Origin of the sequence: Leptospira gomenensis, from assembly GCF_004770155.1 — a bacterium.
GTDB lineage: Bacteria > Spirochaetota > Leptospiria > Leptospirales > Leptospiraceae > Leptospira > Leptospira gomenensis.
The window spans coordinates 115,343-172,111 of sequence record NZ_RQFA01000048.1; the positions used below are offsets into that span (position 1 = coordinate 115,343).

The 56,769-nt window shown below is 45.0% G+C and carries 59 protein-coding genes and 1 rRNA gene (2 of these 60 only partly in view); 29 read left to right on the forward strand and 31 right to left on the reverse strand.

Going from position 1 to position 56,769, the window contains the following annotated elements; all coding sequences use genetic code 11:
* Both EHQ17_RS12190 and EHQ17_RS12195 read right to left on the reverse strand, forming a co-directional pair.
* Positions 1-2,234, reverse strand: partial view of a tetratricopeptide repeat protein gene (locus EHQ17_RS12190; protein WP_167881191.1) — the 5' portion only. It extends 364 nt beyond the left edge of the window; only the first 2,234 of its 2,598 coding nucleotides appear in the window; its start codon is at positions 2,232-2,234; its stop codon lies beyond the left edge, outside the window.
* A 6-nt stretch (positions 2,235-2,240) separates the two neighbouring features.
* The gene (locus tag EHQ17_RS12195; RefSeq protein WP_135593980.1) at positions 2,241-3,248 is read right to left on the reverse strand and encodes an NAD(P)H-dependent glycerol-3-phosphate dehydrogenase; all 1,008 of its coding nucleotides are present in this window, start codon (positions 3,246-3,248) and stop codon (positions 2,241-2,243) included.
* A 124-nt stretch (positions 3,249-3,372) separates the two neighbouring features.
* On the opposite strand from EHQ17_RS12195, the gene EHQ17_RS12200 reads away from it, so the two are divergent.
* From EHQ17_RS12200 to recG, 5 genes are all read left to right on the forward strand, one after another.
* The gene (locus EHQ17_RS12200; protein WP_135593982.1) at positions 3,373-4,062 is read left to right on the forward strand and encodes a hypothetical protein; all 690 of its coding nucleotides are present in this window, start codon (positions 3,373-3,375) and stop codon (positions 4,060-4,062) included.
* A 113-nt stretch (positions 4,063-4,175) separates the two neighbouring features.
* On the forward strand, positions 4,176-5,177 hold the full coding sequence (locus EHQ17_RS12205) for a metallophosphoesterase family protein (protein WP_135593984.1): 1,002 nt from the start codon (positions 4,176-4,178) through the stop codon (positions 5,175-5,177).
* 1 nt (position 5,178) lies between these two features.
* Positions 5,179-5,856 (forward strand): hypothetical protein, encoded by a 678-nt coding sequence (locus EHQ17_RS12210; RefSeq protein WP_135593986.1) that lies wholly within the window; start codon positions 5,179-5,181, stop codon positions 5,854-5,856.
* Complete coding sequence (locus EHQ17_RS12215) at positions 5,853-6,275, forward strand: hypothetical protein (protein ID WP_135593988.1); 423 nt, start codon at positions 5,853-5,855, stop codon at positions 6,273-6,275. The genes EHQ17_RS12210 and EHQ17_RS12215 overlap by 4 nt, the downstream gene beginning before the upstream one ends.
* Entirely contained in the window at positions 6,256-8,433 is a 2,178-nt protein-coding gene (gene recG, locus EHQ17_RS12220) for an ATP-dependent DNA helicase RecG (RefSeq protein WP_135593990.1), read from the forward strand. Before EHQ17_RS12215 ends, recG begins: the two co-directional genes overlap by 20 nt.
* Positions 8,434-8,557: 124 nt before the next feature.
* Here recG and EHQ17_RS12225 read toward each other — a convergent pair whose 3' ends face one another.
* On the reverse strand, positions 8,558-8,905 hold the full coding sequence (locus EHQ17_RS12225; protein WP_135593992.1) for a TIGR04452 family lipoprotein: 348 nt from the start codon (positions 8,903-8,905) through the stop codon (positions 8,558-8,560).
* A 240-nt stretch (positions 8,906-9,145) separates the two neighbouring features.
* Between EHQ17_RS12225 and EHQ17_RS12230 the strand changes: the two genes are divergently transcribed.
* A complete protein-coding gene (locus EHQ17_RS12230; protein WP_135593994.1) occupies positions 9,146-9,898 on the forward strand; it encodes a M15 family metallopeptidase in 753 nt (250 codons plus the stop codon).
* 117 nt (positions 9,899-10,015) lie between these two features.
* Here the strand turns inward: EHQ17_RS12230 and galE are convergent, their stop codons facing one another.
* On the reverse strand, positions 10,016-10,996 hold the full coding sequence (galE, locus tag EHQ17_RS12235; protein WP_135593996.1) for a UDP-glucose 4-epimerase GalE: 981 nt from the start codon (positions 10,994-10,996) through the stop codon (positions 10,016-10,018).
* Positions 10,993-11,772, reverse strand: a complete 780-nt coding sequence (gene lpxA / locus EHQ17_RS12240; protein WP_135593998.1) for an acyl-ACP--UDP-N-acetylglucosamine O-acyltransferase — start codon at positions 11,770-11,772, stop codon at positions 10,993-10,995. The genes galE and lpxA overlap by 4 nt, the downstream gene beginning before the upstream one ends.
* Positions 11,773-11,919: 147 nt before the next feature.
* Between lpxA and EHQ17_RS12245 the strand changes: the two genes are divergently transcribed.
* The 3 genes from EHQ17_RS12245 to EHQ17_RS12255 all read left to right on the forward strand — a co-directional run bounded on the left by EHQ17_RS12245 (position 11,920) and on the right by EHQ17_RS12255 (position 13,197).
* Complete coding sequence (locus EHQ17_RS12245) at positions 11,920-12,270, forward strand: Hpt domain-containing protein (protein WP_135594000.1); 351 nt, start codon at positions 11,920-11,922, stop codon at positions 12,268-12,270.
* An 85-nt stretch (positions 12,271-12,355) separates the two neighbouring features.
* Complete coding sequence (locus tag EHQ17_RS12250; protein WP_135594002.1) at positions 12,356-12,781, forward strand: hypothetical protein; 426 nt, start codon at positions 12,356-12,358, stop codon at positions 12,779-12,781.
* Positions 12,778-13,197, forward strand: coding sequence for a hypothetical protein (locus EHQ17_RS12255; protein WP_135594004.1), 420 nt, complete (start codon positions 12,778-12,780; stop codon positions 13,195-13,197). The genes EHQ17_RS12250 and EHQ17_RS12255 overlap by 4 nt, the downstream gene beginning before the upstream one ends.
* Before the next feature lie 88 nt (positions 13,198-13,285).
* Here the strand turns inward: EHQ17_RS12255 and EHQ17_RS12260 are convergent, their stop codons facing one another.
* The 4 genes from EHQ17_RS12260 to zapE form a co-directional block, all read right to left on the reverse strand.
* Positions 13,286-14,428, reverse strand: coding sequence for an N-acetylneuraminate synthase family protein (locus tag EHQ17_RS12260; protein WP_135594006.1), 1,143 nt, complete (start codon positions 14,426-14,428; stop codon positions 13,286-13,288).
* A 70-nt stretch (positions 14,429-14,498) separates the two neighbouring features.
* Positions 14,499-15,296: a 3-methyl-2-oxobutanoate hydroxymethyltransferase gene (panB, locus tag EHQ17_RS12265; RefSeq protein ID WP_135594008.1), complete on the reverse strand. Its 798-nt coding sequence runs from the start codon at positions 15,294-15,296 to the stop codon at positions 14,499-14,501.
* Complete coding sequence (gene folK, locus EHQ17_RS12270; protein WP_135594010.1) at positions 15,280-15,729, reverse strand: 2-amino-4-hydroxy-6-hydroxymethyldihydropteridine diphosphokinase; 450 nt, start codon at positions 15,727-15,729, stop codon at positions 15,280-15,282. Before folK ends, panB begins: the two co-directional genes overlap by 17 nt.
* On the reverse strand, positions 15,726-16,583 hold the full coding sequence (gene zapE, locus EHQ17_RS12275) for an AFG1/ZapE family ATPase (protein ID WP_135594012.1): 858 nt from the start codon (positions 16,581-16,583) through the stop codon (positions 15,726-15,728). The genes folK and zapE overlap by 4 nt, the downstream gene beginning before the upstream one ends.
* Positions 16,584-16,896: 313 nt before the next feature.
* On the opposite strand from zapE, the gene fcpA reads away from it, so the two are divergent.
* Entirely contained in the window at positions 16,897-17,808 is a 912-nt protein-coding gene (gene fcpA / locus EHQ17_RS12280; protein ID WP_026131228.1) for a flagellar coiling protein FcpA, read from the forward strand.
* Positions 17,809-18,176: 368 nt separating this feature from the next.
* Positions 18,177-18,578, forward strand: a complete 402-nt coding sequence (locus tag EHQ17_RS12285; protein ID WP_135594014.1) for a hypothetical protein — start codon at positions 18,177-18,179, stop codon at positions 18,576-18,578.
* A 35-nt stretch (positions 18,579-18,613) separates the two neighbouring features.
* On the opposite strand, the gene EHQ17_RS12290 is transcribed toward EHQ17_RS12285, so the two are convergent.
* The 5 genes from EHQ17_RS12290 to EHQ17_RS12310 form a co-directional block, all read right to left on the reverse strand.
* Positions 18,614-19,720, reverse strand: a complete 1,107-nt coding sequence (locus tag EHQ17_RS12290) for a DNA alkylation repair protein (RefSeq protein ID WP_135594016.1) — start codon at positions 19,718-19,720, stop codon at positions 18,614-18,616.
* 146 nt (positions 19,721-19,866) lie between these two features.
* Positions 19,867-20,259: a hypothetical protein gene (locus EHQ17_RS12295; RefSeq protein ID WP_135594018.1), complete on the reverse strand. Its 393-nt coding sequence runs from the start codon at positions 20,257-20,259 to the stop codon at positions 19,867-19,869.
* A gap of 4 nt (positions 20,260-20,263) precedes the next feature.
* Positions 20,264-21,043: a TlyA family RNA methyltransferase gene (locus EHQ17_RS12300; RefSeq protein WP_135594020.1), complete on the reverse strand. Its 780-nt coding sequence runs from the start codon at positions 21,041-21,043 to the stop codon at positions 20,264-20,266.
* Positions 21,024-21,968 carry a polyprenyl synthetase family protein gene (locus tag EHQ17_RS12305; RefSeq protein ID WP_135594022.1) on the reverse strand — a complete coding sequence of 315 codons (945 nt, stop codon included), beginning with the start codon at positions 21,966-21,968 and terminating at the stop codon, positions 21,024-21,026. Before EHQ17_RS12305 ends, EHQ17_RS12300 begins: the two co-directional genes overlap by 20 nt.
* A 51-nt stretch (positions 21,969-22,019) precedes the next feature.
* Complete coding sequence (locus EHQ17_RS12310; protein ID WP_135594024.1) at positions 22,020-23,039, reverse strand: synaptic vesicle VAT-1 family membrane protein; 1,020 nt, start codon at positions 23,037-23,039, stop codon at positions 22,020-22,022.
* 351 nt (positions 23,040-23,390) lie between these two features.
* On the opposite strand from EHQ17_RS12310, the gene EHQ17_RS12315 reads away from it, so the two are divergent.
* Positions 23,391-23,864 carry a DUF4442 domain-containing protein gene (locus tag EHQ17_RS12315; protein ID WP_135594026.1) on the forward strand — a complete coding sequence of 158 codons (474 nt, stop codon included), beginning with the start codon at positions 23,391-23,393 and terminating at the stop codon, positions 23,862-23,864.
* Positions 23,865-24,034: 170 nt separating this feature from the next.
* On the opposite strand, the gene EHQ17_RS12320 is transcribed toward EHQ17_RS12315, so the two are convergent.
* Complete coding sequence (locus EHQ17_RS12320; RefSeq protein WP_135594028.1) at positions 24,035-25,192, reverse strand: hypothetical protein; 1,158 nt, start codon at positions 25,190-25,192, stop codon at positions 24,035-24,037.
* 102 nt (positions 25,193-25,294) lie between these two features.
* Here EHQ17_RS12320 and EHQ17_RS12325 point away from each other — a divergent pair, with 102 nt between their 5' ends.
* Positions 25,295-25,801, forward strand: a complete 507-nt coding sequence (locus EHQ17_RS12325; protein WP_135594030.1) for a MarR family winged helix-turn-helix transcriptional regulator — start codon at positions 25,295-25,297, stop codon at positions 25,799-25,801.
* Positions 25,802-25,879: 78 nt separating this feature from the next.
* On the opposite strand, the gene EHQ17_RS12330 is transcribed toward EHQ17_RS12325, so the two are convergent.
* The 3 genes from EHQ17_RS12330 to EHQ17_RS12340 all read right to left on the reverse strand — a co-directional run bounded on the left by EHQ17_RS12330 (position 25,880) and on the right by EHQ17_RS12340 (position 29,414).
* On the reverse strand, positions 25,880-26,977 hold the full coding sequence (locus EHQ17_RS12330; protein ID WP_135594032.1) for an alkene reductase: 1,098 nt from the start codon (positions 26,975-26,977) through the stop codon (positions 25,880-25,882).
* Between the two features lie 158 nt (positions 26,978-27,135).
* On the reverse strand, positions 27,136-28,218 hold the full coding sequence (locus tag EHQ17_RS12335; RefSeq protein WP_135594034.1) for a hypothetical protein: 1,083 nt from the start codon (positions 28,216-28,218) through the stop codon (positions 27,136-27,138).
* A gap of 164 nt (positions 28,219-28,382) precedes the next feature.
* Complete coding sequence (locus EHQ17_RS12340; RefSeq protein ID WP_135594036.1) at positions 28,383-29,414, reverse strand: S1C family serine protease; 1,032 nt, start codon at positions 29,412-29,414, stop codon at positions 28,383-28,385.
* Positions 29,415-29,569: 155 nt separating this feature from the next.
* Here EHQ17_RS12340 and EHQ17_RS12345 point away from each other — a divergent pair, with 155 nt between their 5' ends.
* Positions 29,570-30,649, forward strand: a complete 1,080-nt coding sequence (locus EHQ17_RS12345) for a helix-turn-helix transcriptional regulator (RefSeq protein ID WP_135594038.1) — start codon at positions 29,570-29,572, stop codon at positions 30,647-30,649.
* An 89-nt stretch (positions 30,650-30,738) separates the two neighbouring features.
* Entirely contained in the window at positions 30,739-31,491 is a 753-nt protein-coding gene (locus EHQ17_RS12350; RefSeq protein ID WP_135594042.1) for a hypothetical protein, read from the forward strand.
* Positions 31,492-31,567: 76 nt separating this feature from the next.
* On the opposite strand, the gene EHQ17_RS12355 is transcribed toward EHQ17_RS12350, so the two are convergent.
* A complete protein-coding gene (locus EHQ17_RS12355; protein WP_246057542.1) occupies positions 31,568-32,284 on the reverse strand; it encodes a DUF4846 domain-containing protein in 717 nt (238 codons plus the stop codon).
* Positions 32,285-32,699: 415 nt separating this feature from the next.
* Here EHQ17_RS12355 and EHQ17_RS12360 point away from each other — a divergent pair, with 415 nt between their 5' ends.
* Entirely contained in the window at positions 32,700-33,875 is a 1,176-nt protein-coding gene (locus tag EHQ17_RS12360) for a DUF819 family protein (protein WP_135594046.1), read from the forward strand.
* 151 nt (positions 33,876-34,026) lie between these two features.
* On the opposite strand, the gene EHQ17_RS12365 is transcribed toward EHQ17_RS12360, so the two are convergent.
* Positions 34,027-34,998 carry a glycerophosphodiester phosphodiesterase gene (locus tag EHQ17_RS12365; protein ID WP_135594049.1) on the reverse strand — a complete coding sequence of 324 codons (972 nt, stop codon included), beginning with the start codon at positions 34,996-34,998 and terminating at the stop codon, positions 34,027-34,029.
* A 117-nt stretch (positions 34,999-35,115) separates the two neighbouring features.
* The gene (locus tag EHQ17_RS12370) at positions 35,116-35,523 is read right to left on the reverse strand and encodes a GFA family protein (protein ID WP_135594051.1); all 408 of its coding nucleotides are present in this window, start codon (positions 35,521-35,523) and stop codon (positions 35,116-35,118) included.
* A 271-nt stretch (positions 35,524-35,794) separates the two neighbouring features.
* On the opposite strand from EHQ17_RS12370, the gene EHQ17_RS20190 reads away from it, so the two are divergent.
* A complete protein-coding gene (locus EHQ17_RS20190) occupies positions 35,795-36,598 on the forward strand; it encodes a helix-turn-helix domain-containing protein (protein ID WP_167881192.1) in 804 nt (267 codons plus the stop codon).
* Between the two features lie 49 nt (positions 36,599-36,647).
* On the opposite strand, the gene EHQ17_RS12380 is transcribed toward EHQ17_RS20190, so the two are convergent.
* Complete coding sequence (locus EHQ17_RS12380; protein ID WP_135594055.1) at positions 36,648-36,899, reverse strand: LA_0364 family Cys-rich lipoprotein; 252 nt, start codon at positions 36,897-36,899, stop codon at positions 36,648-36,650.
* Positions 36,900-37,285: 386 nt separating this feature from the next.
* Between EHQ17_RS12380 and gcvT the strand changes: the two genes are divergently transcribed.
* Genes gcvT through gcvP form a run of 3 tightly spaced genes read left to right on the forward strand, consistent with a single transcriptional unit; the run spans position 37,286 to position 41,751 of the window.
* Complete coding sequence (gene gcvT / locus EHQ17_RS12385) at positions 37,286-38,401, forward strand: glycine cleavage system aminomethyltransferase GcvT (protein ID WP_135594057.1); 1,116 nt, start codon at positions 37,286-37,288, stop codon at positions 38,399-38,401.
* A gap of 20 nt (positions 38,402-38,421) precedes the next feature.
* Positions 38,422-38,814, forward strand: coding sequence for a glycine cleavage system protein GcvH (gene gcvH / locus EHQ17_RS12390; RefSeq protein ID WP_135594059.1), 393 nt, complete (start codon positions 38,422-38,424; stop codon positions 38,812-38,814).
* A gap of 39 nt (positions 38,815-38,853) precedes the next feature.
* Entirely contained in the window at positions 38,854-41,751 is a 2,898-nt protein-coding gene (gene gcvP / locus EHQ17_RS12395) for an aminomethyl-transferring glycine dehydrogenase (RefSeq protein ID WP_135594061.1), read from the forward strand.
* A 494-nt stretch (positions 41,752-42,245) separates the two neighbouring features.
* Here gcvP and ppnP read toward each other — a convergent pair whose 3' ends face one another.
* The gene (ppnP, locus tag EHQ17_RS12405; protein ID WP_135594063.1) at positions 42,246-42,566 is read right to left on the reverse strand and encodes a pyrimidine/purine nucleoside phosphorylase; all 321 of its coding nucleotides are present in this window, start codon (positions 42,564-42,566) and stop codon (positions 42,246-42,248) included.
* Between the two features lie 333 nt (positions 42,567-42,899).
* Here ppnP and EHQ17_RS12410 point away from each other — a divergent pair, with 333 nt between their 5' ends.
* The 4 genes from EHQ17_RS12410 (at position 42,900) to EHQ17_RS12425 (ending at position 45,786) form a co-directional block, all read left to right on the forward strand.
* Positions 42,900-44,156, forward strand: coding sequence for a hypothetical protein (locus EHQ17_RS12410; RefSeq protein ID WP_135594065.1), 1,257 nt, complete (start codon positions 42,900-42,902; stop codon positions 44,154-44,156).
* 75 nt (positions 44,157-44,231) lie between these two features.
* Positions 44,232-44,348, forward strand: a 5S ribosomal RNA gene (gene rrf / locus EHQ17_RS12415).
* A gap of 183 nt (positions 44,349-44,531) precedes the next feature.
* A complete protein-coding gene (locus EHQ17_RS12420) occupies positions 44,532-45,377 on the forward strand; it encodes a lysophospholipid acyltransferase family protein (protein WP_135594067.1) in 846 nt (281 codons plus the stop codon).
* Positions 45,367-45,786, forward strand: a complete 420-nt coding sequence (locus EHQ17_RS12425; protein WP_246057541.1) for a c-type cytochrome — start codon at positions 45,367-45,369, stop codon at positions 45,784-45,786. The genes EHQ17_RS12420 and EHQ17_RS12425 overlap by 11 nt, the downstream gene beginning before the upstream one ends.
* Here the strand turns inward: EHQ17_RS12425 and EHQ17_RS12430 are convergent.
* Genes EHQ17_RS12430 through EHQ17_RS12440 form a run of 3 tightly spaced genes read right to left on the reverse strand, consistent with a single transcriptional unit; the run spans position 45,781 to position 47,308 of the window.
* Positions 45,781-46,413: a biosynthetic peptidoglycan transglycosylase gene (locus EHQ17_RS12430; RefSeq protein ID WP_135594069.1), complete on the reverse strand. Its 633-nt coding sequence runs from the start codon at positions 46,411-46,413 to the stop codon at positions 45,781-45,783. The two genes, EHQ17_RS12425 and EHQ17_RS12430, sit on opposite strands and share 6 nt — an antisense overlap.
* Positions 46,410-47,084, reverse strand: a complete 675-nt coding sequence (locus EHQ17_RS12435; protein ID WP_135594071.1) for a RibD family protein — start codon at positions 47,082-47,084, stop codon at positions 46,410-46,412. Before EHQ17_RS12435 ends, EHQ17_RS12430 begins: the two co-directional genes overlap by 4 nt.
* The gene (locus EHQ17_RS12440) at positions 47,081-47,308 is read right to left on the reverse strand and encodes a (2Fe-2S)-binding protein (protein WP_210412897.1); all 228 of its coding nucleotides are present in this window, start codon (positions 47,306-47,308) and stop codon (positions 47,081-47,083) included. Before EHQ17_RS12440 ends, EHQ17_RS12435 begins: the two co-directional genes overlap by 4 nt.
* A gap of 158 nt (positions 47,309-47,466) precedes the next feature.
* Between EHQ17_RS12440 and EHQ17_RS12445 the strand changes: the two genes are divergently transcribed.
* Positions 47,467-48,804, forward strand: coding sequence for an MFS transporter (locus tag EHQ17_RS12445; RefSeq protein WP_135594075.1), 1,338 nt, complete (start codon positions 47,467-47,469; stop codon positions 48,802-48,804).
* An 80-nt stretch (positions 48,805-48,884) separates the two neighbouring features.
* On the forward strand, positions 48,885-49,094 hold the full coding sequence (locus EHQ17_RS12450) for a hypothetical protein (protein ID WP_135594077.1): 210 nt from the start codon (positions 48,885-48,887) through the stop codon (positions 49,092-49,094).
* A 151-nt stretch (positions 49,095-49,245) separates the two neighbouring features.
* Here EHQ17_RS12450 and EHQ17_RS12455 read toward each other — a convergent pair whose 3' ends face one another.
* On the reverse strand, positions 49,246-50,040 hold the full coding sequence (locus tag EHQ17_RS12455; protein WP_135594079.1) for an LIC13212 family protein: 795 nt from the start codon (positions 50,038-50,040) through the stop codon (positions 49,246-49,248).
* 44 nt (positions 50,041-50,084) lie between these two features.
* Between EHQ17_RS12455 and EHQ17_RS12460 the strand changes: the two genes are divergently transcribed.
* The 3 genes from EHQ17_RS12460 to EHQ17_RS12470 all read left to right on the forward strand — a co-directional run bounded on the left by EHQ17_RS12460 (position 50,085) and on the right by EHQ17_RS12470 (position 52,823).
* A complete protein-coding gene (locus EHQ17_RS12460; protein ID WP_135594081.1) occupies positions 50,085-51,362 on the forward strand; it encodes a hypothetical protein in 1,278 nt (425 codons plus the stop codon).
* 107 nt (positions 51,363-51,469) lie between these two features.
* A complete protein-coding gene (locus EHQ17_RS12465; protein WP_135594083.1) occupies positions 51,470-52,054 on the forward strand; it encodes a cytochrome C oxidase subunit IV family protein in 585 nt (194 codons plus the stop codon).
* A 124-nt stretch (positions 52,055-52,178) separates the two neighbouring features.
* Positions 52,179-52,823, forward strand: coding sequence for an LIC_13215 family putative lipoprotein (locus tag EHQ17_RS12470; protein ID WP_135594085.1), 645 nt, complete (start codon positions 52,179-52,181; stop codon positions 52,821-52,823).
* Between the two features lie 150 nt (positions 52,824-52,973).
* Here EHQ17_RS12470 and EHQ17_RS12475 read toward each other — a convergent pair whose 3' ends face one another.
* The 4 genes from EHQ17_RS12475 to pheT all read right to left on the reverse strand — a co-directional run.
* Positions 52,974-53,543 (reverse strand): gamma carbonic anhydrase family protein, encoded by a 570-nt coding sequence (locus EHQ17_RS12475; RefSeq protein ID WP_135594087.1) that lies wholly within the window; start codon positions 53,541-53,543, stop codon positions 52,974-52,976.
* A 181-nt stretch (positions 53,544-53,724) separates the two neighbouring features.
* Positions 53,725-54,201 (reverse strand): hypothetical protein, encoded by a 477-nt coding sequence (locus tag EHQ17_RS12480; protein ID WP_135594089.1) that lies wholly within the window; start codon positions 54,199-54,201, stop codon positions 53,725-53,727.
* 126 nt (positions 54,202-54,327) lie between these two features.
* A complete protein-coding gene (locus EHQ17_RS12485; RefSeq protein ID WP_135594091.1) occupies positions 54,328-54,702 on the reverse strand; it encodes a hypothetical protein in 375 nt (124 codons plus the stop codon).
* Between the two features lie 226 nt (positions 54,703-54,928).
* On the reverse strand, positions 54,929-56,769 hold the 3' portion of the coding sequence (gene pheT, locus EHQ17_RS12490) for a phenylalanine--tRNA ligase subunit beta (RefSeq protein WP_135594093.1). Its footprint extends 568 nt past the window's final position; 1,841 of the gene's 2,409 nt are visible here — the last part of the coding sequence; its start codon lies beyond the right edge, outside the window — the gene reads right to left on this strand; its stop codon occupies positions 54,929-54,931.

Here is a 56,769-nt window from a genome sequence, read left to right on the forward strand (position 1 = left end):
AACGAACGCGTTCCCGTCAAAAGTTTATTCCCTTCCAAATAGGGAGCGCCCGTCTTTTCGAAGTTCGGCTTGTTCGCGTTTCCTGCGTTTCCACAATCTCCGATATAAACTCGTTCGGACTTTGCCGCGTCGTCCCTTCTGGAGAATTTCGTGAACAAGCGGAAATCCGTTTCGGGAAATTCCTTTCTCAGATAATCGAAGGATTCCATTCCCGAAACGTTGAGATAAATCTGAACGCTGTCCCGTTTCGAAGACGATTCGATCAAAGACTTCAAAACTCCCTGGACCGAAAAAGACGACGCCGACTCGGAAGGAATTTCCTTTACTTCCAACTCGTGGAATTCGGCCGGTTTCCAAAAAATATAAGTTCGTTTGTCCCGAACAAAAACGCTTAAAACGGGAATATGCGATTTTTTGATTTCCTGATTGCGAAACGGATCCAACTCATCCATAAGACGGGCCACTTCCGTTTTGCGGATTTCGGATCGGCTCGAGCTGAGATGTTCCTTCGGTCCGGGATAAAACCCTCGAAAGGAGGAAATCCTCCGGCTCGTATCCAGAATAGAAACGAGCGTGTTCGGATACGCGTTGTTGCCCATCACTTCTTTTTGTTCCAATCGGGATAAGAACCCCAAAAGTTCCAGCGTATGTCCGTGAAGAATGTAGTAGTTGATCGCCGCGTCCGTAAACTCGCGGATCCCGTATACTGCTGGAAGATAATTTTTCAATTGAAGAAGCATGTCGTCCGGACTTCTTTGAATCGTAATCGCGACCGCCTGATCCAAAGCGCCTTTGACCGTTTTTTGGGATCTGGATTCCTTATGAGAATAAAACAAACCCGTAAGACGAATCCATTCCTCCGTATAAACCGGATCCGCTCCTTTCAAAATTCCGTACGCCTTCGTGAATTCTATGATCGCCTTTCTAAGATCGTTTTTTTTGTAATGGATAAAACCGTTTAACAACGTCGAGGCGTATTCCACTCGTTTCCAACCTTTGCTCTGCGCGAGAAAGGTGATCTCGGTAGCCATCTTACCCGCTACGTCGGGTTCGTCGTTCATCAGAATTTGGATGATACGCAGACGGGTGAACAAATCGTCTTCGGTGAGATTTTTCGGAGTGGAAACGGACTTCAAAGCGTCCACCGCCTTAAAGGAACTCTTCGATCTCCAAATCGCCATCGAAATGAGATCCCGCGCGCTGTTGATGGAGATCGGTTCTCCCAAAAACGGATTCAAAATGGAGGAAGACCATTCCAAAAAATCCAGATTGAGATAGTATTCCAGAGATTTCTTATATTCTTGATTGAGATAAGCGATGGTTCCCAGTTTCAGATAGAGCTGGTTTTTATAGGCGGTTTTGGGATCCGGATGATATTTGAGAATGTAATCCAACACTTTTTCCGCGGAAACAAGATCTCCTCCGATGAGATAATAATAAGCCAATTTCTCGTAGGAATATCCCACGATTCTTCCGTTTAAATTTTCGGAGATGATGAGGATCTTTTGAAAATGAACCGCTTCCCGGGAAAGTCCGAGCTCCGCGAGTTGATCCGCGATATTAAAAATAAAATTGCTTAAAAAGGGAATGTATTTCAGTTCCGGATCTTCGAGAAACGGCGCAAGGGTTCGGTTTAAATTCAGATATTCCCGTTCGTGCGACTTTGCATCCGATTTAAAATCGGAAAGATATTTTTTCAAACGCAACGTTTTACAAAGAGAGTAATATACGTTCTTACGCGAACACTTGACGTTTTCGGAGGTTTTTTTTTCGAAAACGGTTTGATCGAACCCTTCGGCCAAGTCCTTTAAATACGGGGATTTTTCGTTTTTGATAAACTGAGTCAAAAGCGCACGGGAAGATTCCTTGGAACTAAAATTCAATTCTTTTAATATTCTCAGGAAAATCCCCCCCAACACCAGTTCCGGTTCCGCGTCCGCTCCGGAAATAAGTTTGAGCAAGGCTTCGTGTCGTCTAACGTCTTTGTTGAGAATATAATATTCTCCAGCGTAAAAAAGGTAATCAGTCTTTTCCAAAAGGGAAAAGTTATCCGGAAAAGGACGAACTTCGTTTGCGGATTGAAAAACGGTTTTACCGTTTAGATTAAAGGAGAAACCTTCGGAACTTTTCGCCCAACCGAATTCCTGTTTGGATTGCGAGAATACGGCGGAAGAAAGGATAAAGAAACAGTTTACGAAGATTAAAAAACTGAATTTATACGAAAAGAGTTTCAAAGTGGATCAAACGGAAACGCCTTCTCTTTTCAGATCGCGTTTCATTAAGTCTTTCACAACTTCTTTCGGATTCTTACCTTCGTAAAGCATTTTATAAACTTCGTTGGTGATTGCCATTTCGATTCCCAACTTCTGGGAAAGTTCGTACGCGCTCTTAGTAGTTTTAACGCCCTCAGCTACTTCGTTCATGCTCGCAAGAATCTGTTCCAACGTTTCCCCTTGACCCAAACGAAAACCGACCGTTCTATTTCTGGATTGTTCTCCGCAACAGGTCAAAATTAAATCTCCCATTCCCGAAGGCCCGAGAAAGGTCATAGGATCCGCTCCGAGTTTTAAACCGATCTTCGTGATTTCGTTCAAACCTCTCGTGATCAAAGCGGCCCTCGTATTCTGACCGAAGCCGAGTCCGTCACTCACACCGGCGGCCAACGCGATCACGTTTTTTAAGGAACCTCCGACTTCCACTCCTACCACGTCCGGAGTCCAATACGTTCTAAAATATAGGAAGCTAAAGATTTCCTGAACTTTGCGCGCGGTTGCTTCGTTTTTGGAAGCGATACTTACGATCGTCGGAACTTTTTGTATGATCTCTTTTGCGAAGGAAGGGCCGGAAAGATAGGAAAGATACGCGTGAAATTTTCCCGGCAATTCGGATTCGAAAATTTCCGAGACAAGGCGCAAAGTTCCGTTTTCGATTCCCTTGCTCGCCGATACGATGGGAACTTTTTCGGGAAGATATCCCTTGATCTCGCGCAGAATTTCGGTCAACGCGTGCGAAGGAGGAGAGGACACGATCATATCCTTTCCTTCCACCACCGCGCGCAAATCCTTGTTCGCGGTTAACTTTTCGGGAAGAACGAAATTCGGAAGGTGTTTGTTGTTGATATGATCGCGATTGATGCTTTCCACTTGCGAATCGTTTCTGCACCAAAGAGCGACGTCATATCCCTTGTCCGCCAAAAGACTTCCTAATGCGGTTCCAAAACTTCCCGATCCGATCACTCCGATTTTCATGCAAGCTCCTCTCCGATATCTTTCTTCGAAAAAAAAACGAATCGTCCTTCGACGGAATCATTCCCGACTTGGAATCAATAATTTAGTTTACTCTTCTTTACCCGCAAACTATTTTTGATCTCCCATGCTCAATTTGAGGAAACTCATCGGTTTTAATCCTCTGGAAATTTTTACCGGATTCTCTTCGGATAAGGAAAATCAAAAGAGCAATTATAAGATCACTCTCAAACTCCATTCTCTTAACAAAATCCTGAAAAAGAAAATTCTGGAAACGCAGGACCAGCTCGAATCCCTGGAATTCGATTCCGGAAACGGGGTTCTAATCCTCACCGGCCATTTTTCGATCAAGGGTCTTTTCTGGTCACGGCTTTTAAAAACGGATTCCGTGGATTACAAAGTGACGTTAACTCCCGTTCGAGTTATACAAAATCAGGTGCGTTTGCAGATTCAATCCTTCCGGTTGTTCAGCCATACTCCGCGTAAGTTGGATCCGATCCGGATCTTTTCCAAAATATTCCAATTCCATAGAAGATTGATTTTGGAAACGATCGTCGAAGAAATTCCGGAGATTCTCCGTTTGACCGGAATCCGAAATCTTATCGTCGTAAACATGAATTATTTTCTTTCCGAAATTCCAGATCTCGCCGGAGCGATCACCATCCAAAAGGTGATTCCAGAAAAAGGAAACGTATTTCTTTTCGTCAGATCCGGAACGATTCTCAAACCCTTACTCGATTTTTTCGGACCGGAATATATCCGGATCGAACCGATTTCCGAAAATGAGGATTCCCTTCTGCTTCTCTGGAGAGACTAATCTTTAGAAAGGTTGGACATTTCGCAACCGTTTCGTAAACTGAGTGTACCGCCTTTTTCCGTTAGAAGAAAGACTGTAGCGTAAAGGAGACGGTGGTTCTTCGGAAGAATGAAATGAAAATCATCTATCTTACTGATATTCACGACGGCCTACGCGGTTTGAAGGAAATTCTCCAACAGACCGAAGCGGATCTTTATCTTTTTTCCGGAGATATCATTTACAAAGCCTTCTTTAGCACGGATCGCATCATAGAATTCTGTACGATTCAGGAAGAGATGTATCGAGTCTCCAAAGATCAAAAAGAGGAGATCAACGCGTACGATTACGCGACGCGCGCGATTCGATTCCCCGAAAAATACAACGCCGACATCGTGGAAAAATCGAAAGAATACAGAACCCTCTTTCATCAGGCCGCAAAAACGATGAAGGAAAAATACGAACTGATAGAAACCATCATCCAAAAATATTCAAGGGCTCCGGTCCGCGTTCTTCCGGGAAACTACGACATCGATCTTCAATACAGCGCGCTTTATGAAAGGGACATTCATCGTAAGACCTTCGAACAGGACGGATATAAATTCGCAGGTTACGGAGGAGCTCCGATCGTCACTTCCGGAATTCCCGAAAAGCTCGCCGTTAAATTCCACGAATATACGAGAAACGGAAAAAGTTACAGCGAACCCGAGGATTTTTTTAAGGAAGAACAACCGGACATAGTGGTCATCCACAATCCTCCGTACGGATTTTTGGACAAAATTCCGAACTACGGCAACGTGGGTTCGCAAGGAATTCGAAGATATTTGGACGACTACCATCCTGCGCTGGTCGTTTCCGGCCACGTTCACGAAGACCAGGGAATTCTAAAAAAAGGAAAAACCGTCTTCTTAAATCCTTCCAACTTCGGAGCGGTGGATTCCGTTTTCGGATTTCAACCCGGAGGATTTTTCTCGGAAATAATTTTAGAAAATGGGCTTGTAGAAACCGTAAAGTTGAATAGACTGGTGGACCACAAAATTCGCCCGTTAATGGAAATTGATTGTAAAGGCAACGTACCCGTAGTGGTTTCTGTTAGCCGGGATTCGGAGGTGTCGGCGGAAGATTTTGTGAGAGTCTGACATGACAATCTCAGGTTTTAAAAACAATCCGACGATTCGAAAATTCACCGGTCTCAAACGTTACTTCCGTTCCCACGAGACGAGCGTCTCCCGCGAAAGGATCGAAGATTTCAAAAAATTCTCCAAACTCATAAACTACGGCGGGGACGTGGTAGCGTTCGACATCCTCGGTTCTCTCAACTTCGGACAGGCTACAGCGGAATCGGATACGGATATTGTGATGTACACACAATGCGAAAATTCGAAAATGGGCGAGTGTGGTATGGAGAATTGTTATAAGATCTCCCTTTTTAAACATCTGTTTATGAATCTGGTCACGTACGAACACAATAAACACGCCTATAAACTGGAAATCGTAGACTGCATCAATCTCAATCAATTGGAAGAAGACATCCGTTTAAATAAGGAAGATTCAGAATTAGTAATACGTTTTTGTTTTTATCGATCGATTTGCAGAGGCGTAAACCGCAAACTACTGAGAAAATACGAACAACAAATCGGCGCGAACATTCCTTTCAGCAACGCAATGGAACAATCCATAGAGAACTGTTTTAACGGAATCGTCCAGACATCGCAACATACCTATTCGTTTCACAAATATTCGCACCGACTTCAGGATAAGGGAATCGGGCTTCCTTCGACGATGGCGGCTAAAATCAAGGAATACCTCAAACAATGACCGGATTTTTTACCGTTATGCTCTGTTTGGGAGTGGCCGCCGTCTTTTTTCATCTTCTTTCTTCCGTGGACAACAAGCGACTCGATAAAGCCGCTAAAAAAAGGGAAGCCGAAAATCCGAATTCGAGGGAATACGGGGACCCCAAAAAAGTTTACGGAAAAAATTGGGATCCCGATCTGCCTAAACCGAGAATCTGTCCCATCTGCGGAAAATACTTGCAAAAAACCGAATATTTGTATGCCGTTATTTCGGAACCGCCCGCATTAGGAATCAAACGACACGCGAAAATTTTCGGATGTAGATATTGTTATCTCGGATTGGAGACCGAATCTCCCGGCGAATCGAAGAACGCGGATCTTCGGTCCGTAAACTACGAACAAACTCCCACCCAAATCAAGGATGAAGAACTCGGTCTCTAAAACGGAACAAACGAGCGCGCAAATCGGACTTCTATCTCCGGTAACGGTAATCAAAGGAGTCGGCCCCGCCAAAGCCGCGGCGCTTTCTTCGATAGGAATCATTACGCTCCAGGATTTACTCAATTTCTTTCCGAGAAGATATTTGGATCGAAACCTAACGGAAAACGTACTTTTAAAAACGGGAGAAACCGTAACACTCGTATTGGAGGTCGTAGACGCCTACCTCGCGCACGGAAAAAAGTCCAGATTGGTCGTCGGCGCAAAAACCAGAAATAACGAACGTGTTTCCGTCGTTTTCTTTCGCGGTGTGAATTTTTTTCAGAGGTTATTCCAACCCGGAACAACGTTAGTCGCAACGGGAAAACTGGAATACTTTCGGGGATTTCAACTCATACATCCTGATTATGAAATTCTCACGAATGCGGTCAAACCGACGAACTCGACCAACCTTTCCGATTCCAAAAAAAAGGGAACGGACGAACCGGAAGAAGAACTGGCCGAACTTCCGGAAATGATACACGCGGGCCGCATTATACCCTTATATCCTTCGGGTGAATCCTTAAAATCGGAAGGTTTGGATTCCAGGGGATTCCGGAAAATCCTCTACCTCGCTTTGGAAAAACTGCGTGGAAATATTCCGGAAATACTTCCGGAAAAGATAGTCACCAAACGTAAATTAGTCGCCCGTGAGGAATCGTATCGAGAAATACATTTTCCCGAGGACGAAACATCGCTGGAAAACGCGAGATACAGACTCAAATACGAAGAGTTGTTCTACTTCAATCTTCTGATCGAACACAAAAAAAAGGAAAGAGAAAAGATCAAACGTGTACTTTGGCCTCTGCCCGAATCGAAAACGGCGGAGAACGTCCGCGCCAATTTACCTTTTCGACTTACGGAAGATCAGGATTCGGCTTTGAAAAAAATCACGGAGTTGACCGCAAAGGAACAACCTACTGCGGTTTTATTACAGGGAGACGTCGGATCGGGAAAGACGTTAGTCGCTCTTTTAACTGCGCTCCGTTATCTGGACAATCAGATTCAGGTTTGTATGGTAGCTCCGACCGAAATTCTCGCCAGACAACATTATCAGACGATTCTCTCCTTTATGGGCAATATGCCTTTCTTAGGGATCGAGTTACTAGTGGGGAAAGAGCCGAAAAAAAACCGATACGAAAAATTATATCGAATCAAAAAAGGGGACACGTTATTCGTCATTGGAACCCACAGCGTTTTCCAGGAAGACGTAGTTTTTTCCGATCTCGGCCTGGTGATCATCGACGAACAGCATAAATTCGGGGTCGATCAAAGGGAAACGCTCCGATCCAAGGGAAAAAATCCCGATATCCTAGCCATGACCGCTACGCCGATTCCTAGGACGTTGTGCCTAACGTTATACGGCGATTTGGATCTTCTTACGATCAAATCCAAACCAAAAGGAAGAATGCCGATCCAGACAAAATGGTTTCAGGAGGATCGGCGCGAAGGAGTATACAAGTCGATCCGCAAATATGTATCTTCCGGAAGACAATGTTATATCGTTTATCCTTTGGTGGAGGAATCCGAAAAGGTCGATCTAAAGTCTTGTATCGAAGCCTATGAACAACTCAAACACGAAATTTTTCCCGATTTCGAAGTCGGCCTCGTACACGGTAAAATGGAGGCGGACGAAAAAGATCGCGTGATGAAGGAATTTTCGAAAAACGGAATTCAAATCCTCGTATCGACAACGGTAATCGAAGTCGGGATCGACGTTCCCAACGCTACTGTCATGGTAATAGAACACGCGGATCGTTTCGGAATTTCACAACTTCATCAGTTACGCGGACGCGTAGGCAGAGGGGATCAGGAAAGTTTTTGCGTTCTAATGACGGATTCGAAAGTCACCGACGACGCAAAGATTCGTTTGGAAGCGATGGTCGATCTTTCCGACGGCTTCGCGTTATCCGAAATCGATCTAAAACTCCGGGGACCGGGAGAATTACTCGGCGTGCGACAAAGCGGCCTACCAGACTTCAGAATCGCCGACCTCCGGGAAGACTCCGGCCTGATAGAACTGACGAGAGAGGACGCGACTTCTTTCGGAAATCCGGGCGACCTGGAAAAGACGGAAATCCGCGGAAGATTCAGCGAAGGTCGTCTTCTGTTTTCGAATTAAAAAAGCGCGCTCTGCGGATCTTTCTCCGAAAAGCGCGCTTTCTACTTAATAATTTAATAATAAACTAAATTACTATTAAATGAAAATTCGGTTCGGAGCTAAGATCCTCCTGCCGAACGACTTACTAATAAACGTACCAGAGAACGTATTCTCTCGGTTCCAAATCGCAATTAAATCCGCCGATATTCACCGTAGCCAAATTGATGATCAAAGCGGAATTGGCGCACTCGTCCACGTCCGTCTTTTTGTAATAACGATCCTCGTCCACTTTCGCGAGCTGCGGCGCCAAAACAGCGATTACCGCTGTGTTATCGGGACCTGCGATCGCTCCGATCAACGCGCTCGTAAGAATTTGGTTTTTAGCCTCGGTCCCGGAAACGGTATCGGGAATCGTAAGACCGATCGTATCGAAAAGGTAACAGTTTGTGAGAAGCAGAAACGGAATCGAAAACGCGATAAACCTCTTTTTCATCGAAAGAATCTCCTTAATAATTTTTTTACTAAAATCCAACCGTCGATTCGGATGCAAAGCCTTTCTTAAAAAAACGTATCGATTCGAACCGATTACGATCTTATAATTTAGCACCCGAGCCGATTTCGGATTCTCGACTATCGTATCGGTCATTCAAGTATTTTTCAAAACGAAGGAATCCGTTCCGAACGGCAAAAACCATTGCATAGAAGTTTAAATCCTGCATTCTGGCATCCAGATATGAAAGTTTTCCTAGTTCCAGTTTTACTTTCTCTCATAACCGCTTCCGTGTTCGCACAAACCGCGAACGTTGCCAGAATATCCGGAGAATCCTACGTTCTCGGCGATTTCAAACAGGAAGAATTCCTCGTTCCTTATTCCAATCCGGGAGAATCCAGGGTTCATTATTTGAGAAAAGAAACCTTGGAGAAACTTTTGGAGCTGTTCGACGCCTATCAAAGGGAAAATCCGGAGGAAAAACAAAAGCCGTTCGTGGTTTCCGCCTTCCGCTCTTTTAAGGACCAAAAAGGGATTTGGGAGGAAAAATATACGGGAAAACGGAAAATGCGCCAGCCGGTTAAGGGAAAAACTCCGCAAGAAATTATTTCTTTAATTTTGGAGTTTTCCAGCGCTCCCGGAACGTCCAGACATCACTGGGGAACCGACGTCGATCTCAACGCATTAGAAAATTCTTATTTTGAAAAAGGCGGGAAAGGGGAAAAATTCTATCTCTGGATGACCAAACACGCAAAACGTTTCGGATTCTGCCAACCCTACTCCGTGAAATCCTTACGATCAAACAAAGGGTATAACGAAGAAAAATGGCACTGGTCGTACGCGCCGATCGCGAATAAATTGCAGGAAGATTGGGTTCGCCTGTTTAAGGACGGAAAAATCGGATGGAACGGTAAATTTTTGGGCGCGGAATTTTTAGGCGAACTTCCCTTGGAATTCGTAACGTACGTAAATCCGGATTGTAAATCGATCCGTTAACCGACACCGCAATCGGACTCTTCTCCAAAACGAAGCGGAAACACCTATGTTTTCGCGGTCGCGTTCTTTGCGATAGTAATCCGAAATTCCGGAATGTCGCCTAACAAGAAAACTACGTCATTCGACGATCGCGGGATTTTGATACACGTCCCACATCGTTTTTAATAGAGTCTTAGCGTCGCTGAATTCGGGCGACCATTGCAACAATTCCCGAGCCAAAGAGGAGGAGGCCAAAAGTTCGGCCGGATCTCCCGCCCTTCTTCCCGAAATTTTATGAGGAATCGGTCTTCCGACCACTTCTTCCGCAAGACGGATCATTTCTAAAACGGAATATCCTTTTTCCGAACCGAGATTCACCGTAAGGGATTTTTTTTCGGATTCCAAATATTCCAAACTCAAAACGTGCGCTTTGGCAAGGTCGCTAACATGAATATAATCGCGAACACAACTTCCGTCCGGAGTTTCGTAATCGGTTCCGAAAACCTCGAAACGTTCACGCATTCCCGAAGCCGCTTCCATGATGATCGGCAAAAGATTAGCGGGAGTCCGTTCCAATCCTCGAACTCTTCCCAAAGGATCGTAACCCGCCGCATTGAAATAACGAAGCGCGGCAAAATGAAATCCTTTTAGAGAAGCGTACCAACGCAAATTGTCTTCGATGGCTAATTTCGTATAACCGTAATAATTTTCCGGATGAAGCGGATGTTGTTCGTCCACGGGAAGATACTTCGGCGATCCGTAAACCGCGGCGGAAGAGGAAAAGATGATCCGTTTCGTTCCGGCCTTCTCCATAAAAGCCAACAACTGCAAAGTACCGCTGATGTTATTCAAAGCGTATTTGGAAGGATCGGTCATGGATTCTCCGGCGGCCTTCCACGCGGCGAAATGGAACACGGCGTCCACTGGTTTGCGGAATGCCTTTTCCAAAACGGACAAGTCCTGTAAATCTCCCTGAATCAACTCCACGCCCGGAAAAAGGTTGGCACGATTCCCTTTTTCCAGATTGTCCACGATCAGAAGTTCGTGTTTTTTTTCGAGTAATAAGGCGACGACGTGACTACCGATATAACCCGCGCCGCCGGTAATTAATAATCTCACCGGTGATCCGTAACTCCCCTATCGCTATCTCTAAAGAATTTTATAATATACTTAACTTGATCGATTAGATTTCCGGAGGCTTCCAATTCGTCCAAAGCCTTTCTGGTGGTAAGGCCGGAGTGATAGATGACCTTATACGCGTGTTTGATCGCGTTTCTCACCTCCGGAGAAAAACCGGCCCGTTTCATTCCCACGCTATTGAGACCGACAACGGTGCTCGGATTTCCGTCCACGGTGGAATAAGGAGGGACGTCCTGGACCACTTTGGCAAGTCCGGCGACCATCGCGTAATCTCCGACGAAACAGAACTGATGCACTCCCGCCAAACCGGAGATAAACGAGAAATTCCCCAAAGTAACGTGCCCCGCAAGAACACATCCGTGGGTGAGAATATTATTATTTCCGAGAATACAATCGTGACCGACGTGCGAGTTCCCCATAAAATAATTCTTGTTACCGATCACGGTGGGGGAATCCTCTTTCGTACCTTTGTGGATGTTCGAATATTCCCGAAAGATGTTATGATCGCCGATCACCGTTTTCGTAAGAAGCTGCTGATTAAAACCCAGATCCTGAGGCATAACTCCGATAACGGCGCCCTGATGAAACCGGTTGAATTTTCCGATCTCCGAACCCGCACAGATTTTTACGTGACTTTCGATCACGGTTCCTTCCTGAATGGAAACGTTACCTTCTATGATGGAGTAAGGGCCAACCTCTACGGATTCGTGCAATTCGGCCCTCGGGTCGATAATCGCGGTCGGATGTATTTTCATTGAGACCTCTCTTCGATTCTAAAATACAAAAATCGACTCGGCTTTTTTGTTCAAGCTTTTAAAGATGTCCTGAACGATCGTAACTTTTACCCAAAAGTGGTTGTATAATTCGGAAAACGATACGAACGTTGAAACGAGGTTTGAACCATGCTTGTGGACTGGAACAGATTGGATTCTCTGAAACAGGGAGACGATGAAGAGGAAATCGCTTGGTTAAAAGAGATGGTGGAATCTCTGTTGACGAACATGGAAGTCAGGATTCAAAACATAGTTCGTTTTGCCGAAGAAAAACAGGAAGCCTCGCTTCAAGGAGAACTTCACCAAACGAAAGGCGTCTCCGCGAACTTCGGATTGGAAGATCTCCGCGCCTTGGTCGCCGAAGCGGAACAGTTTTTAAAGGCCGGAGATTTCGGATCTTGCAACGGCTTATGTTTGAAGTCGCCTTCCGTCTGGGAACAAACCCGTGTGGAATTGAAAAAAAAATTCGGAATCCCTTGATCGAAAACGATACGAGCCCTTTTTACGGTTTCGTTTTCATACGACTTAAAATTCAAAATCGAGAAACAAACACCTCTTACCGCCAATGATGAAATTTTTTATCGGATTTTTTTTGATCCTATTCGTACACACAAGTTGTGGCCCCGGAGGTTCCTGTGATTGTCCGGATAAAAATTCGCTCGGAATCGGGGGACTTTTGATGTTGGCCGTGGTCCAAATGCCTTACGATCAATTCGTAGGTTCCTGCGACGTTCCTTCTAAATCCTTTTGTATCGATTATGCGCCCTACTATCATATTTCCAAAGAGAGAACCTTATGTAAGGTTAGAAGCGGAACGTTCCGGGAATCCGCGTTATGCGCTCGCGGATCTCTCGTCGGAAAATGTACAGTCAATGTGGAATTCTCCCAACAAAAGCTGGAGATCCTCTACTATTCGTCGGCTCCCTTAGGTTGGAATTTTAATTCAGCAAAATCGGATTGTGAGTCAGCAAGGTTCGGAGTATTTCAATGAAAAGAATATCCTTTGCGGCCATTCTACTTTTTGCGTCTTTGCTCGTTGCGTATTCCTTCTGTCTTTTCCCGATGCAGGCTTGCAGTTGCGAGCCGCGAAAAGCGGACAACATTCTTTCGACGTTCGCCTTAATGAGCCCCGACAGTTTCGCCGATACGTTGAGTTGTCAGGATGTAAATTCGTCATCTTGCGTCGAGTTTACGGAATTAGAATATACTTACGGAAGTTTGTATTGTCGATCACAGGGATTGAGGGAAACTGCACGCCCTTGTCCTTCCCAAAACGAAATAGCAATATGCAAGGATTTAAGCGGAGATATAAAAATCTCCTTATATTCCGACGGAGCACATCCGTATAACGACGCGACCGCGCAAACACAATGCGATTTATTGGAATTGGATTACGTCAAAAAGTGAGACTGAAAACGAATATTTAGAATATTCGTATTCTGAATTTGGAATATTTCGGAACTCCGTAGAATAAATACGGAGTTCCGACCTTAAATCACTTACCGGACTTCCGTTTTACGAAATAAGAATCAACGTCATCCGTGATCGGACGGATCGCTTCCTCGTATTTCAAAATGGATTGAACGGCCTTTTCGTAGATGCTCATCAAAAGCGCCTGAGCAGCGTCGCACATCTGTTCCTTTCTGAATTCCTCGACGTGAAGGGTTTCCGTGATCGAACCGTCCGGATTGAACGGCAACGAAGCAAGTAGATTGGAAATCACGATTTTATCGTCTCCGGCGACGTGGGACGGATCGTAGATCACGGGAAGAATCGTCTGATTTTTTACGTGAGTGATCACGTTCAAGTCCGGGGTGTTTCTGCAATAGCCTTCCTTGATAAAAAGGGTTTTCACTCCTCTTTCGCAGAGAACTATATTCAAATTTCCTTGATTAGCGATGTATTCCGCAGCGGAGAACCATTCCACCGCTTCGTTTCCGAAACCTCGTTTTAAAATCACGGGTCTTCCCGTCCGACCCACCGCTTCGAGAAGTTCGAAATCCTGCGCGTTTCGAGTTCCGATTTGGATCATATCCGCGTGTTTGGCGACTTCCTCGGCCATCGTATGATCCATAACTTCGGTAACGTAGGGAAGACCGGTTTCGGCCTTAACCTTATCCATCATCGCGATTCCTTCCCAACCGAGACCGCGCCAGTCGGTGGGACGAGTGCGCGGTTTAAACGCACCTCCACGGAAGATGATCCGATCCAAGATACCGTATTTTTTTCCGAGTTCGACCGCTTGTTTTGCGATCGTCAGCGTTTGTTCGTAGGTTTGCGGGGAATCCGGACCGACGATAAAGATATGTTTTCCCGTTCCGAATTTACGAACAAGCCCGTCGGGACCTTTTACTTCTACGATTCTCGTTTCTCTGTGAACCACCTCTCCGTTTTTACCGGCGGCGGTCTTTGCTATATTTTTATAAGGAATGGACACGTTCCAAATTTTAACTACCCCGGGGAGTTCTTTGACATAGCCTTCTTTTTCGGAAATCTTACGCGTATCTCCGATAAAATGAATCGTATCGGAAACCGCCGCTCCTCGGATGATTTCAGTCTGATTCCCGCATTCTTTTGCGAGGTCTTTGATTTTAGTCTCCGTATCCGGATGACCTTTTTCCAACTCAACTATGTCCACACTTCGCTCCGCACGGGATTTTCTCCCTTAGTAACAACCTTTTGTCGATTTGATTATCGTCAAGAATTCATCAGAAACTATGATCTTTCCCGGGAAACTCTTCGGATTTTATTTCTTTATGAAAATTTCCCACGGCATTCTTAACGATCGAATGTAGATCCGCGAATTTTTTTAGGAACTTAGGCTGAAAATTCGCATCCAATCCCAGCAGATCGTACAAAACCAAGACCTGCCCGTCACAATCCGGACCGGCTCCGATACCAATGGTCGGAACACCGAGCTCCAAGCTCGCCTTTTTACCGAGCTCCGCAGGAATCATTTCCAAAACCATGGAAAAAGCCCCGGCCTCGGAAATCGCCTCGGCTTCCCGAAGAAGTTTTGCACTCGATTCTTCTCCCTTACCTTGGATCTTATGTCCTCCGAAAACGTGAACACTTTGTGGAGTCAAACCGAGATGTCCCATAACGGGAACTCCGATCTGTTTCAGAATGGAAATCAACTCACAGATAAAATCCGAGCCGCCTTCGATTTTGACCGCGTCGCAATCGGTCTCCTTCATCATTCTTCCCGCGGAACGGATTCCCTCCTCGATCGAGGTTTGATAACTTAAAAAGGGAAGATCCGCGACGATGAACTTGTCGGGGGCGCCGCGTCGAACGGCCTTAGTATGATAGATCATTTCGTCCAAAGTCACCGGTAAGGTGCTCGTGTTTCCCTGAATCACCATACCGAGTGAATCCCCTACGAGAATGGAATCCACGTCGGTTTCGCTCAGAATTTTCGCGAAACTATAATCGTAACACGTAACGACGGAAATTTTTTCTTTCCCTTTTTTTTCGGGAGAATAAACCTTATGTACGTTTCTCATATTCGTCTCCGCTAAAACGTTCGTATAGGGAATCTTCCTGGATCTGTTTCAGGATTTCCCGGATAAAAGGACGGGTAAAAAGGGAATGGTGCGGAAGATGTAAACCTCGCGTGTGCATCCGAATCGTATCATAGGAAAGGATGTCAATGTCGATCTCCCTCGGACCTTTTTCGATCTCTCGGACCCGGCCCATTTCCTTTTCGATACGAAGCGCAACTTCCAAAAGTTCTTCCGGAGAAAACGTAGTTTCTATTTTCAGAATCTGATTTAGAAAATCGGGTTGATCCGTAACTTCCAGAGCCGCGGTGTTCAACGGTTCCGATTCTTTGATCACTTCGATTCCGACCGTGTTTTTGAGTTTACGGACCGCGATCCTTAAAAACTCGGTTCGGTTTCCGAGGTTGGAACCGAGGGAAAGAAAGGCTTGTTTCATAACTTACCTCCCGATTCGGAAAGTTTCAACCGATAATCCGCGCATTCCAGATGAATCTCCTTGGTCATTTCCTTCAGCCTGGAATAAATCCTTCCCTCCGCTTTATCCTTCCATTCCGCGGGGGAAGTGTTCGAAGTGATGATGGTGAGTTTTTCCTGTTCGTATCTCGCATCGATCAGATCGTATAATTTCGAGTTGGACCAATCGGATTCCTTTTGAACTCCGAAATCGTCTAACACCAATACTTCGACTTCTGCAAACATGGTTTCGATCGTTTTTTCCATTCCGTGCGTCTCGGAATCCTTCTGATACGTATCGCGAAGTGTGTTGAGAAAGTCTCGATTGATCTTGGCGTATTTACAATTCGTCTTATATCTAAAAATCAATTCGTTTAAAATGATACACGCAAGAAGCGTCTTCCCTGTGCCGGGTCCGCCCCAAAGATACAAACCTTGCGAATGTACGTCCGCGTCCGCCCAACGGTTCACCAAATCGTCCGCCCAATCGTGTGCGATCGTGAACGAAATTCCCACCGCGGGACTGTGATCCGCCTGATCGAGGGTCCGATAACGGTATTTCGGAGGAATTCCAGATTTTTTGAATATACTTTCCAAGGCCCCCAATTCCATTCTCGCGTTGTGACAAACACAGGGAACCATCTTCCTCGAAGTGTCGTCGTAGACTCTCCAAGGAGGTTTTCCCTGACAGGGACAATTCTCCGCAATACAACGACAAATGGAAAGAACTCCCGCGCTCGAACCGGGAACGTGTTCCGTAAGCGTAAATCCGACTCCTGCGCATTGCGGACAATCGGGGCTTCCTTCTCGAACGGGAGTGTATTTTTTGAGAATCATACTTGAATTCCAGTTTTTTCGACAAAAGGTTGAAGGAAAACCTTTTCTGAAACAAGAATCTGCTGGAAAAAAGCGGGGAATAAAAGAAAGTAGGAACTGCTTTTTTTGAACGATCAAAGTGAATCCAAGAAAAGGCCTCGAGCCTCCGAAAGAAAATCGACGTTTATGTCGCTTATTCGGAAGAAAGCGGAAAAAAAATTCGTTCTTAGTTTATATCCGGCAATCGAAGTCCGATAGATAATTACAGGAGAGAAGGCACAGGATGTACCTTTTTCCTAATACCATTGAAAGAGAAGTAAAAGGTGTGAGCATTATGAAGGTGATGAAAAGCATATTCATTCTTCTGGCCGTGCTGGGACTCAACCTGTCTGTTTTAGCTCAGCAAAACAATCAGGGTGGTAATCAGCAAGCCAACGAAGCTGTAGAAAAAATCGACGAGCTGTTAAAAGGCGAGTTGGTTCCCGAAGACGACGATAAGAACCTCACGGAAGAGCAAAAACGTCGTAAAAAGGCGATCCAAGAACAAGAAGCTCTGTGGAAAAACCCTGATTTTAAGGGCTATGACAAAAATTTCCAAGAACTCCACCAACTCTCCAAGGCATTCGCCAACAACAAATTCAGATTGGCATTATCCAATTATCAATCTGGCGTAAACACGGTTCTTAAAATGAGGGAATCCGTGGAACAATACCGCAAAGAAGAAGCGGAGAAAAAGCGCCTCGATGAGAAGTGGTACTGGCAAAAAGTAGACCGCAAGGCGAGAGAAGACCGTGTCGTTTCCCGCGAAAAACTTGTGGCAAAACAACAAGCTCTGAACTATTTCACTAAAGCGATCAACCATTTAGATGAAATCAAAAATCCTGACTTGAGAGAAAGACCGGAGTTCAAAAGACTTTTATCCGACACTTACAGATCATGGATTCTCACCGAGTATGATTTACAAAATCTTCCTCAGTGTATCCCCATTCTCGAACTTTACATCGAGATCGACGAAAACGAGAAGGAATATCCCGCTCATAAGTATCTTGCGAGCTGTTACGCTTTCGAGGAGAACATGATCAAAAAATACGGCGGAGCATCGGAAGACCAGATGTTCAAATACCGTTATAAGAAAAACGTTCACCTTCTGAGAGCGACCGAGTTGAAATATGGAAAGGATTCTCCGGAATACAAACACATCGTAAACCTTGTCAACAAGGACGAAGTGATTTCCGTAAGACCGTAACTTCTCTCTTTCAATCTAAAAGAAATGGGAACCCTGCCCTTCAAACGGCGGGGTTTTTTTATTTCCCCATCGCCCTACCGGAATTTTTTTTCGGCAATCAACAATGAATCCAAAAATCCGCGTTTCACGAACGAATTCCGATCGGATTCGTACGAGGATTTAGCGTTCATAAAATACTCGGAAAAAAATCCGTGTCCATCGTTCTCGTTTCACAAAGCAGCAAGTTTACGAAAAACGTTTTTTCAATTCCGTTCGGAATCAAACGTTTCCCCGCTGAAATGAAACCCTTGGAACAAAACGTCGATCGATCGTTTATTTATGGACTAAATCGAACGATCCGTTAGCGTTCGAACGAAAGAGGTATTGTGATGCTCCTTCCGGAAAAAATATTGATCATAGCGGGTGTATTAAATTTGGCATACGGAAGTTTTACGGGATTTCCGTATGCGTTGGCGAGGAAAAAGGCGGAGTTTCCTTCGCGATATTTGCAGGCAGCACATATCGGATCTTTGATGCAAGGCGCAATGCTTTTAGGACTCGTAGTCGCATTCCGTTACGCGAATTTATCGGAAACCCTCGCTTTGGCCGGTGCCGCCTTATTTGCCGTTTCCTCGGCTTTTCTCGCACTCAAAGACACGGTAAATTGGTTGCAGGGAATCAAGGACGAATTTAAGGAAAATCCGATCTTAGGAAAATCGTTCGGTGCAGCGGGAGTAACGACCAACCTAGCGGGTATTCTGGTGATCGTATACGGAGTGTTAATCGCCTAATATTTGTTATACGATTGTTCGAGAAGATCCCGGGCTCATTCGACGACCCGGAACTCGATTGCAGCCTTCGGATTGCCGTTGATATGAACTTCGATCCGATGTTTCCCCGGAACGTGAACTCTCGTGGTCATCTGTTTAAAGGATTGTTTTTTATCGTAACGGACGGATTCGCCCGGTAAAAACGTCCTTTCGTCGATTTGAAAAACCTTTATGGAGGTTTTGCCGGAAACTTTCGCGTATTCGATCTTATATTCGATGCGAAATAAACGAGGAATTTTTTCCTTGGACACCGCGTCGAAACCGAATCGAAGATCGCTGCCGATACGCACCGTTTTCGGTTCGATCCTAAAATTGCGAACCTCGGCGTTGATACGATCTTTGAATCCGAAAATCGAAAGAGCCCTTTTATTTCCTCCTTTTAAAAGACCGCGTAACGCGTGTTTGAGCAGCGCGTCCCGTTCCTCCGAAAAACCGATCCAACGTTCGGCGATATCTAACACCAATTCGGGATGATCTTTGGAGATGTCGTTGAGATGATTGGCGACGCTCCTACGTACGACCTCGTCGGAGTCGTCCTTCAAATTTTCTAAAATCGGAAGAGTTTTTCCGGGGTCGTTCTTTAAACCGGGCACGCCCATTCCCCAAGGAAGCCTAGGTCTACTTCCTTCCGAAGCAAGCCGACGAACGGCAGGATTTTCGTGCAAGGACCAATTCAACATTTGTTTCCAAGTGAGATCGGGATGTCGGATTAAAAAAGGACGAATCGAAAATTCGCACGAAATCAATCGTGTAATTCTTTCGGTGGCGACCATCGCCTCTTCGGGGTGATCCATTCCTTTGAGTTCCACGACGTCCCCCAAAAAAATCGTAAGGAAAACTTCCTTTCCTTCGAAAAGAGGATCGATACGATCCGTTATCCGAAGAAGAATCGGAACCGCTTTGGGAAAAGATATCGGAAGTTCCTCGGCCAACACCTCTGCGATCCTGCGAATCCTTTGTTTGAGTTCAAGTTGATTCCAATCCTTTCGTTTGAATCTGCGGATCCAATCCTCCGCGGAAATTCCTTTGATTTCTTTGGAGAACGTCGTTGCGATTTTTTCGAGAACACGTGGAGTATAAAGATCTTTTAATAAGTCCGACATCGGGGCCCTTCCCTGCTCGAATCGTTTTGAACGTCTTAAAACGGAACGAATAACACGGAGTTTGTTTAAGGATTTACGGATCCTTTATTTATTCGGGATCGAATTTTATCCACTCGAAATTCGATCCCTGCGAAACAGGGTTGGCTTTAAGCAAGCAAGAGACAAAGTAAGGCGAGCAAAAAAGTGATCGGCGTAAAAAGAATCGTTTCCAGGCTATCGACCGCCAGAAGATTTCCCGCGGTATTAAACGAAAACAAAACCGATAAAATCAAAAGCGCCAGCCTACCGAATTTCGGCGTAAGGTTCTTGTGTAAAGTTCCGCGGCGAATCAAAACTATATAAATAAACGAAATATTAAGCGAAATCGATATCAGCTCGAAAATATACATTTCTCGAATCGTTCGCAGCCGTCCTCCCCAGACGATCGAATACGGAACTAAACCGAATACCACGCAACAATGAAATAATATTACCGCGGCAAACAGTAGGATTAAAACGTTCGAAATTTTTTTTTGAATCTTTGTGTCTTTTAAAAACATAGAATTAGGGTTTCCAGTAGAGTAATATTTCCTTGTTTCCGTCACGCCCTTCGATGGGAGACCATTCCAATCCCGAAACCGACGCACCGATCTCCCGTTTTAAAAATCTACAGAGAGAAAGTACGATTCGAAATCGAATCTTAGAATCGCGCAAAACTCCTTTTACCAAATCCCGCTCGTCAACCTCGAACTGCGGCTTAACCAGAGAAACACATTCAACTTTCGGAATATTCAATTCCTTTGAAAAACGAGAGATCACCGGAAAAACGGAACGAAGCGAGATAAAACTCAGATCCATAACGATCAGAATCGCATCCGGATCGGGAACCTCCCTCCTATTTTTTTCCCATTCGATTTCTGAAGATGAAAGATGTTTAAGATGAAACCGATCCTTGACGACGACGGATTGATGATTCCGCAGACGTTCGGCAAGTTGACCGTAACCCACGTCGCAGGAAAAAACTTTCCAAGCCCCTTTTTCCAAAAGGACCTGCGTAAAACCTCCGGTCGAGGCGCCCAAGTCCACACACAACCTTCCTTTTGCGGAAATCGGAAACGTTTCGAAAGCCTTAAGAAGTTTATAAGCCCCTCGGCTAACGTATTCCGGAATCACGTTCAAGATCCGAATTTTGGAATCCACCGAAAACGTCAGACCTACCTTCGTGATCTTCTGTTCGTTTATCAAAACCGAACCGGAAAGGATCAAACTTCGCGCTTTTTCGATTGTTTCCGCTAAACCTTTTTTAAGGAGAAGCGCATCGAGCCTAATTTTTTCTTTGCCCAATGTATTCCGGTAATTCCTGAAAGAATATTTTTTCCTCCGGCGAAGACGAAAAACTCCCCGCGGTTTCGGACAATCGATCCTGAAGTTCGTGCACCATTGCCTTACAACTGTCTATACCGTATAACAACGGAAAGGTGATCTTGCCCGATTTCTCGTCCTTACCCGGCGTTTTGCCGAGGTTTTCTTGGGTTCCTTCCACGTCCAATATATCGTCCGTAATCTGGAACATCAACCCTAGATCATCACCGTATCGCGACAACAACTCTTCCCGATCCTTCCAATCCGGGCGAAGTCTGTTTCCCAAAAGCAGCGAAGATCGGATCAAAGCCCCGGTTTTTAAACGGTGTGTCGTATGTAATAACTCTTTCATATCCCGTTCGCCGTTAAATGAGGTAGATTCGTTTTCACGTTCCATCTGTAAATCGTAAATCTGTCCGGAAACCATCCCGGGCGCTCCGGAGCCGGCATGCAGAATTTCTAATAAATTAGAATGTAATATTCTATCTTCTTCTTTTACTTCCACCTTAGAAATCAGAAAAAACGCAAACGAATTGAGGGCGTCTCCGGCGAGAATCGCGGTGGATTCAGGAAATTTTTTATGAAGCGTGGGAATTCCCCTTCTAAAGTCGTCGTCGTCCATACACGGAAGATCGTCGTGAATCAGAGAATAGGTATGAATACATTCCAAAGCCGAACCCAGATAAAGAACGTCCGAGGATTTTTTCGATTGCTCGGGATCTCCGTAGGAAGCGGCGGCCAAAACCGGTCTCAAACGTTTTCCTCCCGCCGTTAAACTGTATTTCATCGCTTCGAAAAGTTCTGGGGCCGACTTCTGCGACAGCAGCGGAATCGTCCGCGACTTCAAAAACGTTTCGAACGAAGAACGATAGGATTGGAATAACTCGGAAAATTCGGGACGGTTCACGTTCGTTCCAGACTTAAACGAATCTTAGAAATGTAAAGCAATCTCCGTTTATCACTTCACTTTCAAGACGACCTTTCCGACGGAAGTTCCCGATTGGAAATATTTCAAAGCCGCATCTATTTCTTCGAAAGAAAATTTTCTGCCGATCAAAGGAGGCGCCAGGTCGAGTTTGACTAAACCGCTTAAACTTTTCGTCAATTTCTCGACTTTGTCGTAGAGCCAGATCAGATTGAATCCCATAACGGATTTATTATCCGAGACCATCTTCATCGGATCCAGCTTCGGTCTGGAAATATATTTATAAACCAATGCGGGCCAATTTACGGAGCTTCCGGAGCCCATCATATCCGCCGCGCCGTAGACGATCATACGTCCCATAGGAGCCATAACTTCGTAACTATCGCGGAAAATTTTCCCGCCGATACATTCCAAGACGAGATCTAGGTCTTTTCCTGCGAGCGAATTACGCAGATCCTCCGCAAAACGGACGGAACGAACGATCTGTCCGTCGTAGCCTTCCTTTTTCAAAAGATCGAGTTTAGCGGGAGAACCGATCGTTCCGATCGTAGATGCTCCGAATTTTTTGGCGATTCGATTGGCGTAAATGCCCACTCCTCCCGCAGCGCTGTGGATCAAAACCGTTTGCCCTTTTTGCAGATCACCAAGAGCGACTAACGCGTAGTATGCGGTTAATCCCTGGACCAAAAATCCCGCGCCCTGATCGAAATCCCATTTCGGTGGAAGTTTAAAAACGTATCTAGAGTCGATATTCAAATGAGAAACATACGCGCCGAAACGCGTTACTCCCATGACCTTATCCTTCTTTTTCAAGTTTTTTACTTTTTTACCAGCCGCGACGATCGTACCAGAATATTCCAAACCGGGTATAAATTCTCCTTTCGGAGTCGCGCTGTATAAACCTTGGATCGCGAAAAGGTCGGCGAAATTCAAACCGATGGAATGAACTTCTACCTGTACTTCGTCGTCTTTCGGTTCGGATAAATGATCGCGAACAAGTTCTACGTTTTCTAAGGATCCTTTTTTACGGACAAGGGCGACGGTTCTTTGCATGACAAGGTTTTAAGGACGGAAAGTCTAAGAGCAAGAAATTTTTGACGAAACTTAGAAGCGCGTGATCGAACCGTTCCGTTCAATAAGGAATCGATCGAAACTCTGCTGAATAAGGTGGAATACGTTCCTTTCGTACTTCGGTCGAGGTAGATGATTCCTTATCGATACTTACGGTCCGCTTAAGATTTTCGATCTCACCGACAAACTGAATACCGAATCCTTCATCGAAGAACTTCGACACAAACGAAGAATTTCGATCTTTTTCATTCGAACGACTCGTTTTCTGATTTCAAAATAAAGCCATCTTTCAGGAAAATGATAAACGGCAAAAAAAGTTTGCAATCAAACTATATGAATTTTTGGAAAAGACTACGATTTTATTTTTTCAACTTTTATCCTCCGTATTTCGGAGCCGGAATCCGTTATCAAAGTCTCAGCAAGGACTTCACACACTTTCGATTGACGATGAAATTGCGTTGGTGGAACCGCAACTTAGTGGGAACACATTTCGGAGGTTCCTTATATTCGATGTGTGATCCGTTCTACATGTTGATTTTAATGGAGAATTTGGGAGAAGACTACATCGTCTGGGACAAGGCTGCGACGATCCGTTTTATCAGCCCTGGCACGGGAACCGTCTACGCGGATTTTCAAATCGATCGATCCGAGATCGAAAGAATCAGAAAAGAAGCGGACGAAAAAAGAAAGTTGGATGCGTTCTTCCAAACCAAGGTTTACGATCTAAAAACCGGAAAAGTAATCGCCGAACTCGACAAGGTCGTTTACGTACGAAGAAAGGAAAGGATTAAAAAGGAAAGGAATTAGAAACGATAATTTCTATTTTCTTATGATCGATCCGATTGCCGAGCGAAAGTAAAAAATAAAACGGAATCGGTTCGGTTTATCGGATTCGAAAATAATACGAAGGCGGTTTTTTCGTTCCGACCGCCCTCCTATTCAAAACTTAAACTAACAACGCGCCCCCGACCGAACTTTCAGCGATTTCCGATTTTTTCGGAAGTCCATCGATAAACGAGCATCGAAAACGAAACCGCGAACATAAAAAATCCTACGAATAAAAAGAAAAGTTTAACCGCGGTAACCCCTCCCGTAAAAGCGGCGATCCCTTCCGGAACCTTGGGCCAAACATTCAAAAAATAGAACATAAGAGAATTCTCAAGTAGGTCGAATACCAAAAAACCGTAGGAGAAAAGATTCAAAGAAACGGGAAGATTAAACCGAACTGCGGCCTTCGTATAAATTCCTCCGAAACAAAAAATCAAAGGGAACGGAAAAACCATATCGACCACGTCGATCCAAAAATATAGACTCCTGCCCGATTCCCCGTAAACTCCGAATACCTCGAAAAAATCCTGCGCTGTGGAAAATGGTCGGAAGTCCATTTTTTTCGGAAGTTGTATTCCGTCGGATATCGGAATCGCTTTTTCCAAAATCTGCATGGTCCCCGCACAAATCATAGCCAGTATAAAAAAAACGAGAACCGTTTTAGCGGAGGTGAATTTTAAAAACACCTCACTCGATTTTTGAAACAAAGGCGCGGCTTTAGAGTTTAGGACAAATGCGGTGACGACCATGGAAATCGGAAATAAAAACCCGCTTGAAACATAACGAAAAAATAATATAGATGCGATCATTAAAAACGGAAGGATCATAAAAACGATGCCTTCCGTTTTTCTTTCCGAACGCATTTTGAATCCCAAAAACGGGAACGCGAACGAAAGTAGGAAAATCGAAGGCGCTTCGATCCAATAAAAACCTACGATTTCGACCGATTCTCCGAAAAAATTTCCGCCCCAATACGCGATAAAATCTCCGAAAAGCGCGATGGAAAAAAGCGCAAGAACGGACCGGAAAATCTTCCTCGATACTGCGGGAAAAAAACCCGTTCGGTCCAGTTCGAATAAACCGAAAAGAATTCCGATATACACGAGGATAGCCATTCGTCCGAAAAAATAATAGTCGGAAGTGTGCGGAGCGTAGTCCATCCTCAATCTTAAAAAAACGGAAACGAATTCCTGCGTTTTCAAAAGGTAGGAAGGGGAATTCGCTCCGTTCCAAATCAGGGACTGTATCGGAGTTAACGGTAAAATCAAGAACGACGCAAAAAGGGAAACGATTGCGGAAAGTTTCATAGATTCTCCTGAAATAAAATATTATCTTGATATCAAGATTCTTTTCGTCAAATCAAATGACATTTATCTTGACGTCAAGTTAAATTCGCAAAAAAAGGGATTATGAAATCCAAAAAGGCGGAAGATCACGTCGATTTTATCCTTCGTCAATGGTCGGAAGAACGGCCGGATCTGGACACGACGGCAATGGGAACGATCGGACGAATTCATCGATTGTCTTCGATTTTTTTTTACAACGTGCACAAGGAAGTTTTCGAAAATCACGGTTTGGCGGCGCCGGAATTCGACGTCATGGCCGCGCTTTTACGAAGCGGGAAACCGTATAAAAAATCTCCTGGAGAATTGCTTTCCACCTTGATGATCACTTCGGGAACGATGACGAATCGGATCGATCGTTTGGAATCTTTGGGTTGGGTTCAACGCGAACCCGATCCCAACGACCGAAGAGGAATTTTGATCGGTCTTACTGCGGAGGGAAAAAACGTAATTTCAAAAACGCTTTCGGATCACGTCAAAAGCGGACAAAAGATGATGAGTTCACTTTCGGAAAAGGAACAACAGGAACTTTCCAAACTTCTGAGAAAACTTCTGATTCATTTCGAAGAATGAGTTTCGATTTCTCCGTATCGGAGATTTCGACACAAGAATTCCGATTCCCGACTCGGAACCGGAATTCTTGATTTCGGATTAATTTAAATTGGGATAATCCGAATATCCTTTTTCACCCGGAGTGTAAAAAGTCGTCGGATCGGCGGGCGACAACTCGGCGTCGTATTTCAAACGATCGACGAAATCGGGATTCGCGATAAAAGGTCTTCCGAAGGCTATCAATTCGCATTTTCTATCGTCCAAAACCGACTGCGCTTTAGCCTTATCGTATCCGCCGCTGAGTATTAGAGTATTCTTAAATTGTTTCCTGATTTTTAAGACCACGGACTCCGGAACCTCGGGCGCGCCCTGCGAACTATGGTCCACCATATGTACGTAAACCAGACCGATTTCGTTCAAGCTCGCGGCGAGAGATTCGTATTGTTCTTCGACTCCGTCGAATGCACCCATTTCGTTAAACGCTCCGTAAGGAGAAATACGGATCCCCGTTTTCTCGCTTCCGATGGCCGCCGCGACCGCTTTTGCGATTTCGATCACAAAACGGTTTCGGTTATCGGCCGATCCTCCGTAAGAATCATTTCTACGATTCGAATTCGGATTCAAAAACTGCTCCAACAGATAACCGTTTGCGGCATGAAGTTCTACGCCGTCGAATCCGGCCGCGATCGCGTTTTTGGAAGCACGGACGTATTCGGAAATGGCCGTTTGAATTTGTTCCGCACTCATTTCCTTCGGTTGTGTATAAGGCTGCATCCCTTCGGCGTCGGTCCAGATTTGACCGGAAAGTACAACCGGAGAAGGAGCCAAAACCTCTGCGCCGATCGGAAGATTAGAAACGTGACTCGCTCTTCCTGTGTGCATCAACTGAACGAAAATTTTTCCGCCTTTTTTATGAACTGCATTCGTAACCAACTTCCATCCTTCCACTTGTTCCTGGTTGAAAATCCCCGGAATACGGGAGTAACCGAGTCCGTTGGGAGAAGGAGAAGTTCCTTCCGTAACGATCAAACCCGCGCCGGCTCTTTGAGCGTAATAATCGGCCATCGTCGAATTGGGAACATTGCCGATCGCTCTGGATCGGGTCATCGGGGCCATTACGATCCTATTTTGCAGGTTTAAATTACCGAGTCGGGCAGAACCGAAAAGGTCCGTGGAAACGTTCGTTTGAGTGCTCATGGGGATTTACTCCGAAAGTAAAAAATTTAGATTTGTAACTTAGACATCTTGTAATCTCGTTAGTTACAAAATAACAGGTTTTTTTTCGGAATTTTGAAACAAAAAAGGCCCTCTTTTTAGGGAGGGCCGGAACGGTTTTTTGCCGTTTAATTCTTAGATTAGAAGTTAAACGAGAAAATTTGGTCGATTGCGACTCCGTTTACGGTTCCGGAGAAGCTGATGCTGAAACTTCCGCTGACAACCGGTGCGGAAGGATTACTTACCGCAACGGTAGACTCGTACTCGTACTTCACGTTTTGCAAAGTTACCGTCTTTGCGGTTCCTGCAACTGCGCCTTCATATTCGGTCATGTTCAGACCGGCGGGCGAGTTGATCGTAGCGTCAAACTTGGAATTCGAAAGAACACTCGAAGTCGAGGATTGTCCGGAATAGGTTCTGTTGTAAACTACGGAAGCATCTCCGGAGTTGATGATCGCATACTTGTTCATGATGCTGTAAACCGAACCGAAAGCGGATTTGATTCCTTCACAAGTGGAAATATCCGGGGTGGAGGAAGGAGGATTTTTCGCAAGCTGAATGAAAGCAAGCCAATCCGAATAAAAAACTCCGTAGTTATTGAAAGTTACATCCGCAGTCAACGCACTCGTTCCATTGAACGCACCTGCGTTTCCGCTACCGGTATACGCCAAAGTTCCGTTGGCGAACGTAGCCGTTCCTTGCGCTCCGGAAGCAGTGATGACATCGATGGAACAACCTGGCATTCCCAGAAAAGCGCCCACATCGGTGGAAGTTACGTTGATTCCGTTCCCGGGAACATCACCTGTGAACGTATAGGAAAGATTCGGGCTCGCTCCGGTAGGAGCACTAGGAGTAATCGCAGTTAGGTGAACCGGATTTTCTTTTTTGCTCTTATGTAGCGCAATGATCTGATTGGAAGTTTCTTTCGCTACGATCGGATCCATTCCGTTTTCAAAAACGCGCGCAACGAGCATCTGTTCGGTTTGAATATCATTGGAGGCGGTCATCGCTCCGTTATTCTGCGCTGCAGTCGCCGCATTGACGGCTCCGTTTGCCGTAGAACTTACGGATTTTTGTTCCGGGGTAAGCTGTCCGTTGTTTCCGTTATTCAAAAGGGCCAACAGCGTTAAATTTTGAGCGGTATCGTCTTTCTTATCCTTTTTACACGCGATAAACGCAGTCAAAAGAATGAAAGCCAAAATCAGACTCTTGTTTGTCTTCATTTTTTTCTCCGAGAAAAATTGATTTAAGGGTTTATCCCTTGTTTATGGAAAGAAAGACATCAAGTCGATGTTTTTTTCTCAGGAAATATTAAATTTCCTATCCATAGGATAAAATGACCGAATTTGTTTTTTTATTCCTTCTAAAATGCCTTTCATTCCTTTTTTTATTGAGAAGGCAAAGCGCCTAAGTTTGCGTTCATTGGTTTGCCGTTTCTAAAAAATTCCAATGTAACCGCATTCGAATCGGAAGCGATCTCTCGATAAAACTCCGAAGACGTATTAATTTTTTTCCCACTAACGTGCGTTATAAAATCATATCGTTGGATTCCTGCTTTTTCCGCGATCGAATCCTTTTGCACATAACTTACGATCATTCCGAGTGGATGAGGAAGTTTTAATTTTTCGATCAGGTAGGGAGTTACGAAGGGAATTTCAACGATTCCTCTTTGTACTTTGATTTTATTCTCGCGCAGCTGAACGGAAGATTCCAAAAAATTGGAAACGTGGCCTGCGGGAATCGCAAAGCCCGGTCCGATCGGAAAATTCGCTCCGGAATTATAAGTAAATCGTTGAACACCGATTAAATTACCTTGCAAGTCCACGACGGCACCTCCGGACATGCCCGGATAAATCGGAAGACTCAACTGTACGAATCCCTTTTCCGGACGAGCTGGATCCACTTTCGAACGTTGTGGAAAGGAAACGATTCCGCTGGAAAGCGAGTCGGGAAGACCGTAGGCCGCTCCGAACGAAAGATAAACGGTTCCTTCCCGAGGCACGTTCATCTTAGGAACCGGTATAAACGGGGTTTGCCCTTCTTCGTTTACGGATTCCAACAACGCAAGATCGAACTCCGGATCCTCTTTGATCAACTTAGCACGAATCAGTTTTCCGGATCTTGCGGGTTGAATCAGAAATTCGGAGCCGCCTCGAATCACGTGATGACAGGTCAATACGTGTCCTTCCGCATCGATGTAAAACCCGGATCCGATCGCGGTCGAGCCCGCCGTACTTCCTTTGGGAAAAACGCTTACGGTCGCGGGAGAGATTTTAGAGATCAAAACGTTCAATCTGTTTTGAAGATGTAGGGAAACATTCAGGCTTGCCTCGTTGATGTCTTCGACTTCTTGCGAATTCTTAGAACAAGAAGAAAAAATCGTAAACAGAAGAACAAGAATCGAAATAGTTCGTTTCATATTTGGTTTAAAACTCCGAAGGTTCGATCGTTTGTGCGGATCGTTTTTTTTATCGTTTCAAAATCAAAACTCGGACAAAGGAAAGATCTTTACAGCAAAAAAACTTTTTCAAGAATACGATCATTCACAAATCGTTCGAATGAAAGATCGGTCGTATGGAAATCGTTCAACTATTCCCTCTTACGGCGATGTTCGCCAATTTCGCCGCGTTCTTTGCGTTGTGGAAGGACAAAGATTCGTTCGGAAATTATTTTCGAACTCTTCTCATCGTTTTGGCGGGCGGCAATCTTTCCCTTTTTTTTCTGCTCCATTCTTCCTCGTCCGAACAAGCGTATTTGTTCTTTCACGTCTTTCGACATTTTATTTTTTTCGTTCCTCCTCTTCTACTTTGTCTGAGTAGAATTCTTTCCGGAAGAAAAGCGGAATCGGCGACGACCGTCGGATTGATCGCGATCTCGATCGGATTGATTTTTATGATCGAGTGGGATTACTTCGTTCCCGAAAAGTCAGTATTGATTCGGGAATGGAAATCCTATTCTTGGGGCCTATTTCCCGTTTTGGAAATTCAAACTCGGATTTTAGTGGGAGGTTTTTTCGGAATCGGTTTTATTCTTTCTTTGTTCGTTCTTGTAAAACCGGACAAAGCTCCCGTACAAGGTTGGATTCCGTTTTTGGTCGTATGTTGGTGGCTCGGATTGGGTACGAACTTTCTTCCTCTTTTCGGATGGAACGTTTTCCCGCTCGGAATGGGCGCGGACACGATCGTTAGCGTTTTCATTTCCGTTTATCTTTCGAGGGAACGAGCCGAATCGTTCTTCCACAAAGTCGCCGAATTATTGGCGAGCGCGAGCGTCGCTCTGGGTTGCGGATCTCTTTCCGTTCTTTTTTTCGGCGGAGAATCCGCGCGATTCCAAACGATATTTCTTTCTGCGGTCGGAGTCGCGGCTTCTTGGATCGTTCTACGTTTGTTCCGCAAAAAGGAAAAGGCCGAACTTCTGAATCTGACTTCTTTGGCGCAAAAAGGATTAACCAAACAGGAACTCCGAATCTGCGAACTCATAGCGGAAGGTTATACTAGAAAACAGATCGGATTCTTTTTAGGAATCGCCAACGGAACGTTGAGAAATCATTTAGTGAATCTTTACGATAAGACGATCGATCTCGAAAGGAATGCCGAAGGGAAAGAAAAATTCCAAAGGTTGACCGTATTTCTGCATTCTTATAAGAAACCGTGACGATCGTCACGACCGAAAATCCGATTCGTGACGACGGAACCATGGCCTTTTCGCATCAAATCCGATAACGTCCTATACGGAGGTTTTCCATGGAAACAAATTCAATCCCCGTTTATATTTCTGCGTTCGTACTCGCATCCTACGGAACGTTAGTCGCGATCTTAGCGATCTTTTTTTTACGAAAGGAGGTTTCAAAACCGTACAACGGACCTGCTTACGGATTCCTTGTCGTTTTAGCTTTTTTAATCGGACAATGGTTTTTGGGATTTCGGGACTTTTTCTTTCGATTCGATCTTCCGCCGAGACTTTTAATCGGAGTCCTATCCACTCTGATCCTATTCGTAGGTTTCGGTTTTACCGATCGGGCTCATCGGAAATTGACGCGGCTGGGATCGGTCGATCTTTGTCTGTTTCAGATCTGGAGATTTCTTCCCGAAATATTGATCGTTCTATTGGTCCGCGAAGGATTGATCTCCGACATCATGACGATTAAAGGCAGAAACTTCGACCTCTGGGTTCCGGTAACCGCACCGATCCTATACTTTCTCGTATCCAGAGGAATTCTTTCGAAAAAATGGATTCTGGCATGGAACGGTATGGCCGTTTTGGTTCTCGGACTGACGGTCTTTACCGGAATCACTTCGGCTCCGTTTCCGTTCCGAATCCTATTTACCAATCCGCCTAACATCGTAGTTACGCTATTCCCCGTCTGTTTTCTGCCTTTGTTTATGGTTCCCCTCGCTTTTACGGGTCATATTCTCGGAATCTCTATCGGCTGGAGGGAATGGAAAAACGAAGAAAAAGCGGAATCTTCGAATTTAAAGCATTCGAAATCGATTTAAAAAATTAAAATATTCAAAAATTATAAAATTTTAAATCGTAACAAAAGGCTCGAAATCCATCTTCGCCTATCAACGTTCAAGATTCCGGAAAACGGCGTAACACCGGAGTTCCATAGGGGTACGATTCCTTAAGATGATTTACGAAACCTTCGTACGTAAACCAACCGGAGGAACCGAATCCCCTCGGAGCGCGTTCGATATGCATTTCCTGAGCCGGCATAAAGCTGAACCCTATCAAAAACATTTTTTTCCCGTTCGGATGTTTGACGGAATCCAAAATCATCGAGACGTGCCCGATACCGCCGTCTTCGTTCTGGACGAAAAGATCGCCGGGACGCAAGTCCGATTCCGAAATTTGGGCGGCTCCTCGTTTTAGCGAAAACGAATTTGAGGAAGCGAACGCCTTTCTCAAAAAGGAAGTGTAGGAAAGTCCGCTTTGTCGAAATCGTTTTTTATTTCCGTTATAGTCGAATAAATACAATCGATCCAGATTTCCGGTTTGTTTGTGATATTCCGCCCACACGCGCATCGAATAATCGGCGCATTGTTCCAAATCGTCCCGAAACAGAAGCGGCAAATCCAAAACTCCGATCGTATCGTAACGTCCTAGGATGTTCTTTTTTTGAAACGTCAAAAGCGTCTTTTCTGATTTGAGAGGAAGATGTCGTACGAATTCCGAAAACGAATCCTTGGGAAACGGAATCCGTTCGCTTCCTTTAGGAACGGGAATTTCGGAGATTTTTTTCGCTCCGATTTCATTTTGAGCGCCGGGGCATCCGGGTAAAAGTAGCATGGAAAATAAAACCCACACGGACAAAAAACGAGATTTCAAAAACATTTCGTAGTAGGACCAACCGAAGTCTTCGAATCGGTTCCTGATTTTTAAAAAAGCGTTGGCCTAAAAAATAAACGGTTCCGCTAAAATTTTAGAATTTCGTACAATAAGAAAAACATGAATCCAAACATAAGATCCTTTTCTGCTTGAATTTTAAAAATCGACTCTCGATACTTTTCCCAAAAGAAAGAGTTAAGAGTTAGTTCCGGTTTCACAAAATAAAAAACCCCGGAAACTCGGACGATTCCTCGTCCGACCTGTCCCTTAAAGGTTCCGATCACAAGACGCGGAAACTTTCGGGTTCGTTCTCGAAATCCGAAACGGTTTCGAGGAAGGATCCGCGGAAATTTAGATTTTATATTCAGGAACTCTAATGGAATCGATCGTTTCAATTTTTTGCGCGCTTTTTCTCTCCCTATTTTTGCTTCTGTTTCCGTGGGTCGCCGTTCGTTTGACCAAAACGGTAAAATGGATCGGCGTTTTAGGACCGGTTTCCGTATGTTACATAGCGGGTATCATACTCGGAAATTTCTTTCCCAAGGGATGGTTTCCCAAAGAAATCCCCCTGACCTTTGCCGACGCCACGATTCCTTTGGCGATTCCCTTACTTTTAAGTTCCACCGATTTTCGAAAATGTCTTGGAGAAGCTCGTGTAGCCCTGTTTTCCTTTTTTCTTTCCGCCGTTTCCGTCGCGATCGTCTCCGGTATCGCGGGTTATTTCTATGCTTCCCTACACCCGGAAACGAAGAAAATCGCCGGTATGCTTTCCGGAATGTACACGGGTGGAACCCCGAATCTGAACGCGATAGGAATGGCCCTCGGTTCCGCCAAGGACACGATCGCTTTGGTCAACACCGTGGACATCGTGATCGGAGGATTGTATCTTTTATTCCTGCTTACTTTTGGAAAAAAAGTTTTTTCCTTATTTCTCGCGTCGGAAGAGGATAAAACGAAACAAAACTCGGAAGTTCCGGAAGAACAAATCACATTCGAAAAACATAATACTTTTTTGTTTTGGAAAAACCTAATCCTCTCAAACGGAATCGGACTTTTACTCGCGATCCTGGGTTTCGGAGTTTCGATCGCATTTACATTTTTGATTTTTTCCTCGTTATACGCGCCTTCGATTCTTCTCGGGATAACGACCTGGGGAATCGGAATCTCGTTTTATTCCAAGGTTCGCGAGTTAAAGACGTACGAGTTCGGAAGGTATCTGATATTAGTGTTTTCCGTTGCGATCGGATTTCTGGCGAATTTGGAGGAACTAAAACGGGATTTCGGTGCAGTGCTGATCATTGTGGTTTCGATTTTAACCGGATCGGTTTTATTACATTTGCTTCTGGGGATCTTATTCAGAATTCCTATCGATACTTGGATCATCACTTCCGTGTCGAGTATTTACGGTCCGGCTTTCGTACCTACCGTAGCGCAGGCGATCGGTAACAGGGGAATTTTAGTGGTCGGAATTCTGACCGGTTTGATCGGATATGCGATCGGAAATTACCTCGGAATCGGAATATATACCCTCTTGCAAACGATCGACGTCTGAGTTGGACGCGCCTACCGCACTTCAAAAGACCGGATTCCTTCTTCGAAATTCCTATCCAATGGAAACGGAGAAATTCGTCAAACACGCATTTGGTGGAAAAAGGAAAACGTGTCGAAAAGGAACTCCGCCGTTTCGTAAACCGGAGAAACGATCAGGGGGAAACCGCTCGTTTCAATCGATCCGGATAATCGCTGATGATTCCGTCCACTCCGGCTTCAGTCAGACGTTTCATTTCTTCGATATCGTTTACGGTCCAGGGAACTACGGAAACGTTTTTGGAGTGCGCGTCCCGTACGAATTCCTTGGTCACGTATAAAAAATAAGGGGAAATGATATCCGCCTTGGCATCGATCGTTTTAAGCAACGCCGTTTCTCTGGTTCCGTTTCCGAAACCCAATTTCATCATCGCTCCTTGAAAGTATGTAAGCGAAAAAAGGGCGCTCGTTTTGAGTCCGGGATTTTTCTCCTTAACGAACGGCAACACCTTGAGATAAAAGGATTGGATCGTAGTACGTTCCACCGCTTTGGCTTTTTCAACGGCTTGCACGAGAAGGGTAACGTGCTCCTTCATGATTTCGTCGGAAACCGGAGAACGATCGTCTTTGGGAAACTTCGTTTCTATGTTGAATTTCAATTTCGGTTTACCGGAATTTTTCTTTTCCTCTTCCGCGACGAGTTTAAAGAATTCCTCGATCGTGATCAGTTCGGTGCCCGGAACCGGTTGTTGTTCCGGATATTTGGGATTTTTTTTTGAACCGCAGTCCAGTTGTTTCAGCTCAGCCAAAGTGAGTTCGTACAGGGAAACGGAAACGATTTCGCCTCCGTCCTTCTTTTTACAAATCAAAGGATTGGTTTCGGAATCGTGATGTATTACGATTTTCTTATCTTTGGTCAACACCGTATCCAATTCCAAAGTTGTCATTCCGTGACGGATCGCTTCCGCGAAAGCCGGCCAGGTGTTTTCGGGCTTCAAACCTCTTGCTCCCCTATGTCCTTGCAAATCGACGTATCCGTATAACGGTTTATTTACCAAGGGAACGCTCGCGCAAGAATTTACGACGGAACAAAAAAATAACAGAGAAAACGTCTCGAGAAGGAATCTAACTTTGATTTTGGAATTCATCGTAACGCAGGATTCTTTTTGTTTTCGAAATCCGGGAAAGTCTTTTTTGTAAAAAACTGGACCGAAAAGTACGGTATCCGGATATGATATCCGGATTTTTTCCTCGGGCCGAGAAGATTAAAGATGTCGTACTTCTTCCGGCTTGTTTCTCCAATTATTATGAAGTCCGTCCGCAAACCAAAGCGGAGCCTCGATCAACTCGACGGGATCAATGTCGTTTAACGTGGCAAGACTTACGCTGACAAAAGCCCCGCCGATCTCGGCTACAAAACCTTCGGTGAACATTCTTACTCCGCAGTTTTTACAGAATTTATGTTTGGCGTTTTTAGTTCCGAATTGATAATTACCGAGTTCGTTTTCTCCGGTAAGAAGTTTGAGCGCCTCCGGTTTTACCATAGCGCTCCAATTTCTTACCTTGGCGCAAAAGGAACAATTACACTTGGTGGTTCCTTTGGAAAGGTCCAAATCCACCTCGTAACTCACTTTACCGCAATGACAACTGCCGTTGTATTTTTTAAGAGCCATACCTACTTCCTGATGACACGAATTTTATTTTAGAAAACAGAATCACAAAAACGAAAATCGATTCAAGTTCAAAAGAATCCTCCCTAAAAAAAGATTTCCTCCGAAAGACCGCATGTCGCGGAAAGTTGCCGGAATTTGTCATATTTTAAACGCGTTTTTCTTTTTTTTCCGAAATCGGAATCGATTCGGATTGCAACAGGGTTGCTTCTTTTTTAGACTAAAAATAGATCGGCGCGGATTCGTTCCTAAACCGCTCCTATCGTCCGCAAACATGAGAATCAAACGGGACAAACCGAGAGGAATATTAAAAAATTCGAATATTCAATTTCCTTCCGAACACTCCAGATATCTCCCCGAACCTGCGCTGGCGTATTTTATCGAACACTATTGGACCGTATCCTGGGATCTGCGCGGAAGGGGAACGTATTTGGCGGAAACCCTTCCGCATCCGAGCATACATATGGTTTTTGAAAACGGAAATTCAAGAATCCAAGGAATCATAGAAGGTAGATTTTCCAATCTTTTGGAGGACCAAGGTAGGGTTTGGGGAATCAAATTCAAACCGGGAATGTTTTATCCGTTTTTCGGAAAATCGGTCGCTTCGATCACCAACCGCTCCGTACCGATCGAATCCGTTTTTCCGATCGACGTAAACGAAACCGAAACCTCGATTCTTTCCGCGGAAAACGATTCGGAAAGGATACGAATAACGGAAAAAACTTTTTTCCAAAATCTTCCCGTCCGGGACCGGACCGCCGAATGGACCGAAAAGGCGGTACGATCCGTTTTGGAAAATCCCGAAATCGGCAAGGTAGAAAAACTTTCGGAACGTTTGAACGTCAACAAGCGGACGCTTCAACGATTATTTCACAAATACGTGGGAGTTTCTCCGAAATGGGTGATCCAAAGATACAGACTTCACGAAGCCGCCGAACGTTTGGACAAAGGCGAGGTTTTGGACGGAGTTGGTCTCGCCCTGGAATTAGGTTACTTCGATCAGGCGCATTTTATCCGCGATTTTAAATCCTTCGTGGGGAAATCGCCCGATCAATATTCAAAAAATTTAAAATTCTAACCATAAAAAATCCCCGCTCCAAATCGAAACATTTGGATTTTTCGAATCATCAATAAAGATATCGTAGATTACAATCCTTTTCGCAGAGAGTCTTTAACGCGGAGCAAGTGACGGCCATATTCACCGCGTCGTCCTCATTCGTCGGAGTTTGATTCACCGCACGAACGACCGAAAAGGATTCGAAACACATCTGCGCCCTACTTTCGCATGTATTGTCTCGTTTACACTTTTCCCGAGCGGAAAAATTCTCGCAGGACATGATGAGAATTCCCAAGAAGACACAAAAAACGGAGACGGGCATACGATTCATATCTCGTATATGCCGGACATCCGAAACGGGTCAACGCATTCCGCTTGCGACAACCCGCCCGGTTATAAACTGAACAAGAGTACTTTATAAAATTCTAATATTTAAGGTCTAAAAAACGGGGATTCGTCGGGGGCGTTCCAAAAAATCTAAGAACCGATCCGGTCACACAGCAAACTTCCGGAAACGTTCTGGGAACGGGCCGTTTCAAAACGGATCGAACTCCCGAATGAAGCGAATCCCTTTTCACGAGATCGATCCCCGATCCGAAGCGAAAGCGCTTCCTCTTTTCCCGTAAATCAGCTTTATAACCCAATTTTTTCGCGAAAAATCCATTTGTCCCGGTACCGATCTAGTAAAAACTGGTAACAGGAAGCCTTATGTCCCAAGACAGAAAAACACCTTTGTATGAAACCCATCGTAGCCTCGGCGCCAAAATGATTCCGTTCGGCGGTTGGGATATGCCGGTTCAATATTCCGGAATCATCGCCGAACACACGGCCACGCGGGAAGCCGCCGGTTTATTCGACGTTTCGCACATGGGTGAAATTTTCGTCACCGGACAACCGGAAAAAATCCTGGAATTTTTGGAATCTCTTAGTTGTAATACCGTTTCTTCTCTCGAAAATTTCCAAGTCCAATACAACGCGATCCTAAATCAACAGGGCGGACTGGTGGACGACGTAACGATCTATAAATTTTCTCCGGAAAAATACATGATCTGCTCCAACGCATCCAATTACGAAGCGGTAAGCGCGCATTTAAAAAAACATCTTCCCGAAAACGGGGTTTCCATCGACGACCAAAGCGCCCTTTGGCATCAGATCGCGATCCAAGGTCCTAAAGCCGATCGAATCCTTTCCGAATACCTATCCAAAGACTTAAGCAAAATATTATATTATCGTTTTGCAATGCTTTCCTGGGAAGGAGAAGATATCATCGTATCCAGAACCGGCTATACGGGCGAAGACGGTTTCGAAATTTATTGTTCGGTTCCGCTTGGACTGAAACTTTGGAACGGTCTATTAGAATTCGGTAAACCGTTTGGATTGCTTCCCTGCGGTCTTGGAGCGAGGGACACCCTACGGATCGAAGCGAAATACGCCCTTTACGGACACGAACTCAACGAAACATGGACCCCCGTCGAATCCGGAATCGGATGGATCGTCAAAGAAAAGAAAAAACCGTACTTCGCGTCCGATAAGATCCTTTCCCAGAAAAAAAACGGACCTCCCTCTAAGATCGTCGGATTTTGCCTAACGGAAGCCGGCGTCCCTCGGGAAAATTTCCGCGTACTCGACGCGGACGGAAACGAAATCGGGAAAACGACCTCGGGAACGTTTTCGCCTTCTCTCAAAAAAGGGATCGGACTCGCGCTGATCCGCGCGGAAAAAATCAAGGACGGGGAACCGATTCAGATTGAAATTCGGGAACAACCCAAACAAGCTATTATCGTTACGAAGCCTTTTATCGAAGGCAGTATCAGAAAAAATTAATTAGAAATCAGGAAACGGACATGGCAGAAACACAAGCACCCGCAGGTTATCTTTTTTCGGAAAAACACGAATGGGTTAAGGTGGAAGGGGACGTGGCTCTTATCGGAATTTCCGACTTCGCCCAATCGGCGCTCGGAGATATCGTATTCGTGGATCTCCCAAAATCGGGAAAAACGATCAAACAATTCGAAACCTTCGGGACGATCGAATCCGTAAAAGCGGCCGAGGACTTATATGCCCCGATCGGCGGAGAAGTGGTCGAGTCCAACGCGGCTCTTTCCAAAACTCCGGGAGACGTAAATTCCAAACCCTTTGAGGCGTGGATGGTAAAAGTCAAAGGTTTCTCCCCTTCCGAACTGGAAAAACTTCTGAGTCCGGAAAAATACAAGGCCCTCGTGGGCGGACTCGAATAACAGAAAAGTCTAATACAAAGAATTTACAAGTAGGTTCACATGAGCTCCATTCTTCAAAATCAAACCGAGACAAACCAGGAACGACGGATGGGAGCGGATCCTTTGGATACGTTTCCGAGAAGACATATCGGTCCCGACCGCGGCCAAGCCGGAGAAATGCTGAAGGAACTCGGACTGAATTCCCTGGAAGAATTGATCGAAAAAGCCGTTCCTGCGGGAATTCGTTTAACAAAACCTCTCGATCTTCCTCCGGCATCGACGGAGTACAAAATTCTACAGGACTTAAAACGTATCGCTTCCAAAAACGAAGTCTATCGTTCCTACATCGGCGCCGGTTACAACGCTTGTATTACGCCGGCCGTAATTCAAAGAAATATTCTGGAAAACCCGGGATGGTATACGGCTTACACTCCGTATCAAGCGGAAATTTCCCAAGGACGTTTGGAGGCGCTTCTCAATTTTCAAACGATGATCATCGATCTTACCGGATTGGAGATTTCGAACGCTTCTCTTCTCGACGAAGGAACCGCCGCGGCGGAGGCTATGTTTCTGGCCTTTTCGGTGCGTAAGAATGAGACCGCTAAAAAATTCTTCGTCTCGGAACTCTGTCATCCGCAGACGATCGACGTCGTGGTAACGAGGGCCAATCCTTTGGGAATCGAAGTTCAAATCGGCGACCACACAACCTTGGAGCTTAACGAGGACTTTTTCGGAATACTACTTCAATATCCTGCTACGGACGGAAGGATTTTCGATTATACTTCCCTCATTCAAAAGGCGCATAACGTGGGCGCTGTCTCCACAGTGGCCGCCGACCTACTCTCGTTAACTTTGCTCAAATCCCCCGGAGAAATGGGCGCGGATATCGCGGTAGGTTCGTCGCAAAGATTCGGCCTTCCTCTGGGATTCGGAGGTCCGCACGCGGGTTATTTCGCGACCAAAGACGAATTCAAACGGAGTATGCCCGGACGGCTCATCGGCGTATCCAAGGATTCGCAAGGAAATCCGGGTCTACGACTTTCCTTACAGACGCGGGAACAACATATCCGAAGAGACAAGGCGACGAGCAACATCTGCACGGCGCAAGTGCTTCTGGCGGTTATATCTTCCATGTATGCAGTATATCACGGACCGGAAGGACTCAGGAACATCGCTTTCCGAATTCATAAAATGACGGGTGTTCTGTCGCGACTCTTAAAATCGGCGGGATACGAAATACTCAACGATTCCTACTTCGACACGATCACGATCCGGACGGGAGACAAAACCGCTTCGATCCTGGAAAAGGCGCACGCACAAAGGATCAACTTGCGGGAATATAAGGATGGAAAAATCGGAGTCGCGTTAGACGAAACCGTAATCCTTTCCGATATAAGCGATCTATGCGGAATTTTCGGAGTAAAAGAAACCGACCTAAACGAACTTTTCGCAAACTCTGCGACGCTTCCGGATTCTTTCAAAAGGACGTCCGCGTATTTGACGCACCCCGTCTTTCAAACGCATCATACCGAAACGAAAATGCTCCGTTATATCCGTAAGCTGGAATCGAGGGATCTTTCCTTAACGACTTCGATGATTCCCCTCGGATCCTGTACGATGAAACTGAACGCGACCACGGAAATGTATCCGGTCACTTGGCCGGAGTTCGGCGCCATTCATCCGTTCGCCCCCGCGAATCAGACGGAAGGTTATCGGATCGTTTTCGAGCAGTTGGAAAAATGGCTTTGTGAGATCACCGGTTTTGCCGGAGTTTCCTTACAACCCAACGCCGGTTCTCAGGGAGAATACGCCGGTTTACTCGCCATTCGTAGATATCACGAAAGCAGAAACGAATCACACCGAAACGTTTGTCTCATCCCGATTTCGGCTCACGGAACCAACCCGGCGAGCGCCGCAATGGCCGGATTTAAGGTCGTAGTCGTATCCTGCGATTCCAACGGCAACGTGGACTTGGAGGATTTAAAGACCAAGGCGGAAGAACACAAAAACGATCTCGCCGCTCTGATGGTAACGTATCCTTCCACACACGGGGTTTTCGAGGAATCGATCAAGGAAATCTGCGCGATCGTTCATTCCCGCGGAGGACAAGTGTATATGGACGGAGCGAACATGAACGCTCAAGTCGGTTTAACAAGTCCGGGTGCGATCGGGGCGGACGTATGTCATCTCAATCTACATAAGACTTTTTGTATCCCGCACGGAGGAGGAGGTCCGGGAGTAGGTCCGATCGGAGTCGCGAAACATCTCGTTCCGTTTTTACCTGGTCATGTTCTCGTGGATAACAAAACCGGAAACGAACACGGAGCAGTTTCCGCAGCTCCTTGGGGAAGCGCGAGTATCGTATTAATCTCTTGGATTTACATCGCATTGATGGGAACGGAAGGACTGACCGACGCGACCAAATATTCCATTCTTAACGCAAACTACATCGCCAAACGATTGGAAAAATCCTATCCGATACTATACAAAGGGAAAAACGGTTTTGTCGCTCACGAATGTATTCTCGACGTAAGACCCTTCAAAAAAACCGCAGGAATCGAAGTGGAAGACGTCGCCAAACGCCTGATAGACTACGGCTTTCACGCTCCTACCATGTCCTTTCCCGTACCAGGAACTTTGATGATCGAACCCACCGAATCCGAATCCAAAGAGGAATTGGACAGATTTTGCGAAGCGATGCTTTTGATTCACGGGGAAATTTTGGACGTGGAAAACGGCAAGTTGGACAAGACGGACAACCCGCTTAAAAATTCACCGCATACGGCGGCCATGATCTCTTCGGATCGTTGGGATCATTTGTATCCGAGAGAACGCGCCGCATATCCGGCGAACTGGCTCAAAGAACATAAATTTTGGCCTTACGTCGGCCGGGTGGATAACGTCTACGGAGATAGAAATCTCGTTTGTTCCTGTCTTCCGATCGAAAGTTATCAGTAATTCGAAAGTGCCGTTGCGGGTCGCAACGGCGAAACTATCTTATTAGGAAAAACTTCTGTTTATCGTCGTAAAATTTTTAGTCAGCGCAGCTCTGATTACCGCGATTTCCGAATTCGCCAAGCGCTCGGACAGGTTAGGAGCGTTCGTCGGCTCTTTGCCGTTGATTACGATTTTTACTTTGATTTGGTTAAAATTGGAGAATCAAGAAAATACTAAAATCGATAACCACGCATTTTATACGTTTTGGTATGTGTTACCGACTCTTCCGATGTTTTTGGTCTTTCCCGCGTTTCATCGAAAATTTAATTTTTGGACGGCTTTATCGTTATCCTGCCGTTTGAGCATCGCCCGTTTCGCAGCTACGATTTTTGTCGCGAAAAAAAAATCGAGCTGGATCTCTGAAGTCCTTTCAGGCCGCTTTTGTACGGGTCTCCGGAAGAATTACGACACGGACAAAACGACCTTTTCAATATATTAGAAAGTCTTAAATCGTTTTACGCGATATACGAACAACAATAATCGCTGATTTTTTTTACGTTCAATTGAAATCTTGATTTCGCCGGAACTTCGAAAGACTCGCCGCCCTTGATTTCCTTCCAAACGTTTTCTCCAGGAAGTTTGACGAGGAGCTCGCCGTCCAAAATTTCCATAATTTCCTTTTCGTCGGTTCCGAAGTCGTATTCACCGGGCATCAAAATTCCGAGAGTTTTCTTGGATCCCTCCTGAAACAGAACCGTCCTGCTGGTAACCTTCCCTTCGTAATAAACGTTCGCCTTTTTTACGACGGTAACGTTGTCAAACTGCGACTGAGCCATGCGGCATTTCCTCCATCATCTTTAAGAAATCCGTTTCGAAAAACTGGAATGAAATCCCGAGTCCACGCCATAAAACGGATCGATTGATCCACACTTCCAAAGAATCTGCGAGTGGAAACAAATTAAATCGGTTGAAATACGGAAAACGTTTTAACGAAAATAGGAAACAACTTTTTTACAATGCTAAAGGAAGTAACAACGAACCTAACTTCGAAATTAAGAAAAACGAATAGAACCCCGATCACGACTACGTTTCATACTTGCCAACGCAACTCCTAAAAGATATTCTCCTGAAAATCCCAAATAAGAAATAAATTATTAAAGAGGAAAATCTTGTCCGACTGGAAATTTGAAAACGAAAAAATGTACAAACTTACGAAAAGCCCGTATCGATTTTCGGGAGTTTCCGGTTGTTTAATCCTATTTCTGTTTTTGTTCGTATCCGTAGTCGCACTGATCGCTACGGGTTACTCTTTGTCGCTTTTTTTAGAAGGGAAAATCCTGTATCCGAGCCTGATCGTCTTACTCGGTTTTTCGTTTATATATCTTTTGTTATCTTCGATTTTAGCGTATCGAAAAACGAAACACTTCGTTCGTGTAGAGGAGTTGGATTCGCGACTTGGAACCTTTACGATCCGAGAAACAGAACGTCCGGAATTAAGAATCGCTTTGGAGGAATATATTTCCTATAAGATCAGAAAACGTATCGTGTCCGGACGAGGAGAAAACGATTCCGATAACGGCTACAGAAAGTTTTGGGACTTGTTCCTTGTGAAAAACGACGGATCGTTCTACCTGCTGGAATCCTACTCTACTTTGGAGGAATTAAAAAAGGAAATGCCTTCGTTCCGATCGATCTTCCCCTTACCAGTATCCGCCGATCCTAAAACGGGAATGTGGAATTCGGATCGAACACCCCTCACTTTTTCCGCACAAACGGAAAAAATACATTCCAAATTCCTAAAATTGCTCGTATCCGATTCCGAAACGATCGTTGAAATTTCGAAACCGAAAACCTTAAACGATAAATTCAAAATCTTATTGGTGATCGGAATTTTCTACGGAGTTTGGGGAGCGATCGCCTCTTCCTTGTCCGAACCCGATCCCGTCTTTTTGTTTTTCTTCGTTCCGTTTTCGGTCCTTTTTTTGGGGATTTTCAGCGTAGGACTTACGTTCATAATGACCCGGAACTTGGAACTCAGTTCTAACTCGAACGGACTTCGGATCCGATACAAAACCTGGCTGCCGATCCTTTCTCGTATCCTATACCTTGAAAGATTTTTTCCGAAACACGTTGTGCGTCACGTCCGCTCGAATCGTATCCAGGACGGCCAGGACATACTCATTGTCGCATTAAAGAAAAATTCCAATAAAACGAAACGAGGAATTCTGGAATTTTTGTTCAACCTGCAAGCGGTTCCCTTAAAAGATTACCTCATTCCGGGAGACGAAGAACTTTTGGGAATTTGGCATCTGCTGCCCTGGATCAAGGAAAGCCCCGGATTCGCGGATCTGTTGGCGGCGGAATCCGCGATCGAAGAAAGATTGGGATTAGAAGAGGAAAAGATCGGCTTCGAAGACTTGAAATAAATTTCAAAAAACAATGTCTTTCCAAAGAATAGAAGATGACAAAACGGAATTCCGTAAAACAATGGCCTCAAGATTCCTGGTGACTATAGAGAGAGGGCCACACCCGTTCCCATCCCGAACACGGAAGTTAAGCCTCTCATCGCTGATGGTACTGTGTGGTTCGCTGCATGGGAGAGTAGGACGTTGCCGGGTTTTTTTATGTACTCGCCCTACTACGCTTTTTCCTCCCCACCAGTTTCTATAGAAATCCGAACGAATCTCACCCCAATAAGTATTCCGAAAACCCCGTCCTAAAAACCGCATTCCGGATTTTTTGTTTCAATCCATCCGAATCGAAATAAAATTGCGCACATTCGGAATCGAATAGGATAAACGATGAACGAAAGAATTCTTCAAAGAAAGGATCTGTGCAAAACCGTTCCGTATGAAAGCGGACTTGTCTTAACATACGAAACGCCCGCGGATAAAAAACGTTCCTGGCTGGATTCCGTTTTTCGAGAAACCGATCTGGCCTTTCACCTCGGATATTTCAGGGAAATTTTCAAAAGCAGAAAACTCGCGTTAAACGGAACATACGACAATGCGGCTTGGTGCGAATCTTCCGCAAGAATTTTGGATCTGCTCGAAAACTGCGGCGGCAAAGTTAAGGTGGAAGGGATAGAAAAAATCATTTCGGTCGAAGGCCCGGTGGTCATCGCGGGAAACCATATGAGTACTTTGGAAACCTTCGTACTTCCGACCTTCATCACTCAGCATAAGCCGATTACGTTCGTAGTCAAAGAGAGTCTAACGCGTGGAAGTTTGTTCGGTCCCATAATGCGCTCGCGTAATCCGATCGCGGTGGGAAGAAACAATCCGAGAGAGGATTTGACGACGGTCTTGGAAGAAGGTACGAAACGTTTAAAAAACGGAATGTCCGTCGTGGTTTTTCCGCAAAGCACACGAACGACCGATTTTAATCCTGCGGAATTCAATTCGATCGCGGTCAAACTCGCGTCACGCGCTGGAGTTCCTCTGATTCCGGTGGCGCTTCGAACGGACTTTTGGGAAAACGGAAAGATCATCAAGGAGTTGGGTAGAATTTTTCGAAACAGAAAAATCAATATAACATTCGGCGATCCACTTCTTCCGAACGACGACTCCCGAAAAAACCAGAATCTATTGTTGTCCTTCGTAGTATCGAACCTAAAACGATGGGGGACCAACGTCCGTGAATCCTAATCGAAAAAACGAAACGGAATCCGTTCTTCTCCGGAATCATCCTCAAAAAATCGTATTCGGAATTCTCATTTTTCTTTTCATCCTTTCGTGTCGTTCCGCTTCGAACCGCACGACCGTTTCCGCGGAATCGGAAACAGATCTATCGAGACGGGAAGCGGACCAACTTTGGGAACAAAGGTGCTCTTCCTGTCACGGACTGGACGGAACTCCGAACGAATTCCTCCAGCCTAAACCGAAAAAGTTGAACGGGTTCGGTATAAAGATGGGATTTTTTTTCGGAGGAGATAAAATGCGGGAAGGGATTTTCAGAACGATTCGGAACGGAAAAAACGAAAGAATGCCTTCCTTTCAAAAGGAATTGTCGGAAGAACAAATCCGCGCCCTTGTGCGAAAGATCGAACGACTATAAATTTTTCGACAACTCGATCACCTCTTCTCTCGAATAGGCGTCAGGCTTTTTTAGGATCTGGACGAGGGCTTTGAATTCGTTCTCCTCCAAATGAATCGGCTTTTTTCGAAAATAATATCGCGATGCCTGTACGATTCCGTTTCTACCGCGTCCCCAATACACTCCGTTGAGGTAATATTCCAAAATCTCCTTCTTACCGAGCTCTTCTTCCAAAGCGGAAGCGATCTGAATTTCCTTCCACTTTCTGGAGAAGGATTTTTCACGGGAAAGAAACAAGGTCCGAGCTAATTGTTGGGTGATCGTACTTGCGCCGCGGATTTTACGGTAAAATAAAACGGACGAAACCAAAGCGGAATGTATATCGGAAAGCGAATATCCTTGATGGAAATAAAATCTGCGGTCTTCGACGGCAACCGCGTAGGAAACCCAGGATTCGGGAATCTCCGACAAACGAACCCATTCCGATTCCAAAATCACGGATTCCTTTTGATCTGGAAGATAAATCAAACGGTCTTGTTGGACTTGAATTTTCCTCTCCGGATAAAACTGTTCATAGACGAGGATACAACAGAAAAAAATCGGAAGAATTCTCCACAAAAAAGAATGTAAAATCTCCTTTTTTTTCAATCCGATTCCGCTCCTGATCGCGACTTTTCGTACATTAGAAAAACTTCATTTTCTAATGTTTCACAGGATACGAGATTCCATCTTCTAAAATCGAAACCGGGATATTCCCGATCTCCGCCGGTAATCGAAGGAAGATTTTTTTTCCCGATCAAAAACGGAACGACGGTGACGTAAATTCGCGAAATCAAATCGGAACGGAAAAACGAATCGTTTAAGGAAGGTCCTCCTTCCAAAAGAATTTCCCGATATCCCATATCACCCAATCGTTTTAGAACTTCTTCGGGAACAAGGTCCTTACCCGGCAATAACACGATCTCCGCTACGGAAGATAAATTACTCCGGACGAGGGAATAATTTTCGTCCAGACAAAAGATCAAAGGAGGTTGTTTAGAAAAACGGAATACTTTTTTTTCCTCCGGCAAGGTTCCGGAACGAAGAAGAATGACCGGACGAGGATCGGTTGCGTTTTCCACATAACGAAGATGAATGACCGGATCGTCGTTGAGGATCGAGTTTTTTCCGAGAATCAAAACCTCCGCGCGGGCCCGTATCTCGTCCATTCTGCGTTTGTCGTTTCGAGAGGAAAGACCGTACCATCTACCATCGGGACGCGCCACTTTTCCATCCAGGGTCATGGCCATGTTGATCGAAACTATCGGGAGGGGATTCATGTTCTCGGAACGTTCAGTTCTCGAGCTAAAAGTTTACGGACCGAACCCATACAGGTTCCGCAACCGGTGGAAGCGCCCGTATCATCCATCAATTTTTCCAAGGTATCGTTTCCGTTTCGAATCGAGGTTACGATCTCCTCCTCCGAAATCTGATTGCACACGCAGACTTTTCGGGGACGCATCAGCTGGCAAAGATCGACTTGGCTTAAAAAGGATGAATCCATATTCTTCTAATAACTTGGACAGTTGGAAACCGATTTTCCAATCAGATTAAGTACTCTGAAAATCCTCTGCAAGAGAAATTTTTTGCGGTTTTCATTTGACATCCAGTTTCCTAAAAATAGCCTTTTTTGAAATTTCTTACGAAAAACAAAGGAAACCTATGCAAGACATCAAAAGAGCCCCGCTCCGAGAGATTCTCGGTTGGTGCATGTTCGATTTTGCGAACTCATCCTATACGACAGTCATTATCAGCGTCACATACGGTATCGTTTTCAGCCAGCTCGTCGTTCCGGCGTCCTCGAATCAGGAAAACCCTTACGAATACGGAAACCTACTTTGGTCCATAGCCTTGGCGATCTCTTACTTAATCGTCGTTTTGACCGGACCGATTTTCGGTGCGATCACGGATTATTCCGCTCGAAAAAAACAGTTCCTGTTTTATAGCTACGTTTTTTGTATCATTTCTACGGGAGCCCTTTGGTTCGTAATCGCGCCCGGTCAGTACTGGCTCGCCTTCGTTCTGATCATTCTTTCCAATTTTTTCTTCGCCTCCGGGGAAAACTTTGCTTCCAGCTTTCTTCCGTATTTGGGACCGAAAGAAGATTTGGGAAAAATTTCCGGTTATGCGTGGGGAATCGGATATTTCGGGGGAATCGCCGCAGTTGCGTTAGTCAACACCTTGGGACCGAAAACCGCGGAGAATTTCGACAGCCTTCGAATGGTGGGACCTTACACCGCGTTTTTCTTTTTATTCGCGGGAATTCCGACATTTCTTCTTTTACGGGAATATACGGCGGGGAAGGAAAAACCCGAAGGTTTGTCGTATTTGAAAATCGGCGTCGAGCGGGTCACTTCCACCATGAAGGAAATCCACAAGTTCCGCGACATGGCATTGTATTTGATTTCTCTTTTCTTCGCGATGGCTGCGTTGGGAATCGTAATCAGTTTCGCGTTCATCTACGGAGCGCAGGAAATCAAAACCGAAGAAAAACACGAGATCGCGATGTTTCTTTTGATTCAGCTTTTCGCGGCGGTCGGCGCGATCGTATTCGGTTTTATTCAAGATAAAATCGGTGCTAAAAAGACGTTCAATAGCACACTTTTATTATGGATCGCCTGCCTTCTTATGATCTACTGGGTGAAGGACATTACCGCCTTTTTAAATGGAATCGGAGTTCCGACCTCGCAACAGTGGGTGTTCGTCGGAACCACTGTCTTCGCGGGGGCCGGACTCGGCGCCACACAATCGGCCAGTCGTGCGATCGTCGGTTTATTCGCCCCCGAATCCAAATCGGGAGAATTTTTCGGGCTTTGGGGACTTTCCGGAAAAGTTGCGGCGGCCTTCGGTTTGGTAGCGGTGGGAGGCTTGCAGATCCTGTTCGATCTGAGAAATTCCTTTCTAGTCGTTTGTGTATTTTTCGTCATTTCCCTATTGATCAACCTATTCGTGGACGAGGAACGGGGAATTCAAACCGCGGTCGATTACCGGGAAACCTAAAACGTCTTGATCCGAGTCCGAAGGAAACGCTTGTTTTTCCCGAAGATTCGGATATCTTAGAAACGAGGTAAACGTAAGACATGGCTTTCGAAACGGAAGATGAATTCGAATCCCACCAAAGTCAAAGGAGACTTGCGTTATCGACCATCGACGAATTGACGCAAACTAAGTTGGATTTGTTGGACGCGGGAAAGGAAATTCCGCGTTTTATCAATCACGCCATCTCGTATCTCAATAAAAAATACCTGACGGAAGAAAAGGTCATCAGCGACTTCTTAATTAAGAAGTAAATTCTACACGATCGATCCCAAATCGGAAAAGACGATTTCCAGCCGTTCGTTGTTAAGCGAAGTCGAATATGTTTCCTTCTTCCGTTCGTTTTCTATAAAAAAAGCCGCAAATATTTGCGGCTTTTCGAATACGAAGGTTTGATTAAAACAATCAACGAAATTCGAGCATTTTGGAAATCATTCTCTTTTGATCCAATTCCATCATATGCAGTTTCAAACTGACCATCTTATCCACCTTTCTTAGATAACGTTTGTATTGAAGGATGATCTGTCTTTGTTTATTGTAAGGAAGAGGGTTGGCGGCCTCGTGTAATTTGGTGGTAACACTGGCAGGAACCGGTTGAATGGGATTGTCCGGCCAAAGAAAATCCGTATCGTGACTGGAAAAATATTCCAAAAGGATTTCGCTGTTGTTGTTCGGCGTTCTTTTTCCGTCTCCGGAAAAGGTCGGACCTTTCGGAGAATTATTGATCAAACGACGCATCTCCCGAATAAAGACCTCGCCTTTCGCATTCGTTCTTTTAAATTGAAGAATGATCTTATCCAAGGATTGTCCGTCCGTTCCAGGATAAATATAAATGCGGGATTGATACAGATACGTTTTCGGATAATCCGCGAATGATTGTCCCAAACCCATATCCAATTCCAGATATTGTTTATTTTCCTTGTCTTGGAACAGAAATTTCGCGGCTTCCCTCGGTTCGTCCTCGATATAACGAAGCGCCTTTTTGTATGTTTCGTTCGTGAGAAGATTATTGATTCTGAGTATATTTCCTGCAATGGAAGAATGGAGATTATCCACTTCTATATCCGTAAATCCGCCCTTGCGAACGGTTTCGATCTGTCTTTGTTCTTCCTTTTCTTCCAAGGTCAGCACCTTGTTCGGCGCCGCGCCGATTCCCGATAGGGAAAGAATCGTAAGAAATGATAAAATACGGATGTTCATAGAGTTGCCCTTAATCAGATTATCGAAATTCTGATCCCCCGTTCTTGATTTTACAAACTAAAAATTTTTCGAACATTATGACTCGTTACTGCAGATTCAACGGATATTTTGAGGAAGAGTTAAAAACGGGACGGATTGCACCGGAAAAACTGGATTTAAAGAATCGAACCCTAGAACCTTTATTTTATCTTTTTCAGTCCGTACGTTTTCCGAAAACGGTCATGTTTTTGGGGGAAGAACCGGATCCGGATTGGGTAAGATATTGGAACGAAACGGGAATTCGACTCGCAGACGTTTCCCTATTTCGCCGCGATTCGGAAAACAAAATCAAAATCCCCTCTTACGACGCGCAGCCTTTTTCCGAAACGATATGGGAGGAATGGGGGGCCGTCTCGGAAATCACGGATTCCGGAGAAGTGAAGGTATCCCCGAACGTTCTCGAACGTTCCCGAAAATTAAATTCTAAAATCCGATCCACTCTATGGAAAGACGCACGGGGATTTCAAGAAATTCCGACGCGGATTTTGGAGCGACCTTCGGATCTTGCCGTTTTATACGGGGAATGGTCGGAACTCCGGATCGAATCGATCGTACTCAAACCGGAATTCGGATTTTCTGGACGACATAAACTACTTCCGCTGCGTTGGCTCGATAAATCCGGCGTTTCTGAATTCGCAAAGAACCCGTCCTTGGCTTCTTTCTTTCCCTGCGTAGCAGAGCCTTGGCTTATCAGAACATCCGACGTCTCGTGTTTGTATGAATTTTCGTCCGGAGTTCCGACCACCTTAGGATCTACGATCCAACTCTGCGACGACCAAGGAAAGTATCTCGGGGCGGTTCTTACGACTCCCCGAGAATCGGAACGAATTTCAACCGAATTGGAATCGATCGCAACTTCTCTTTCGCAAACGTTTGCAGCCGAATATTCCGGACCCGTTTCCATCGACGGCTTTGAGTTTTGTTCTCAAAATTCCACCGAATGGAGAAGGATGAGCGAAGCGAATTTTCGCTGGTCTATGGGAAGAATGCTTCTTGAGTTTATGAGATCGGATTCGATCCGCGAAAAAACGAAATTCACCGGAAAACGGACATCGCTTCTTTCGCTTCCAGTAAGGCGACCCATTCCAAACTATTCGAAATGGATTTCAACTTGGGGAAAATCGATCGGGATCCATCTTCTACCGCTAACACCCGACCGTTTTTTGTCCGGTAAGTCATACGGAACTTCTTGGATTCTTGCGGAATTTCCTAAAAACGAAACCGATTCTATAGCGGAGGTAATCCGGAGATTCCGTTCCGAATGGAGAAAACGGATTCTATGAAATGTACTTGAGGCTTTTATAGACCTTGTCAGGATGTCCTTTAGGTTGCGGTCTAACCGCCCGGAAAACCATCCGCGGAAATTTCTGCGGTCCCTTCAGGATAAAAAATGGAACTGTTTTTAAATTACGCACTCTATGTAATCGTAAGTATCGGGTTTCTGATCCCCTTCACCGGATTTGTGGTCGGAGCAGGAGCGATCGTCAACGCGACTCTCGCTGGTTTTACCGTGAATTTTCTTTCCCAAGTATTGGAAGAAAATAAACTCCAAGACTTTATTACTCGAAATAAGGACAACAAACTCGGAAAAGCGTTGCAAGAGGCGGTTTTACGAGGGCAGGAAAAACTCAAAGGTTCACCGGCAAAAACGGCTCACGCGGAAGAAGCTCACGGTTCTCATCATATAATTTCCGTAAAAACCTATTCTCTGATATTCGCGACGTTGATCTTTTTTACTTTCGTAACCGTATGGGTCGCGGGAATCGACTTCGGCGCCATGAACGTGATCATCGCGATGGCGGTGGCGACCGTAAAAGCGTCTTTGGTTCTCGGTTATTTTATGCACTTGAAATACGATACGATTCTTAACCGAGTGATTTTCGGTTCCGGATTGTTTTTTCTTCTGCTTCTGTTCGGTTTTTCCGCGGCTGATATTTACACAAGATTCAAGGTATTGATTTCGTTCGCGTTCTAATCGATCTCCGTTTCGAATTTCAAACTCGATGAATAAAAGCCGGCGTTCAAAGCCGGCTTTTTTATTTTAATTTGATTGGCTTTTTAGAGATAAGGATCAGAATTTCCCTTCTGGACGAAAATTTATGAAACGACCTTTCTCATCGATTTTTCTTATCTTACTCCTAACTTTTGCCGTTTCTATCTCTTGCAAAAAGAGCTTAAAAGAAAGCCACAACTCCAAGATCGTAGAAATTCCCGCACTCAATCTTTCGTTGAATTACGAGGGCTGGCATTACGGTGATAACCCGGAATTGATTCATCAAGCCGAGGAGCTCGCGGCCGAAGGGGATCAATCCGGCACGATCAAAAAAGCATTGGAGGTAGCAGGAATCAATTTTTTCCTTTTCGAACATCCGGTCGGAAGTCCGGAAGCGTTTCCGTTTAATACGAACGTCAATTACGCCGTCGAAGATCTTTCCCGGCAACCTCGGAATATTACGTTGGATCAATATATTTCGGCGGTGACGGGCTATTATCCGACCGTATTTCAAAAATACGAAATGATTCAACAGCCTAAAAAAACGAAGATTCACGGAATGGAATCCGCACTTTTGGAAAGCCGTTTCGAACAAACCTTCGGCGAACGAAATCTGAAACTTCACAACTACCAACTCGTCTTTATCCTAAATAAAAAAGCCCATATTTTTACCGGAACTTTTTTGGAAAAAGACTTGGGAAGCAAAGGCTCTAAGATTCTGGATCTATTCTCTAAGTTTGAAAAATTATAATACGCGCGCACACGAACCTATCCGAATCAAACAGGATACGATGTCCCCTGGTGAACGATTTCCTTTTTCTAAACTAAAAACCGGATACGGAACGAAGCTCGTATACGAAACATGTTTCGATCACTATTTATTCTAAGGAAACTTTCAAACTTACGTTTTGAAGGGAATCTTCATTCTTTCTAAAAGAATCCTCGCCCGATTTTGAAACTCCGTTTCTTCCTCGCGGGAAAACGGCCCGAAAAAACCTTTTTTGAAACGTTCGGCGAGCGCGATATATTCCAGACAACCGGCGACGCTCATAACCGGTTTAGCCTTACCTTCGAAAATCTTCAGTTCTCCGTTTTTTTGGATCACCATGGCTCCGGGAGGAATTTTTTTTCCTCCCCGAATCATACAACCTGCCATGATCATCGCGCCGTCGCCGATCTCCGCCTCGTCCAGAACGACGCTACCGATTCCGATCAAACAACCTCGCCCGATCGTACAACCGTGCAACATAGTATTATGACCGACTAACGTGTATTCGCCGATGGTGATACCCCGACTTGAATCCGTATGTAGGGTGGAATTGTCCTGGATGTTCACGCCTTCTCCGAGCGTGATCCGATTCATGTCGGCCCTTGCGACCGCTCCCGGCCAAAGAGAAGAATACGGTTCCATTTCGACCAAACCGATCGCCGTTGCCTGAGGATGAATGAATGCGGTTTCGTGGATTTTCATTTCGCCTATTCTAGGAAGAATGAATCGTTTAACAACCAAGTCTTATCCGATTAGATCCTATAAAAAAGAAATTTAATCGTATTTTGATCTCCGATCGGTTGTGCCGTCGGCGCGCTTATAGGATCCATATCCCAAGCATAAATCAAAGAATCGGCGGGATCGATATAATAAATCTTTCCGTTTATGAGCCGCAATTGGTCACACCACTCGTGCTCTGAGAATATCCGGAAGACCAGTTAATAATCGAAGTCACAGGAATCGATGCGGGTACGATTATTTCCGTGATCTCAACTCCGGAAGTTCCCGGTGTAAATCTCAGGATTTCATGACCGTCGGTTACAATGGAAGTTTGAATGTTTGGTTGAAATCCGAGAAAGGTCGTACCTGTGCTCAACGAATTTTGTGCCGTCATACCTGCAACAGCACCTCCTTCCATCCAAGAGGCAATGTTAAAATTTTTCACCGTCAACTGGGTTCCATTCATTCGTATTTGATAAACCAATTGATTGGTAGAATCGGTCAGAATCCAAACGTTGTTGGACAACGAAGCACCCGGAATCTGATCTGCGACCCAAGCCGGCATATTAGGAAGATAAGTTTGATTGAAAGAGGTATCGTCAACCCAGGCTCCGTTCGTTTTTATAAATCTTGCTCCCATCCCTTGCGTATAACCGTTGTTAAAGTTATCGACGTAGATCGCATAAAGGCCGGTTGCATCTACGAAGATCCAAGTAGGCGTAGTCCATAAGGAAAGATTTGAATTGGGATAACCGGATAAGGTATATTACCAGTAATTGTATTGATTACTAACCGTAGTCGTGTTTCCGGTAACAAGATCCGTCTCGACGATACTTCCTTCGGATACATAATACGCGATCTTTGCCGGCGCAAAAACTCTAGAAGGATTATCGGGCCAAAACGTAAACGAGGTAACAAGACCGGTCTCCAAATCGAGTATGAAATTTCCCGAAGCAACGGAGGAATCGACCGTAGTCAAACCTTTGAGTAAGACGTATGGATCGTTTATCTGAATCGCAGAAGCTACGGTAACTTCTCTTCCTTCGGAATCGGTTACGATCGCGGGAAGTTCTGAAGAAGTAAAACTGAAGTTTTGAAAGGATGAAGAAGATACGGAAGTAGAAAGTGAATTTGATTTCATGTTTATTTTATCAATACGTTATACTTCTTTGCTCAAACGATTCGGACAATCGTATAAATAAATTCTCCCAGGTTTAGTTTGATAAACGCATTAGAAAACCCGCTTGGATCGACTCATCGCGACAGGGGATAATATCGATTCAATCGGATGATTTTAAAGAAATACAAAAATGCGTTATCCGAAACCGAATAACGCCTTTTGAGAAAAGCAAATCGTTCGAAATCTCTTAACGAAGAACGAATCCGTTTTTGCCGGCCAAAGAAACCAATCGATCGGAAATTTCCTTGATCCGTTCTTGCGTGAACGTTTTTTCAAAATTCACCAAACGAAAACGATAACTTACGGAGCGTTTTCCTTCGGGAATATTTCCGCCCGTAAACTGGGAATACACCCAAAAATCGACGATCTCCGGAATAGTTTCCTTTTTTACCAAATCCGTAAATCGTTCGGTTGTTTCCGTTTCGCCGATCAAAATCGAAAGATCGATTTCGGCTTCCGGAAACTGGGAAGGCGCCGTAAACTTCGAGATCTTGCGATTCGTATTCCAGAGTTCTACGAGAGGTTCGAAATCGAAGGAACCGTAGATCACTCGTTTTTTTAATTCGAAGGAATCCAAAACCGAAGGATGAATATAACCCAAAATCCCCACGAACCGCGAATCCACGGAAAGCGATAACGCGGCGCCGGGATGAAAAAAAGTCTGTCGTTTTACTTCCCACGAATATTCGTAAATCTTAATGGAATGAAGGAAGGATTCGATTCCTTTCCGGACGTTCAAAAAATCCTCCTCCAAAACCTTCACGTCCGAATCGGAACTTTTACGATCGAAAGATGCCGCAAACGCCAGGAATTTTTTTTCGTTCTGCGGTTCCGGCAAATCGAAATACGCTCTTCCGAATTCGAAAATACGAATCGTATCGAATCGATCCTGATTGGTTCTAACGTTTTTTAAAAGAGAAGGTAAAAGAGAATTCCTCAATACGGATTGTTCTTCAGGCATTTCGTTTTTGATCTTCACCGAAAGCGAAACGTCTCCGTCCAGGGAGTTTTCCGAAAGGGATTGAAAGGAATAGTTGTATACCTCGTTATATCCCAAAGTTCCCGCGAAAAAAGTTTTACACTTCCGTTCTAATTCCCGACTTAAATTTCGGATCGGAGTTCGGACCTCCGCTAAAACCGGAGCCACTTGAATGGTATCGTATCCCCTGGTCCTTCCGATTTCCTCTACTAAATCCTCGGGAACCGTCACGTCGTAATTGTGACGAAATTTGGGAACCAACACTTCCAGAATTTCCCCTTTCCAAGAAACGGTAAAGTGTAACCTTTCCAGAATATCAGTGACGTCTCCTTTGGAAAGAGCCGTTCCCAACTTCGCATTAATAAAATGAATGTTCGTATGGATACGGACTTCCTTATGCGGAAAATGCAAAAAGCCCGAAGGTTCGGAAGCCTTGAGGTTAGGGCAACCGTTCTCTTTTAAGAGATTCAACGCACGTCGAATGACGGGAAGAGTTGTCGTGGCCTCCAATCCTTTTTCGTAACGAACGGAAGAATCGGAACGAATCCCCGTTTGGCGAATGGACTTACGAACACGTTCGCGAGCGAAAACCGCGGATTCCAATACGAGTTCGGAAGTGTCGGATTGAACGGCGGATTCCTTGCCTCCCATCACACCCGCGACGGCAACCGGTTTTCCCTGGTTACGGATCAAAAGGGTTTCTTCCTCCAACGCAGGCGAAGTGTCGTCCAGAAGTAAAAAACTTTCCCCTTTTTTTGCGAAAGAAACCTCGAGAGAAACGCCTCCTTGACCTTCCAAAAATTTCCTATCGAAAAAATGCGTGGGTTGTCCCATTTCCAACATCACATAATTGGAAACATCGACCACGTTGTTGATCGATCGAATACCGCACTTTTGAAGTCTGGCTTGAAATTTCCTTTTGGAAGGCCCGACGGAAATATCGGTGATAGACGCGGCGTAGTAGGAATGTGCATTCTGATTTTCTAATACTTTGGGAAGAGGCAGCGACAAATCGAAATTCCAAAGGGAATCGAAAGGATTGTATACGA

Bases quoted from the DNA above. Each gene is read 5' to 3' on its own strand.
- EHQ17_RS12195 (WP_135593980.1), bottom strand. From the start codon at position 3,248: ATGAAAATCGGAGTGATCGGATCGGGAAGTTTTGGAACCGCATTAGGA.
- EHQ17_RS12200 (WP_135593982.1), top strand. From the start codon at position 3,373: ATGCTCAATTTGAGGAAACTCATCGGTTTTAATCCTCTGGAAATTTTT.
- EHQ17_RS12205 (WP_135593984.1), top strand. From the start codon at position 4,176: ATGAAAATCATCTATCTTACTGATATTCACGACGGCCTACGCGGTTTG.
- EHQ17_RS12210 (WP_135593986.1), top strand. From the start codon at position 5,179: ATGACAATCTCAGGTTTTAAAAACAATCCGACGATTCGAAAATTCACC.
- EHQ17_RS12215 (WP_135593988.1), top strand. From the start codon at position 5,853: ATGACCGGATTTTTTACCGTTATGCTCTGTTTGGGAGTGGCCGCCGTC.
- recG (WP_135593990.1), top strand. From the start codon at position 6,256: ATGAAGAACTCGGTCTCTAAAACGGAACAAACGAGCGCGCAAATCGGA.
- EHQ17_RS12225 (WP_135593992.1), bottom strand. From the start codon at position 8,905: ATGAAAAAGAGGTTTATCGCGTTTTCGATTCCGTTTCTGCTTCTCACA.
- EHQ17_RS12230 (WP_135593994.1), top strand. From the start codon at position 9,146: ATGAAAGTTTTCCTAGTTCCAGTTTTACTTTCTCTCATAACCGCTTCC.
- lpxA (WP_135593998.1), bottom strand. From the start codon at position 11,772: ATGAAAATACATCCGACCGCGATTATCGACCCGAGGGCCGAATTGCAC.
- EHQ17_RS12245 (WP_135594000.1), top strand. From the start codon at position 11,920: ATGCTTGTGGACTGGAACAGATTGGATTCTCTGAAACAGGGAGACGAT.
- EHQ17_RS12250 (WP_135594002.1), top strand. From the start codon at position 12,356: ATGATGAAATTTTTTATCGGATTTTTTTTGATCCTATTCGTACACACA.
- EHQ17_RS12255 (WP_135594004.1), top strand. From the start codon at position 12,778: ATGAAAAGAATATCCTTTGCGGCCATTCTACTTTTTGCGTCTTTGCTC.
- panB (WP_135594008.1), bottom strand. From the start codon at position 15,296: ATGAGAAACGTACATAAGGTTTATTCTCCCGAAAAAAAAGGGAAAGAA.
- folK (WP_135594010.1), bottom strand. From the start codon at position 15,729: ATGAAACAAGCCTTTCTTTCCCTCGGTTCCAACCTCGGAAACCGAACC.
- zapE (WP_135594012.1), bottom strand. From the start codon at position 16,583: ATGATTCTCAAAAAATACACTCCCGTTCGAGAAGGAAGCCCCGATTGT.
- fcpA (WP_026131228.1), top strand. From the start codon at position 16,897: ATGAAGGTGATGAAAAGCATATTCATTCTTCTGGCCGTGCTGGGACTC.
- EHQ17_RS12285 (WP_135594014.1), top strand. From the start codon at position 18,177: ATGCTCCTTCCGGAAAAAATATTGATCATAGCGGGTGTATTAAATTTG.
- EHQ17_RS12290 (WP_135594016.1), bottom strand. From the start codon at position 19,720: ATGTCGGACTTATTAAAAGATCTTTATACTCCACGTGTTCTCGAAAAA.
- EHQ17_RS12295 (WP_135594018.1), bottom strand. From the start codon at position 20,259: ATGTTTTTAAAAGACACAAAGATTCAAAAAAAAATTTCGAACGTTTTA.
- EHQ17_RS12310 (WP_135594024.1), bottom strand. From the start codon at position 23,039: ATGCAAAGAACCGTCGCCCTTGTCCGTAAAAAAGGATCCTTAGAAAAC.
- EHQ17_RS12315 (WP_135594026.1), top strand. From the start codon at position 23,391: ATGAATTTTTGGAAAAGACTACGATTTTATTTTTTCAACTTTTATCCT.
- EHQ17_RS12320 (WP_135594028.1), bottom strand. From the start codon at position 25,192: ATGAAACTTTCCGCAATCGTTTCCCTTTTTGCGTCGTTCTTGATTTTA.
- EHQ17_RS12325 (WP_135594030.1), top strand. From the start codon at position 25,295: ATGAAATCCAAAAAGGCGGAAGATCACGTCGATTTTATCCTTCGTCAA.
- EHQ17_RS12330 (WP_135594032.1), bottom strand. From the start codon at position 26,977: ATGAGCACTCAAACGAACGTTTCCACGGACCTTTTCGGTTCTGCCCGA.
- EHQ17_RS12335 (WP_135594034.1), bottom strand. From the start codon at position 28,218: ATGAAGACAAACAAGAGTCTGATTTTGGCTTTCATTCTTTTGACTGCG.
- EHQ17_RS12340 (WP_135594036.1), bottom strand. From the start codon at position 29,414: ATGAAACGAACTATTTCGATTCTTGTTCTTCTGTTTACGATTTTTTCT.
- EHQ17_RS12345 (WP_135594038.1), top strand. From the start codon at position 29,570: ATGGAAATCGTTCAACTATTCCCTCTTACGGCGATGTTCGCCAATTTC.
- EHQ17_RS12350 (WP_135594042.1), top strand. From the start codon at position 30,739: ATGGAAACAAATTCAATCCCCGTTTATATTTCTGCGTTCGTACTCGCA.
- EHQ17_RS12355 (WP_246057542.1), bottom strand. From the start codon at position 32,284: ATGCTACTTTTACCCGGATGCCCCGGCGCTCAAAATGAAATCGGAGCG.
- EHQ17_RS12360 (WP_135594046.1), top strand. From the start codon at position 32,700: ATGGAATCGATCGTTTCAATTTTTTGCGCGCTTTTTCTCTCCCTATTT.
- EHQ17_RS12365 (WP_135594049.1), bottom strand. From the start codon at position 34,998: ATGAATTCCAAAATCAAAGTTAGATTCCTTCTCGAGACGTTTTCTCTG.
- EHQ17_RS12370 (WP_135594051.1), bottom strand. From the start codon at position 35,523: ATGGCTCTTAAAAAATACAACGGCAGTTGTCATTGCGGTAAAGTGAGT.
- EHQ17_RS20190 (WP_167881192.1), top strand. From the start codon at position 35,795: ATGAGAATCAAACGGGACAAACCGAGAGGAATATTAAAAAATTCGAAT.
- EHQ17_RS12380 (WP_135594055.1), bottom strand. From the start codon at position 36,899: ATGCCCGTCTCCGTTTTTTGTGTCTTCTTGGGAATTCTCATCATGTCC.
- gcvT (WP_135594057.1), top strand. From the start codon at position 37,286: ATGTCCCAAGACAGAAAAACACCTTTGTATGAAACCCATCGTAGCCTC.
- gcvH (WP_135594059.1), top strand. From the start codon at position 38,422: ATGGCAGAAACACAAGCACCCGCAGGTTATCTTTTTTCGGAAAAACAC.
- gcvP (WP_135594061.1), top strand. From the start codon at position 38,854: ATGAGCTCCATTCTTCAAAATCAAACCGAGACAAACCAGGAACGACGG.
- ppnP (WP_135594063.1), bottom strand. From the start codon at position 42,566: ATGGCTCAGTCGCAGTTTGACAACGTTACCGTCGTAAAAAAGGCGAAC.
- EHQ17_RS12420 (WP_135594067.1), top strand. From the start codon at position 44,532: ATGAACGAAAGAATTCTTCAAAGAAAGGATCTGTGCAAAACCGTTCCG.
- EHQ17_RS12435 (WP_135594071.1), bottom strand. From the start codon at position 47,084: ATGAATCCCCTCCCGATAGTTTCGATCAACATGGCCATGACCCTGGAT.
- EHQ17_RS12440 (WP_210412897.1), bottom strand. From the start codon at position 47,308: ATGGATTCATCCTTTTTAAGCCAAGTCGATCTTTGCCAGCTGATGCGT.
- EHQ17_RS12445 (WP_135594075.1), top strand. From the start codon at position 47,467: ATGCAAGACATCAAAAGAGCCCCGCTCCGAGAGATTCTCGGTTGGTGC.
- EHQ17_RS12450 (WP_135594077.1), top strand. From the start codon at position 48,885: ATGGCTTTCGAAACGGAAGATGAATTCGAATCCCACCAAAGTCAAAGG.
- EHQ17_RS12455 (WP_135594079.1), bottom strand. From the start codon at position 50,040: ATGAACATCCGTATTTTATCATTTCTTACGATTCTTTCCCTATCGGGA.
- EHQ17_RS12465 (WP_135594083.1), top strand. From the start codon at position 51,470: ATGGAACTGTTTTTAAATTACGCACTCTATGTAATCGTAAGTATCGGG.
- EHQ17_RS12470 (WP_135594085.1), top strand. From the start codon at position 52,179: ATGAAACGACCTTTCTCATCGATTTTTCTTATCTTACTCCTAACTTTT.
- EHQ17_RS12475 (WP_135594087.1), bottom strand. From the start codon at position 53,543: ATGAAAATCCACGAAACCGCATTCATTCATCCTCAGGCAACGGCGATC.
- EHQ17_RS12480 (WP_135594089.1), bottom strand. From the start codon at position 54,201: ATGGGAGCAAGATTTATAAAAACGAACGGAGCCTGGGTTGACGATACC.
- EHQ17_RS12485 (WP_135594091.1), bottom strand. From the start codon at position 54,702: ATGAAATCAAATTCACTTTCTACTTCCGTATCTTCTTCATCCTTTCAA.